This window comes from Geomonas ferrireducens, from assembly GCF_004917065.1.
In the GTDB taxonomy this organism is placed as follows: Bacteria; Desulfobacterota; Desulfuromonadia; order Geobacterales; family Geobacteraceae; genus Geomonas; species Geomonas ferrireducens.
Window position 1 is genome coordinate 685,623 of the sequence record NZ_SSYA01000002.1, and the last position, 56,506, is coordinate 742,128.

The 56,506-nt window shown below is 54.7% G+C and carries 59 protein-coding genes and 2 tRNA genes (1 of these 61 running past the window's edge); 8 read left to right on the forward strand and 53 right to left on the reverse strand.

Annotated elements, in window-relative coordinates; genetic code table 11:
* The first annotated feature begins 55 nt into the window (after positions 1–55).
* Positions 56–640 carry a superoxide dismutase gene (locus tag E8L22_RS11780; protein ID WP_136525365.1) on the forward strand — a complete coding sequence of 195 codons (585 nt, stop codon included), beginning with the start codon at positions 56–58 and terminating at the stop codon, positions 638–640.
* Between the two features lie 152 nt (positions 641–792).
* On the opposite strand, the gene E8L22_RS21540 is transcribed toward E8L22_RS11780, so the two are convergent.
* Positions 793–960: a hypothetical protein gene (locus E8L22_RS21540; protein WP_198420150.1), complete on the reverse strand. Its 168-nt coding sequence runs from the start codon at positions 958–960 to the stop codon at positions 793–795.
* A 39-nt stretch (positions 961–999) separates the two neighbouring features.
* Positions 1,000–1,512 (reverse strand): lipocalin family protein, encoded by a 513-nt coding sequence (locus tag E8L22_RS11785; RefSeq protein WP_136525366.1) that lies wholly within the window; start codon positions 1,510–1,512, stop codon positions 1,000–1,002.
* Between the two features lie 233 nt (positions 1,513–1,745).
* Here E8L22_RS11785 and E8L22_RS21965 point away from each other — a divergent pair, with 233 nt between their 5' ends.
* A complete protein-coding gene (locus tag E8L22_RS21965) occupies positions 1,746–1,979 on the forward strand; it encodes a DUF1622 domain-containing protein (RefSeq protein ID WP_136526097.1) in 234 nt (77 codons plus the stop codon).
* 66 nt (positions 1,980–2,045) lie between these two features.
* On the opposite strand, the gene E8L22_RS11795 is transcribed toward E8L22_RS21965, so the two are convergent.
* From E8L22_RS11795 to E8L22_RS11880, 18 genes are all read right to left on the reverse strand, one after another.
* Positions 2,046–2,690 carry a potassium channel family protein gene (locus E8L22_RS11795; protein WP_136525367.1) on the reverse strand — a complete coding sequence of 215 codons (645 nt, stop codon included), beginning with the start codon at positions 2,688–2,690 and terminating at the stop codon, positions 2,046–2,048.
* A 96-nt stretch (positions 2,691–2,786) separates the two neighbouring features.
* The gene (locus E8L22_RS11800; protein ID WP_136525368.1) at positions 2,787–3,635 is read right to left on the reverse strand and encodes a hypothetical protein; all 849 of its coding nucleotides are present in this window, start codon (positions 3,633–3,635) and stop codon (positions 2,787–2,789) included.
* A 109-nt stretch (positions 3,636–3,744) separates the two neighbouring features.
* Positions 3,745–4,383, reverse strand: a complete 639-nt coding sequence (locus E8L22_RS11805) for a hypothetical protein (RefSeq protein ID WP_136525369.1) — start codon at positions 4,381–4,383, stop codon at positions 3,745–3,747.
* Between the two features lie 620 nt (positions 4,384–5,003).
* Positions 5,004–5,270: a hypothetical protein gene (locus tag E8L22_RS11810; protein WP_136525370.1), complete on the reverse strand. Its 267-nt coding sequence runs from the start codon at positions 5,268–5,270 to the stop codon at positions 5,004–5,006.
* Between the two features lie 366 nt (positions 5,271–5,636).
* The gene (locus E8L22_RS11815; protein WP_136525371.1) at positions 5,637–6,071 is read right to left on the reverse strand and encodes a hypothetical protein; all 435 of its coding nucleotides are present in this window, start codon (positions 6,069–6,071) and stop codon (positions 5,637–5,639) included.
* A gap of 33 nt (positions 6,072–6,104) precedes the next feature.
* On the reverse strand, positions 6,105–6,596 hold the full coding sequence (locus E8L22_RS11820) for a hypothetical protein (protein WP_136525372.1): 492 nt from the start codon (positions 6,594–6,596) through the stop codon (positions 6,105–6,107).
* A gap of 147 nt (positions 6,597–6,743) precedes the next feature.
* Complete coding sequence (locus E8L22_RS11825) at positions 6,744–7,178, reverse strand: hypothetical protein (RefSeq protein ID WP_136525373.1); 435 nt, start codon at positions 7,176–7,178, stop codon at positions 6,744–6,746.
* Between the two features lie 174 nt (positions 7,179–7,352).
* The gene (locus tag E8L22_RS11830) at positions 7,353–7,769 is read right to left on the reverse strand and encodes a hypothetical protein (protein ID WP_136525374.1); all 417 of its coding nucleotides are present in this window, start codon (positions 7,767–7,769) and stop codon (positions 7,353–7,355) included.
* 100 nt (positions 7,770–7,869) lie between these two features.
* Entirely contained in the window at positions 7,870–8,190 is a 321-nt protein-coding gene (locus tag E8L22_RS11835) for a hypothetical protein (protein WP_136525375.1), read from the reverse strand.
* Between the two features lie 168 nt (positions 8,191–8,358).
* Positions 8,359–8,571, reverse strand: coding sequence for a hypothetical protein (locus E8L22_RS11840; RefSeq protein WP_136525376.1), 213 nt, complete (start codon positions 8,569–8,571; stop codon positions 8,359–8,361).
* Positions 8,572–8,715: 144 nt separating this feature from the next.
* On the reverse strand, positions 8,716–9,480 hold the full coding sequence (locus E8L22_RS11845; protein WP_136525377.1) for a hypothetical protein: 765 nt from the start codon (positions 9,478–9,480) through the stop codon (positions 8,716–8,718).
* Positions 9,481–9,554: 74 nt separating this feature from the next.
* Complete coding sequence (locus tag E8L22_RS11850) at positions 9,555–10,034, reverse strand: hypothetical protein (RefSeq protein ID WP_136525378.1); 480 nt, start codon at positions 10,032–10,034, stop codon at positions 9,555–9,557.
* Positions 10,035–10,070: 36 nt separating this feature from the next.
* Positions 10,071–10,532 (reverse strand): hypothetical protein, encoded by a 462-nt coding sequence (locus tag E8L22_RS11855; protein WP_136525379.1) that lies wholly within the window; start codon positions 10,530–10,532, stop codon positions 10,071–10,073.
* 141 nt (positions 10,533–10,673) lie between these two features.
* Entirely contained in the window at positions 10,674–11,111 is a 438-nt protein-coding gene (locus E8L22_RS11860) for a DUF4279 domain-containing protein (protein ID WP_136525380.1), read from the reverse strand.
* A gap of 78 nt (positions 11,112–11,189) precedes the next feature.
* Positions 11,190–11,597: a hypothetical protein gene (locus tag E8L22_RS11865; RefSeq protein WP_136525381.1), complete on the reverse strand. Its 408-nt coding sequence runs from the start codon at positions 11,595–11,597 to the stop codon at positions 11,190–11,192.
* Positions 11,598–11,866: 269 nt separating this feature from the next.
* Complete coding sequence (locus E8L22_RS11870) at positions 11,867–12,238, reverse strand: hypothetical protein (RefSeq protein WP_136525382.1); 372 nt, start codon at positions 12,236–12,238, stop codon at positions 11,867–11,869.
* 110 nt (positions 12,239–12,348) lie between these two features.
* Positions 12,349–12,672, reverse strand: a complete 324-nt coding sequence (locus tag E8L22_RS11875) for a putative signal transducing protein (protein ID WP_136525383.1) — start codon at positions 12,670–12,672, stop codon at positions 12,349–12,351.
* Positions 12,673–12,839: 167 nt separating this feature from the next.
* Positions 12,840–13,190: a hypothetical protein gene (locus E8L22_RS11880; protein WP_136525384.1), complete on the reverse strand. Its 351-nt coding sequence runs from the start codon at positions 13,188–13,190 to the stop codon at positions 12,840–12,842.
* A 136-nt stretch (positions 13,191–13,326) separates the two neighbouring features.
* On the opposite strand from E8L22_RS11880, the gene E8L22_RS11885 reads away from it, so the two are divergent.
* From E8L22_RS11885 to E8L22_RS11895, 3 genes are all read left to right on the forward strand, one after another.
* Positions 13,327–14,670 (forward strand): integron integrase, encoded by a 1,344-nt coding sequence (locus tag E8L22_RS11885; protein ID WP_136525385.1) that lies wholly within the window; start codon positions 13,327–13,329, stop codon positions 14,668–14,670.
* Positions 14,671–14,705: 35 nt separating this feature from the next.
* The gene (gene mobF, locus E8L22_RS11890) at positions 14,706–17,894 is read left to right on the forward strand and encodes a MobF family relaxase (RefSeq protein WP_136525386.1); all 3,189 of its coding nucleotides are present in this window, start codon (positions 14,706–14,708) and stop codon (positions 17,892–17,894) included.
* A 301-nt stretch (positions 17,895–18,195) separates the two neighbouring features.
* On the forward strand, positions 18,196–18,582 hold the full coding sequence (locus tag E8L22_RS11895) for a DUF6290 family protein (RefSeq protein ID WP_136525387.1): 387 nt from the start codon (positions 18,196–18,198) through the stop codon (positions 18,580–18,582).
* Between the two features lie 239 nt (positions 18,583–18,821).
* On the opposite strand, the gene E8L22_RS11900 is transcribed toward E8L22_RS11895, so the two are convergent.
* On the reverse strand, positions 18,822–19,523 hold the full coding sequence (locus E8L22_RS11900) for a hypothetical protein (protein WP_136525388.1): 702 nt from the start codon (positions 19,521–19,523) through the stop codon (positions 18,822–18,824).
* A complete protein-coding gene (locus E8L22_RS11905) occupies positions 19,516–20,031 on the reverse strand; it encodes a hypothetical protein (protein WP_136525389.1) in 516 nt (171 codons plus the stop codon). The genes E8L22_RS11900 and E8L22_RS11905 overlap by 8 nt, the downstream gene beginning before the upstream one ends.
* A 232-nt stretch (positions 20,032–20,263) precedes the next feature.
* Here E8L22_RS11905 and E8L22_RS11910 point away from each other — a divergent pair, with 232 nt between their 5' ends.
* Positions 20,264–20,545, forward strand: coding sequence for a helix-turn-helix transcriptional regulator (locus E8L22_RS11910; protein ID WP_136525390.1), 282 nt, complete (start codon positions 20,264–20,266; stop codon positions 20,543–20,545).
* 28 nt (positions 20,546–20,573) lie between these two features.
* Here E8L22_RS11910 and E8L22_RS11915 read toward each other — a convergent pair whose 3' ends face one another.
* The 3 genes from E8L22_RS11915 to E8L22_RS11925 all read right to left on the reverse strand — a co-directional run bounded on the left by E8L22_RS11915 (position 20,574) and on the right by E8L22_RS11925 (position 25,107).
* A complete protein-coding gene (locus E8L22_RS11915; protein ID WP_136525391.1) occupies positions 20,574–21,803 on the reverse strand; it encodes a tyrosine-type recombinase/integrase in 1,230 nt (409 codons plus the stop codon).
* Positions 21,804–21,981: 178 nt separating this feature from the next.
* Positions 21,982–22,068 (reverse strand) — tRNA-Leu (locus E8L22_RS11920).
* 117 nt (positions 22,069–22,185) lie between these two features.
* The gene (locus E8L22_RS11925) at positions 22,186–25,107 is read right to left on the reverse strand and encodes an EAL domain-containing protein (protein ID WP_136525392.1); all 2,922 of its coding nucleotides are present in this window, start codon (positions 25,105–25,107) and stop codon (positions 22,186–22,188) included.
* A gap of 433 nt (positions 25,108–25,540) precedes the next feature.
* Here E8L22_RS11925 and E8L22_RS11930 point away from each other — a divergent pair.
* Positions 25,541–25,616, forward strand: a tRNA-Ala gene (locus E8L22_RS11930).
* A gap of 92 nt (positions 25,617–25,708) precedes the next feature.
* On the opposite strand, the gene E8L22_RS11935 is transcribed toward E8L22_RS11930, so the two are convergent.
* The 12 genes from E8L22_RS11935 to E8L22_RS11990 all read right to left on the reverse strand — a co-directional run bounded on the left by E8L22_RS11935 (position 25,709) and on the right by E8L22_RS11990 (position 40,875).
* Entirely contained in the window at positions 25,709–26,920 is a 1,212-nt protein-coding gene (locus tag E8L22_RS11935; RefSeq protein ID WP_136525393.1) for a lipocalin-like domain-containing protein, read from the reverse strand.
* A 1-nt stretch (position 26,921) separates the two neighbouring features.
* Positions 26,922–29,456: an ABC transporter permease gene (locus tag E8L22_RS11940; RefSeq protein WP_136525394.1), complete on the reverse strand. Its 2,535-nt coding sequence runs from the start codon at positions 29,454–29,456 to the stop codon at positions 26,922–26,924.
* Entirely contained in the window at positions 29,453–30,151 is a 699-nt protein-coding gene (locus E8L22_RS11945; protein ID WP_136525395.1) for an ABC transporter ATP-binding protein, read from the reverse strand. Before E8L22_RS11945 ends, E8L22_RS11940 begins: the two co-directional genes overlap by 4 nt.
* A 48-nt stretch (positions 30,152–30,199) precedes the next feature.
* Positions 30,200–31,156, reverse strand: a complete 957-nt coding sequence (locus tag E8L22_RS11950; RefSeq protein WP_246044681.1) for a hypothetical protein — start codon at positions 31,154–31,156, stop codon at positions 30,200–30,202.
* Complete coding sequence (locus E8L22_RS11955; RefSeq protein WP_136525396.1) at positions 31,156–32,220, reverse strand: AI-2E family transporter; 1,065 nt, start codon at positions 32,218–32,220, stop codon at positions 31,156–31,158. Before E8L22_RS11955 ends, E8L22_RS11950 begins: the two co-directional genes overlap by 1 nt.
* 116 nt (positions 32,221–32,336) lie before the next feature.
* The gene (locus E8L22_RS11960) at positions 32,337–32,621 is read right to left on the reverse strand and encodes a hypothetical protein (RefSeq protein WP_136525397.1); all 285 of its coding nucleotides are present in this window, start codon (positions 32,619–32,621) and stop codon (positions 32,337–32,339) included.
* Positions 32,622–32,898: 277 nt separating this feature from the next.
* Entirely contained in the window at positions 32,899–33,600 is a 702-nt protein-coding gene (locus E8L22_RS11965) for an outer membrane lipoprotein LolB (protein ID WP_246044625.1), read from the reverse strand.
* Between the two features lie 222 nt (positions 33,601–33,822).
* Entirely contained in the window at positions 33,823–35,067 is a 1,245-nt protein-coding gene (locus E8L22_RS11970; RefSeq protein ID WP_136525399.1) for a spinster family MFS transporter, read from the reverse strand.
* A gap of 28 nt (positions 35,068–35,095) precedes the next feature.
* Positions 35,096–37,573, reverse strand: a complete 2,478-nt coding sequence (locus E8L22_RS11975; RefSeq protein ID WP_136525400.1) for an AMP-binding protein — start codon at positions 37,571–37,573, stop codon at positions 35,096–35,098.
* Between the two features lie 641 nt (positions 37,574–38,214).
* Positions 38,215–38,460: a hypothetical protein gene (locus tag E8L22_RS11980; protein ID WP_136525401.1), complete on the reverse strand. Its 246-nt coding sequence runs from the start codon at positions 38,458–38,460 to the stop codon at positions 38,215–38,217.
* Between the two features lie 68 nt (positions 38,461–38,528).
* Entirely contained in the window at positions 38,529–39,569 is a 1,041-nt protein-coding gene (locus E8L22_RS11985) for a cytochrome d ubiquinol oxidase subunit II (protein WP_136525402.1), read from the reverse strand.
* Entirely contained in the window at positions 39,562–40,875 is a 1,314-nt protein-coding gene (locus tag E8L22_RS11990; RefSeq protein ID WP_136525403.1) for a cytochrome ubiquinol oxidase subunit I, read from the reverse strand. The genes E8L22_RS11985 and E8L22_RS11990 overlap by 8 nt, the downstream gene beginning before the upstream one ends.
* 223 nt (positions 40,876–41,098) lie before the next feature.
* Here E8L22_RS11990 and E8L22_RS11995 point away from each other — a divergent pair, with 223 nt between their 5' ends.
* A complete protein-coding gene (locus tag E8L22_RS11995) occupies positions 41,099–41,707 on the forward strand; it encodes a hypothetical protein (protein ID WP_136525404.1) in 609 nt (202 codons plus the stop codon).
* A gap of 379 nt (positions 41,708–42,086) precedes the next feature.
* Here the strand turns inward: E8L22_RS11995 and E8L22_RS12000 are convergent, their stop codons facing one another.
* From E8L22_RS12000 to E8L22_RS12075, 16 genes are all read right to left on the reverse strand, one after another.
* Complete coding sequence (locus tag E8L22_RS12000) at positions 42,087–43,043, reverse strand: homocysteine S-methyltransferase family protein (protein WP_136525405.1); 957 nt, start codon at positions 43,041–43,043, stop codon at positions 42,087–42,089.
* 131 nt (positions 43,044–43,174) lie between these two features.
* Entirely contained in the window at positions 43,175–44,533 is a 1,359-nt protein-coding gene (gene yjjJ / locus E8L22_RS12005; protein ID WP_136525406.1) for a type II toxin-antitoxin system HipA family toxin YjjJ, read from the reverse strand.
* 199 nt (positions 44,534–44,732) lie between these two features.
* The gene (locus E8L22_RS12010) at positions 44,733–45,407 is read right to left on the reverse strand and encodes a hypothetical protein (RefSeq protein ID WP_136525407.1); all 675 of its coding nucleotides are present in this window, start codon (positions 45,405–45,407) and stop codon (positions 44,733–44,735) included.
* A gap of 353 nt (positions 45,408–45,760) precedes the next feature.
* Entirely contained in the window at positions 45,761–46,126 is a 366-nt protein-coding gene (locus E8L22_RS12015) for a hypothetical protein (protein ID WP_136525408.1), read from the reverse strand.
* A 137-nt stretch (positions 46,127–46,263) separates the two neighbouring features.
* Positions 46,264–46,728: a hypothetical protein gene (locus E8L22_RS12020; RefSeq protein WP_136525409.1), complete on the reverse strand. Its 465-nt coding sequence runs from the start codon at positions 46,726–46,728 to the stop codon at positions 46,264–46,266.
* Between the two features lie 190 nt (positions 46,729–46,918).
* On the reverse strand, positions 46,919–47,395 hold the full coding sequence (locus E8L22_RS12025) for a hypothetical protein (RefSeq protein ID WP_136525410.1): 477 nt from the start codon (positions 47,393–47,395) through the stop codon (positions 46,919–46,921).
* A 29-nt stretch (positions 47,396–47,424) separates the two neighbouring features.
* Positions 47,425–47,946, reverse strand: coding sequence for a hypothetical protein (locus E8L22_RS12030; RefSeq protein ID WP_136525411.1), 522 nt, complete (start codon positions 47,944–47,946; stop codon positions 47,425–47,427).
* A gap of 5 nt (positions 47,947–47,951) precedes the next feature.
* Positions 47,952–48,527: a metal-dependent hydrolase gene (locus E8L22_RS12035; RefSeq protein ID WP_162604821.1), complete on the reverse strand. Its 576-nt coding sequence runs from the start codon at positions 48,525–48,527 to the stop codon at positions 47,952–47,954.
* 382 nt (positions 48,528–48,909) lie between these two features.
* Positions 48,910–49,920 carry a hypothetical protein gene (locus E8L22_RS12040; RefSeq protein WP_136525413.1) on the reverse strand — a complete coding sequence of 337 codons (1,011 nt, stop codon included), beginning with the start codon at positions 49,918–49,920 and terminating at the stop codon, positions 48,910–48,912.
* Between the two features lie 363 nt (positions 49,921–50,283).
* Positions 50,284–51,024: a hypothetical protein gene (locus E8L22_RS21545; protein ID WP_198420153.1), complete on the reverse strand. Its 741-nt coding sequence runs from the start codon at positions 51,022–51,024 to the stop codon at positions 50,284–50,286.
* Between the two features lie 12 nt (positions 51,025–51,036).
* Complete coding sequence (locus tag E8L22_RS12050) at positions 51,037–51,939, reverse strand: class I SAM-dependent methyltransferase (RefSeq protein WP_136525414.1); 903 nt, start codon at positions 51,937–51,939, stop codon at positions 51,037–51,039.
* Positions 51,940–52,135: 196 nt separating this feature from the next.
* Positions 52,136–52,834, reverse strand: a complete 699-nt coding sequence (locus tag E8L22_RS12055) for a hypothetical protein (protein WP_136525415.1) — start codon at positions 52,832–52,834, stop codon at positions 52,136–52,138.
* A gap of 128 nt (positions 52,835–52,962) precedes the next feature.
* Positions 52,963–53,718 (reverse strand): hypothetical protein, encoded by a 756-nt coding sequence (locus E8L22_RS12060; RefSeq protein ID WP_136525416.1) that lies wholly within the window; start codon positions 53,716–53,718, stop codon positions 52,963–52,965.
* A 318-nt stretch (positions 53,719–54,036) separates the two neighbouring features.
* Positions 54,037–54,468: a hypothetical protein gene (locus E8L22_RS12065; RefSeq protein ID WP_136525417.1), complete on the reverse strand. Its 432-nt coding sequence runs from the start codon at positions 54,466–54,468 to the stop codon at positions 54,037–54,039.
* Between the two features lie 299 nt (positions 54,469–54,767).
* Positions 54,768–55,610, reverse strand: coding sequence for a DMT family transporter (locus E8L22_RS12070; RefSeq protein ID WP_136525418.1), 843 nt, complete (start codon positions 55,608–55,610; stop codon positions 54,768–54,770).
* 181 nt (positions 55,611–55,791) lie between these two features.
* Positions 55,792–56,506, reverse strand: partial view of an SPFH domain-containing protein gene (locus E8L22_RS12075; RefSeq protein ID WP_246044626.1) — the end only. The gene runs 1,793 nt beyond the window's last position; 715 of the gene's 2,508 nt are visible here — the last part of the coding sequence; its start codon lies beyond the right edge, outside the window; it ends in the stop codon at positions 55,792–55,794.

The following is a 56,506-nucleotide window of genomic DNA, read 5'->3' on the forward strand; positions in this document are numbered from 1 at the left end:
ATACAATTGGGCCGTGTTTTTGCTGGCCGGTAAATCCAACAAAAGGAGACAGAATATGGCGGCGTTCACGGCGAAGGACTTCTCGGAACTGATAGGCATGCCAGGGTTTAGCGAGGCGCTCCTCAACAACCACTTCACGTTGTACCAGGGTTACGTCAAAAACAGCAACACCCTGGACGAGCAGCTTATCCAGCTGCGCAAGGAAGGCAAGGGAGCCGATCCCATGTTTGCGGAGATGAAGCGGCGTTTCGGCTGGGAATTCAACGGCATGAGGCTGCACGAGCTCTACTTTGAGAACCTGGGCGGGAACACTCCCATCAACCAGGACGGGAGGCTGGCGGCGCGGTTGCACCAGGACTTCGGCAGTTTCGATGAGTGGGTACAGGACTTCAAATCGGTGGGCGCGATGCGCGGCATCGGCTGGGCGATCCTGTATCAGGACGTGACCAACGGCAGGCTTTTGAACTTCTGGATCAACGAACACGACACCGGACATCCCGCCGGCTGCGTCCCCATCCTTGTCATGGACGTATTCGAACACGCCTTCATGACCGACTACGGGCTGAAGCGCGCCGACTACATCAACTCCTTCTTCCAGAACATAGAGTGGACCAAGGCGGAAGAGCGGATGCAGATGTAGTTAGGCAGTCGCCAGCCAAGAAAAAAGGAAAGGGCTTCCAACAGGAGGCCCTTTCCTTTTGTTTCGATAGATGCCCTCGAATCGCTGCATGAGCCGTGGCGTCCCCCCCTTTGCGAAGGGGGGACAGGGGGGATTTCGCCTTGCCTGTACCCTTACCCCCGGCAGGCTGCGCAGAACTGTTCGACGGTACCGTCGATGCGACAACCGCACGATGCACAGGCGTTATCCCACTCCGGGTGCCCCGCCACTTCCGCCCTCTTCTTGGCCTCCAGCCTTCTCACCTCGGCCTCCATCTCCTCGTTGTACTGATTTTCAAACATCCTCAAGCTCCTTAAGCGCAGCGTCTGGATTGAATCGGTTCAATCCTGGGAAACGTAGATCAACTTGGTCGTATCAAAGCCTAATGCGGCGGCCTTTGCCACCAGACGTTCTCTTATGGCAGTTTCCATCTTGGGCGTTCTGGCAAGGATCCATAAATACCCCCTGTCAGGCCCGCAGACAAGGGAATATTGGTAGTTGTCATGGTCCAGGTCGAATATGACATAGGAGCCATAAAAGGGCCCGAAGAAGGAAACCTTCAGATATCCCAGGTCCGAAGCCTTAACGAAATATGCCTTACCTGTGGCTTCTTTCCACCGTTTTTCCTTCTCGGAATAGCCTCTATTGACGACCTTCAGACCACCGTCCTCCCGAAGGCTGTAATCCGCGCTAACCCGGGTCAGCCCTCTCTCAAAGGAGTGATCCAGCCGTGCAATTTCGTACCACCTGCCAAGGTAGTTCTGAACCTTGAAGTCATGAACCGGTTCCACCCGATCCGGCATTCCCACACAGCCGGTAAAAAGCAGCGTCAACCATAAAGATAATTTTTTCATGCCTTGTGTCCCATCTAGGCGTAAGTACTGACGGTCTGCATTTTCATGATCTTGAGGACGACACCTTTCCTTTGGCGGCACGAACACTCACCAGAAATTAGCACGCACGGTTAACCTTTATCAATCGTTAAGTAAGCACACGCCACACTACTCCGGATGGCTGCAAGGCAAAAACTCTGACAAGGTTAGGTTGTCCAAATTTTCAATAAAGTGCGTTTCAAGGCCGTAGTGGGATTGACGGCTTCAGGCAGTTGCGTCAGGACCTTGGGCGCGGCATCCTTCTCGGTTTGGAATTTCTGGTCGCTGCCGACATATTCCGCAACGTGGCCGTGACGCCCACGTTGGAAGGAGTGCTAGTGCTGGGCGTTATCGTCATCATCCGTACCTTTTTGAGTATGGCTTTGCAAGTCGAACTTGAAGGACATTGGCCTTGGCAGCGGAAGCCACATGAAGCCCCAGCGAGCTGACCATTGCGATATTCAGCCTGAGAGGCAGGTCTTGTTTCATGAATTGAAACCGGCTTGAATGTAATATTATGTTGAACTCTTGTTAATTTCATCTTCATCCATTGTTTGCGGCATAGGCAAATAAGATACAAGCCTTGCCAATATCAATATCGTCATAAATACCGCAACAGCTACATGTAACAAGACAATACATCTACCGTAATCATTATCTGGAGAGATATCTCCATATCCTAGTGTGGCCATGGTAACTAAACTATAGTAAGTAGCACCAATAAAGCTACCAAGCTTAGACGCATATAAGCCAAACTGATTCCTAAAATATGAATATGCCGCAGCGAACCAGAATATAATTTCTGTATAATTATGAAGCGATAAAATTACAATTCTCCTGTAACTGCGCAAACGATAAGGTGATGATGTATTAGCTTTCCCATACCCATCAAAGAACAGTACATTTGTTTGATAAACTACGATCTCTAAAACTCTCAGCCATGCATAAATGAGTAATATTTTTACACAAATTGATTCATGGAATCTTGTGGAGAGAAAAACTGTGATTATTGAAAACAAAAGATTCAGTAACACCCATACATCTACAAAACCATGAGTTTTAAATCGTGATGGAAGATATGAAAATATTAATTGAAATGGCGAAACCCATTTTAAGGTACTAAAAATTCTTCCCCAAAATGTGACTATGAACGAATCCATTGTCTACGATCTCCTATAATTGCCAGTGGGCGTGGTCCCCAGATAGGTCCGAAAGAGATACAAAATACGACAATCCCTTTTTCTCACTATTGGTATTTAATGCATAAGGTTCTCAATGCACTCTTTGACCCTAGCAGCATATTTCGCAGGCAAATCGTTTTTCCACTTATCTTGAATGTAGAAAGACTGGTAGTGCAAGGATCTTCCCCTTCCCTTTCCTTTTTTTGCCAAGGGCTTCAGATAAACCTTAAATGTGATCTTTCCGTTCACACGTGGATCTGCGAGAAGCAGATAATTGTCTGTCTCATCAATATACTTTTTAACATTCCCTTCTATTGATGTCATTACCCCTAATCCATCCAGTCGTTTTTCAGCCCACACAAGCTCTTCCTCTCCGCGGGTTGGCCCATCCCAGCTGTAAATTCCCTCATCCATAAGACAAGGTTCAGCGTACAAATCAATCAAATACACTGTCTCAGTTTTCTTCTTTTCTGCTAGGAGGAGCTGGTTTTCATTTTTTACTTGCTCCTCTTTTTCATGGAATGACCTATACCAATGATTCCTTGCCAAACGAAATGTAGCCTCCATAACTTCGCAACGGGTGGCATTGCCCCATCCTGTCAAATGTCGCCTCAACCCCTCTGGTATAGCAAAACCTCGGTCATAAGGACTGTTACTGCCCCTCCCACAGAGGGGACAGTATGCCCTATCTTGCCAATAACTCCCATCTTCTTTAGACAGCAATTTGGCTTCCGATATGATCAGTTCCGCGACTTCGTGCTCCCAGTTATGGCCTTCGCGTGTGGATTTAACCTCATAATAGCTCGACAAAATTCTCGCAATTTTTTCAGGCATGAGATTTAAAATTGTGACCCTAGCCTCGAATAATTCGTTCTTGAGTCGTTCTATTTCTGCAATATATGCTTGGATAGGATTCATCCTCATATTTCCTCTCCTGTGACCGGATTATCGCTCGGTCTCATAAACTCGTTCCTCACTTGGCTCAGGCTCGATATTCGGACGTGCCAGACTGCTCAATGGTGCGCCGTGGGCCTCATCCCAATCCAGCATACGCAATGTAGGCAATAATCAAATGGCAGCTGATACCGATCATTGCTGGTATGATTATCTTTTTTTGCCTTTTAGAATAAATCAGTGAGTATATGCCATAACCAAAACCAGCGGCCAGTACGGAAACTAAAGTCACATTTACTACTACGTAGGATATTTTAGATACTTTTATCGCATCTTTAGTCAAAGATATGATGAAGTCTGCAATCAACGGTGCAGAAAGGGAAAAGTATGCGGCTTTTTGGGGCAGCGTTAGGGCCTTTTGCATCTCGATATTGCCTTGATTCAAGTCGGAAGTATCCTCCTGGGCTGTGATTGCCGTACCAGAGGTGTAACATCCTTTCGTGCTTTGTTTTTTGTCCTGGAGCTTATTGAAATACATCAGAGGTAGCGCTATGGGAACAAATAGGAGTGTACCTATAGTCCAAAATAACTTGTCGTCGGTCGTTGTGTCTGATCGCCAAAACTCCACCATGATAAAAACAAAGCCTGCAAGAAGGGTAAATTTAATAATGTCTTTGGTCGGCCCAAGCAAGTTGAGGTAATCATCTAGTCCCAAAAAGCTTGATAAGAGATAGGCAGGGATTGCAATACAGAAAAACATGAGCAATGGTTTCTTCATCAGTATTCCTTTCAACGGATCTAAGAGGTTTCAACTGCACCACCCGATGGCAGGAGGTACAGGTGACCTCCATCGACTACCTAAATAAACCTTCCGTGTTAGAGAAGCCCCCAATTGTGAGCGCCTCACTCAGAGGTTGCCAACAGGCGTGCAGCAGGTTAACACGCACAGTTAGCGGCAATCAATGTAAATGTTTTGTTATTCCGATTAGAAGATTAGATAGCGGCAATATCATCTGGTGGGGCAAACTAGGGGGGGGGAGGCGCTGCACGTCAGGTAGCGCTGATGTGGTTGTGGCTAAAGCAAAGGATGCTCTACTCCACATATAAAAAAACGGCTTAGCCCTAAAAGAGCCAAGCCGTCGTCTTGTTGTATGGTGCCGGAGGTCGGGGTCGAATACTTGCTGTAAATATTTGTTTTTATGGAAATAAATAAAGATATGCCAAAATTAAATATACCCAAAATTACACCCAAAGTTAATTCGTACTTAGGTTCGATGCCGATTTGTGTCAATTTTCAGGGCTGGAAGATCGTTTTCTAACGGGGCTGAGGCGCACCGGCGGCGTTTTTTTGTCGCCCGCGTGTCGCCGAGTTGTTGGGCTGTCTGTCTTTTCCGGTATTCAACGATACTCCGAAAGAAATAGGGACATCCCTGCCTTTGCCATAATGCCCATCGATTCTGGTGAAAGAGCCGCGCCTCCACCACAGGCATCATCTCTTTGAGTAAAGCCAATGTCTGCTATGTACTCGTCGGGGTAAATATTGTTTTTATTCTCATCAAGCCACTTCTCTAATTCGGAGACCTGAGCGGGTAGCTCCCAGCAGTCGTCGCAAAGACACGCCAGTTTCTCAGATGGCTGTTTAGTACGGTAAATTACAATAGGCATTGATCTTCCTTGTCAGTCTTCATTTCTTTCTGCACAACGGCGCGGCGTGACCGGCGGAGCGCCCAACACGTTCCACTTTCATCAACTCTCATCAGTCGCAGAGACTTGGTCCACGCGCATTGTTGGGACCTTCCTCTTCTAAAATCATGAATTTTCAATGCCTGGCCTCACAGCCTTCATGTCACAGGCCTGTCCCATCTTGTCCCGATTGAAAAAACCAGCACTTTCAAAAACGACGTTTTTTCAATTGTTGTCATCGTTCTCTATTCTCCTGCCAGCGTCATGGGCGGTGAGCGGGATTCACTGCTCTACCGCCTGTTGGGCATCATTCAGTCCGCCCTATTTTTATCCTTGATCCTTTTTTTCTTAGGTCTTCTTCTGATTGATTGAATATTTGATTAATTTGATCAGATCCTTACAGATACCAAGCAACACAATCATAGGAACAAACACATATAGATATTCCGCTAACGAGGTTGCTACTTCAATTACGCCTATAGAGAAAAAAGAGAAAAGTAGGAACCCAGTCACAAAAAATGCCATTGAATACGGCCTACCCTTAATTCCATCCTTCAATATCTCGCCATCAGATTGCCACACATTCCAGAGGCAAATGGCACACCCTACCAACAAGATGTAACCTGTGGATACTGTTATAAAAAGAGAGAGTGTAGTCCCACCTGACTTACCCCAGGCTAAGCAAATAATGGGGAACGCACCTAGAATGAGTAAAGTTGTTATGGTGGCTGACATTGCCGCCATAAAGTCGATTATTTTAAAATATTCAATGGTTAATTTCATTTTTACTCTTTTATTGTTTAACGGGCCGGGAGATCACCGGGCGGCTTTCTGGCCCGGTGCATCTCCCTTGTTGGCTGATGTTATTCCCTCTGAATACGTGATGTGAACACCTGCTATATTCTCTTCTTTTTTGAATACCCTTGATTGGTTCGCGTATCTCAAGATGATGCTATCTTTGCCCTGCCAAGATACAGCTATTTTTGGTCCTCCCCACTGACCTGTCGCAGCTTTCCCGTGATCCGAGTCAGCAATAAATGCATTTCCACTTTCATTTGAGAGTTCTTTTCTGAAAGGAAGTATGGAAACTTGGGTGTTAAAGTCAGTTGTTGCGCCACAGTCACGCACAAACACAACGGCTTTATTCGCGCCATCAGGGGAAGTATGAACCGAAACGATCCTGTTATCACAGCCAATTGTCTTGCTCAAATAGGCAATAATAATAGCAGCCATAATCCCGATAGCGGGGATCAGGACATACAGGCCCGCCATAAATTTCGCTTCTTTTTTAAATAGGCCGTCTTTCATTATTCCTCAGTCAACGGATTGCGGGTGAGCGGCGGAGCGACCTTGCTCTCACAGGCTCCTGCTCGCTCCTACTGACTCGCGCAGTCCGTCTCCACCCGTTGTGGTTGGGACCGCCCTTTTTATGCCTCTCATGTGCGTGTCAGGAACTTATAGGATTTTTTCCCCGGAATCTTTCGCCAGCTTTTCGCAAGCTAACGTGAAAGCAAATTTCTCAGTACCCGCGCAACCTGGCGTCAAACTGAGATCTCTTATCACTTGTAACGACTCATCAACACCTATATCTGCACATACATAAGCTATAAAGGTCTTGTGTGAAATTGAGTAGTTTTTTGATATGAGCATTGCCACCAGAGTTGTACGAATTCTTTGTTTTTCCGCCTCTGTCGAAAGCTTCTCATAATAAATTCTTTTGTAGTCGGATTGAAAATCATATGACCGCTCAAGAATTTTAAGCCACAATTCCACTTCATATTGTTTTTTGGGATCGCAACCAGGGTTGATCCTTAGCATTGCCTTAAAACGTAATATGGCAGAAGCCAGTCCCCCTAAAAAACGTCTTATATAACCCACGACCGAGTCCATACCTACTATTCGTCCTTTTTGTGTCCAACGCCTTCAGGGTGACCGGCGGAGCGCTCAACTTCCACTGGCTTTGTTCTACCTTTATCTACCGCGGAGACCGTGTCTACCCGTTTTGTTGACATCCCTCGGACTCTGCGTGGCTTTAGAAATGGCGTGGCCCCCTTGGGGCGTCAATCAATGTTTCATATCGCCGTGTCGTAGTCGTGTTTTCAGTTCGAACACGCAGGCTTTAGCATCGGCTTTTACAGTGGGGTCTGAGCTTACAGTCAATTCGTTTATGTCTTTGAAATCTTCAGCATTACCTACCACTGAGATGATCTGGATGCCTCTTCTCACTATGTCGGGATAAATGGAGTTCAGGGCTGATTTAGCTATATTGCGTGCACGGCTGGAGAAACCTGGTTCAGTGTCCTCGAAGTCAGCTATAACTGTCTTGAGATGTTCAAGTCCGACATATCCCGGTGGGCTCTTTCGTGATTGGCCCCAAGTAAAATAGCTTCCATGCGGGCCTCGATGAAGAAACCACTCCCACAAAATATCAGAGGGGTCGCCTCCAATCCGGGTAATCTCATCTGTCATTTCGCGGTTCAAATCGTCACCTTGCCTCTCCTCGCCAACGGGCTGGGCCTTGACCCGCTTGGTGCGCTTCTCAGCACCGGTCGGTGTCCAAGGCCTTGGTTGGGCTTAGCCTTTATCTCAGCCGAGTGCCGTTCGGGTTGGTGGCTTCCTCGTCACGACGACTTGGGTAATACCGCTTCTTTCTCTCAAGCTCATAGAACAACACTCCGTGGATTCCCATAGCTTCTGATTTCCTTATGCGCCTTAACCATATTCGATTGAATGCATCTTCAAGCTTGATTCTCGCGTCAGAACCTTTATGACGAGCAACTACCTCATCAATAAAGGCGATGTCCGTTCCTTTAGGGAAAATAAAGTCGAATTCTTCCTCTGTGGCTGAGAAGACGTCATAAACGCAGTTGTCTGCCCCGTCGATTACTTGGATGTTCTTCAAATTATTCCTTCCTGTCCAACGGCGCGAGGTGACCGGCGGAGCGCCTGGCTCCTACCAGCTTTCACCAGCACTCACGAGCCGCGAGACCTGGTCCACCCGCTTGGTTGGCAACTTGCCATCGTTAACTATTTACACAACCTACCACTGTCCCCGTTGTCCCTTGGACAACTACTTCAGATCCTCTTTAGTCTTTTTATCGGCAAACGAACCTACAATCAGTAAGATCCCGCAAAGAAGGAATATACTGCTTGAGATATACTTTGACCTGGAAAACATTAAATCAATACCTCTAAAATAAAAACTGCCGCTTTGTAGAATTCGGATACCGATCAATAGCAAGCTTACCCCTGCCACCAAAGATCCATGCGACTCAGCCTTCATTTGCAACTCCTGTTATGGATTACCAGAAATACGTGCCAACGGGGGCGGCATTGACCGGCGGCGTCAGCCGACCGAGTCTAAGGACGTGGTTGGCTATCCTCTTCGCAGTCTGGGGTGGTAAAAGAAGCCTGTACCCTTATTACACTACTGCTCTACGTACTTTTTAAACTTTACTGATTGGATTCTAAAACGAAGATCTTCTAGAGTGAGCTTAACTACCGCAGTTCCACCAGTAGGACAGCAATTTCCATCGTTTTCCTTGTACAAACTCGTTTCTGCTATCATCGCGTCTATGTCTGGCCAGATGCCTTTATTGATGGTTAGACCAGCAGGGAGTCTTTCCGATAACTCGCTAATCCAGCTTGTCGTATCAAGCATCTTCCAGGTGGCACTTTTGCTGTCCCAGATGTAATACTCACTCTCGTTGAAGTTCCCAGTTCCATCCACCCCAATCGGTACATGCAGGAAAGTTCCAAATGTGTTTTTTACAATGGCTGGATTCTGATACAAATACATGCCAATATCTGGGTCTCCACGCTCAAGAAAAAGTCTTGTATGCTTTTCTGCCCCTTCCTGCACAAAAATACCGATTCCCCGTTTGCGGTAATACCGTCCAGGAAATGATTCATCTCCGCACTTACCAGGTTCCGAAGAATAAGCCGGGATAATACAATAAATCACGTAGTAGAATGTGCGGTCTGATATAGTGCCAAAATTCCCCGTTTCGGAGATGTCACAGTCACGGATATCCGTTATATGATTGCGTCGAAGAAAATCTCTGCAGCTCGAATTCGAAGGGTGAAAGGGAATCGGAATAGCTAGTTCAGATGATCCGGCCATGGCTGATGGACTGCTTGCGCATAGTAAGGCTAGCGATAAACCTGTTGAGAGCATCAGCTTGCCATTCATGGTATCTCCTGCCAACGTAGTGGGAGATCACCGGCGGCTTCAGTCCGGTGCATCTTCCTTGTTGGCCTTTGAAGCTATTCCTTTATTGTAATTTTAGCCACGACAGCGCCAACAATGGCACCAGCAGGAACTGTGATGATTCCAAAAAATAACAAGCTCCAGAGGGTTAATGGTAGTGCTCCGACAATGGCATATATAGGATTTATAGGCGGATCACCCAGGGAACTGAGGCAACCACCAGTAAACCAGTAACAGATGTTCCTTGAAAGGATAATTACATACCAGCAAATGTAATGTCCGACGAATCCTGCAATTGCGCCAACAAACACTCCACTTCTCAACTTACCTTCAACTTCAAGAAATAAATGAGGCCTTTTTTCAATCAATAACCACCACGCAGCGTAGCCAGTTAGAAATGCAGTCACTGCCGCATATACCCAAAAGTCACTCCATCCGTTTCCTATTGCATAGCTGCTGACGACAAGGCCGCATAGAAGTCCTACTAGTGAACATCCGCAACCCATGCATAACGAATTAATAATGCTGCGAATCATATTTTCTCTTTTATATCTGGCCAACGGACCGGGAGATCACCGGGCGGCTTTTTGGCCCGGTGCATCTTCCTGGTTGAGCTTTCCGTGTTTCTTTTTTGTCCTGCCGCTTGAATACTGATGAAGGACGCTTGCAATGGCGTCATTAATTTCTTTATTTGAATCGTTTAGTGGCAAATGTTTCCGGTAAGATGCAACGCACTCCATGAAACCTTTGTCGAATTGACCAAAGCCCATCACATCAAATATTGATCTGCCTCGATTTTTAAGTGTCCAATGATAGATAATGTTTGCATCCAACTGTGTGTCTAACATTTTGATAGCAATTGTATTGTCGCCACTTCGGATGGACTCCAATACGGACACGTTGTAGCAGGCATTTACTGGGGCATTACTGCCGTCAACATATCCTTGAAGGTAACCAAAGACGCTACAGGCATAGCAAATTGCCAATCCTGCAACTACGAACGCAATAATTTTCAGAACCTTTCGGAATGACATGTTGCTTCTCATTGTTTATTCTGCTCAACGGCGGAAGTTGACCGGCCGGTTTTGGACCGGTCCAACTCCTTGGTTGGAATCAGTCCTTCCGTACCTGCCACACTAGCAAGTTACATTAGTTCCCTACGTCCCCGATGGTCCTTATTCTTTGTCATCGCAGACCCAAAACTCAAAAACAACCTCAATGCCTAAATCGCCTAGAACTTTCATCTGTTGTGGGTCCATCGTTGGCCCACCATGACCAGACGCGGATCGCCATGGACAGAAAATTGTTATCTCGGCTCCTTTGCTTGCTAACTCCCTTAATTGACTGTGGCAGTTGTTCATCTTGCTCAGGAGCCAATCGAGGTGTCTTCGCAAGTCCTTGGATTCAACATTGTCCTCGCTGTGGAGAAACCATCCATTCTCTTTATTTATGTATTCGGCCCTATTCGGGTACTTTCTCTCTCCCTTTATCTGTATGGACGACGGCTCCACTCCGAGAAGTTCCGTTATTTCTCTCGGATCGATTTCGTCGGAGAAAATCCTCAGGACCGCAGATGTTTCTTCGCAGGTAGGATAGTCGTCATCGAAGTTCATGTTCTTCCCTCGCCAACGGCTCGCGCCCTTGACCCGCCCGGGGCGCCTCTCAGCCACGGTCGGCGTCTAAGGGCCTGGTTAGGCTGAGTCTTTCAGATAGTATTTGTAGTAGTATCTCAGTTCTTTTCCCGCAACGAACAATAGACTCCCCGCAACTACTGATACTGCCTCCGACAGAAATCCACCCGCGATAATGCCTTTGATCGTATATTTGCTGCCTATTAAGTGCCAAAACATCATCGAGTAAGTGGCCATCATTATCAGCCAGACAATAACAGCGACTGCGGCAAGATATTTTATTTTCACTTCCTTCGCCTCGTAACAAAGCAATAGGTATCCGAATGTTGAGGAATGGTGGCTCACTATCTGGATAATCGTTTCAGGAATGTACTTCTCAAAGGGCATCACTGCAAACGACGGAATGATCGCTAGTACGATCACGGTTAAGACATCTTTCCAGGTTTTTGGTTCTATTCTGATTTTCATCTTAGTTTTTTCTTTGCCTAACAGTCAAGGCCTAAGCTTGCTACAACTGTTGCTGATGGCACAGGTTTGCCTCTGTAGTCTTTGACTTGCCCAGTCACATAAAAAGTGAGCTTGTCATTTACATACATAGATACAGCTACCGTCGCCAGGGCCATTCCTACGACCGCGACCAGAATGATGGATTTAATAAATTTCATCCCTCTATCCAACGGGGTCGGCCATGACCCGCCCGCCCAGTTTTTTCGGGCGGTCGGCGTCTATGGACGTGGTTAGCTGATCTTCCTAATCTCCTCGGCTTCCATCTTCAAATAGAAGCCGCAAGCTTCTGCTGCTTCATGAAACTCCCTGGTCTCGCCATTTGGATAAAAGCCGACGACCCATTGTTTGCTTTTTGTGAAGCTATCTCCCGGTTCTTTTATGTACCAACCAGAGCTTGTGCGTTTATTGTCTGACTCCGCCAGCCATGTCTCTATGAGTTCTGAATGATTGCGAAAATATTCTGAAAATTCATTTTCTGTGATTTGGTCGTGAATTGCCGGGTATCCAGACTTTCTTATAAGGCCGACCATCGAAATGTTGCCTCGATTCTCGAACTCCAGTGCCATCCTGCAAACTAATTCGATTGTTTCATCATGGTTCATTTCATCTCCAGCTAACGGGTTGCGGCTGACCGGTCCGAACCGGTCCAGCCGTGTGGTTGGGAATCGTCAGTGCCAGTGCCAATGTCGCGCCACAAACCCTATTTGCTGACTTATTTCCGCTTTCTTCCCGGTACGAACCAGCCAAAAAGCATTGCTTCAATAACCATTCTGAACTTCTGGCCAATGGCGTAATGTCCGGGTTTTCCATCGTCTTGAAGGTCCGATTCAACCAAGCTCGAAATGATCTCCTTAGCGCGTTCGGCATCTTCTGGAGCAACCATTATCGTCTTCTTGTTCAGTAGATCAATTTGGGGTCCTACCCGCATAGAACCAAAGTTATCATTCAACACGAAATACTGAATTCCTTCGGAATCGAGGAGGCCGCGGATCATTGCGAGCTGAAGCTCATCTTTGGGGGAGTAAATTTTTATCATTCTTTTCCTGTCCAACTTGTTATTGACCGGTTAGAAAAGTTACCTATATAGGATAGCGGCTACCTATATAAGGTACTTGTTACCTATATAGGTAACAAATACTGGTTCCCTATATAAGCAACTTTAGTATTAGAAACGGCCTCGATGTCTTCACATTGGTATGGCAGCTACTCATCCTGAATCCTCGCCTCCAATTCTGTCCCCTGGACTGAACTGATAGGAACACGCCATACCTTCTCGACCGGGTCCCATTTGGCACCTATGGCTTTCAGTTTGGCACGGAGAGCCTTTTCCGCGTATGCCACACGCAAAGCAACTATGTTCCCATCCCCATGCTCGGGGGCTAAGGGCCAGGCCTTTTCTTCCACGATGATCTCGATGGTCTTCAGCCTGACTCGTCTGACCTTGTCGTATCGATAGCGAACACACACCAGCGACTGACCGTATTCAGCGACCAGCCGTTTTGTGCCCTTCTGTCCCGGCTTCAGATGGGTCTGCGTCTTCATGTTCTTGAGCATGAACGCCTCCGCTGGGGCTGCTCAAAATATTGCTGCAACTTAACACGCATGGTTAGCCCCGATCAATGTAAAATTTCTCGTTGAAATATTAGCATCTTGCAATAATCTGTGAAGGGCCGAGAGCCAGGGGGAAACCATGATACGTTTGTCAGAGAAGCTTGTTCAACGGTATGTCGAGACTCTCGAATGCCGAGGTGTCCCGGTTGAGGAGCACACCTATTACATCATGTGGCTCCGATTTTATCTCGATTTTTGCTCGAAGTATTCCATCAACGGGGCAGAGGCAGAGAGGGGCCGCCTCTTTCTGGCGAAGCTCGGCGAAAAAAAGCAGCCAGACAAATACCGACGCCAGGCGGCCTATGCCGTTTCTCTCTACCACGACATGCAGCGACCGATCCATTCAACTGCGGATCTGCCGGGCTCCCCGCTGCGACCTCCTGAACAGCAGCCTTCCATCCTACCGTCTTTCGCAAGGGCCTCTCAGTACCGTGAAGCAGGGTATGAGGTAACGTCATGTTCCCCTGAGTGGGACGAAGTACTGGCACGGCTCGCCGGTGAGATCAAGGTGCGCCATTATTCACGGAAAACCCTGAAGACATACGCGAAGTGGTCGCGCCAATTCCAGCGTTTTCTCAAGAACAAGCCACCGGAAGAGCTGTCAACGGAGGACGTTAAGGAATATCTCACCCACCTCGCCGTGAAGTGCCATGTCGCTGCATCAACCCAGAACCAGGCCTTCAACTCACTGTTGTTTCTCTACCGTCACGCCTTGAAGCGTGAGTTCGGCGAGTTGCGCGGGGTGCCTCGGGCGAAAAAATCCCTTTACGTACCGATGGTACTCTCCAGGGCCGAAATCGATGCCATCCTGGATAAGCTCCCCTCCCCTTACCGGCTCGTGGTGGGGCTATTGTTCGGCTGTGGCCTGCGGCTTTTCGAGGGGTTGCAGCTCAGGGTCGGAGACTTCAACTTCGACGTAGGCCTTCTCACCGTGCACGGAAAGGGAAATAAGGACCGGACCGTGCCTCTGCCACAAGCCCTGCTCCCAGCGCTAAGGGCACAGATCGAGTTGGTGGCGAGGCAGCACGAGTTGGACCTATCCGAAGGATACCATGGCGTGTTTCTGGACGATGCGCTGGAAAGGAAGTTCCCGAAGGCAGCCAAGGAGTTCCTTCATCAGTGGTTCTTCCCGCAATCGTCGCTAACGGTGGTAGCAGGGACCGGAGAGCGGCGACGCTACCACCTCCACGAGACACAGCTACAGGAGGCCTTGCGACTTGCCGTGCGCAGCGCGAAGATCCCGAAACGGGTCACCGCCCACACCTTCCGCCATTCCTTCGCCACCCATCTACTGCAGGCAAACTACGACATACGCGTGATACAGAAACTCCTGGGGCACGCAAGCCTGAAGACGACCATGATCTACACGCATTGCGTACCGGTGAGGACGGTCAAGGAACCGAGAAGCCCACTCGACCTTTAGCCGCAGGATTGAAAAGCGGACGCGGGAGCAACGCCATGATGACCCTATGCAGAGGGATGACCGCAGGACACGCCGCAGGATACTTCTCCAGGGAGGACTACTACCTGGGGGGAGCAGAGGAACCCGGAAGCAGCCTTTGGTGCGGCAAAGGAGCCCGGGCGCTCGGACTTGCCGGTCCTGTCCGCCCGGAGGATTTCAAGGCTCTGTGCCGTGGAGAAGCGCCGGACGGGGGACAGCTGGTCGCTGCGGGGCATGGTCGCGACCCGAAGACCTCGGAGGTCGTCGAGATCCGGCGGGCGGGAAACGACGCCACCTTCTCCGCCCCCAAGTCCGTTTCCGTCGCCTACGTCGCCGGGGTGAAGGGGCTCAAGGAGGCGCATGACGCGGCGGTGCTCTCGGTGCTCGATCATGTGGAAAAACACTACTGCCACTACCGGAAGGATGAGCGGGCCCACAGTGGTGAGCTGGTGGCCGCGAAGTTCGACCACGCAACCTCGAGGAACATCGATCCGCAACTCCACTCGCACGTCTTCGTGGTGAACGCGGTTCGGACTCCGGACGGCAGCTTCAGGGCCAATACCACCGACCTCTTCTTTAAGAACCAGAAGTTGCTAGGGCGTCTGTACCGGCAGGCCCTCGCGCACGAACTCACCGAGCGCGGCTTCCAGGTGACCATCCAGGATCGCGCCCAGATGTACATCGAGTTGAAGGGGATCGATCCCGCTCTTATCGATCACTTCTCCACCAGGCGCAAGCAGATCGACGATCAGGTGGAGAAGTGGCAGGCGGAGGGGCTTTTCGCCGGGGTGCCCCATGCCAGGCTGTACGAGATGGCGGCGCTGGAGACCAGAGACCCGAAGCGCGCCATTACCAAGGACGAGCTAACCCGGTACTTCGAGGGGGGCTTCAAGGCCTGCGGGACATCCATGGAGGGGGCCCGGTTCGAGCTGGAAAGGGAACACGGGCTCGCCGTGCGGCACGAGGGGCCCGACGCCCACAAGGTGGTGGCGCTGGCGGTTCGGGACCTGACCGACCGGGAAGCGGTGGTGGACCGGGCGAGGCTCCTCGATCAGGCCGTGCGCATCTCTGGCGGAGAGCACTCGGTGGCGGAGCTGGATGCCGCAATCGATGGCGGGACGGAAGGCGTCTTCAAAGTCGGCCATGACACCTGCGGCAGGGAGTTTTACAGCACGAAGGAGATGCTGGAGCTCGAGGCCCGGAACCTCGAGCGAATCAGGGCCCTTCCCTCTTTCCAGAGCACCATCGCTCCCACCAGCGTCAGCTGGTTGCTGGACCGGGTTGCGGAAGAACAGGGCCGGCCATTCACGGCCGGCCAGACAGCCGAGGTGCTCAACGAGTTGACCGGGAAACAGGGGATCACCTTCTCCCTGGGAGACCCCGGCACCGCGAAGACATCCACCCTGAAGCTGGTGGAGCGTTTCAACGACCAGGTGCTGCGCCCCTACGGGGAGGTGCACTTCTCGATCAACCTCGCCTACACCGGGAAGGCCGCCCGGGAACTCTCCCTTGCCACCGGAAAATCCGCCTGCACCATCTCGAGTTTCGAAAATGCCAATCCGGCTTCCAAATTCGCCCTACAGAGGCAAAACGGGGAGCCGCCAATGGTAGTGGTAAGGGGTGAGAAAATTCTCATTCCGACGGGGCATGGGACCCAGGTGGTGATCCGCGTGGACGAGGCGGGCTTTCTCGGCGCGAGGCAGACGGAGCGGCTGCTCGACGTGGTCGAGGAGCTGCAGAAAAGCGGCGCACAGGTCAAGCTGCACCTTTTGGGGGACTCGAAACAGATGCAGGGGATCCAGGCGGGAAACCTGCTCGCCCCCTTGAGGGAGCTCGGGGAGAGGCGCGAGATCGACTACGCGCACTTGACCGAGATCTTGAGGCAGAGGGACCCGGGGCTTCTGGAAATCGCGCGCGGGCTGAACCGGGAGGACCGCCCCTTCGGCAGCAACGCGCGGGAGGCCCTGGACTTTCTGGAAAAAAGGCGCGAGATGGTCGAAATCGCCGACCCGCTGGATTTGCGCAAGGCGGTCGTGGAGCATTACCTGGAGGAGAGCCGCAAGCCTTCGCACTTCCCCGAGCGGGAGGCGGCAGGCAGGTCGCAGCAGGTGATCCTTCTCACCACCACCAACGCGGCGCGCAGGGAACTCAACCTGGAGATCCGAAAGGCGCGCGTCCTGTCCGGCGAGATCATGGATGGGAATACTTTCGCGGTACTCGCACCCGTGCGCCAGGGGGTGACGGTGGAAGGGTACCAGGTCGGAGACACGGTGCTCTTTAGCGGAGAGAGGGGAAAGGATGGCCAGATGGAGCGCTGGGGGACGCGGCTCAACACCGAGGCGCAGGTGACCGGGCTCGACCGGGAGCGCAACATGGTTCAGGTGACCTACTCCTTCCACACCAGGAAGCGCGACGGCCGGGACCTGTCTCGCACGGTGACCAAGGAATTCTCGGCCGCCGAGATGGCGGGGAAGACCAGGTTGTACCGTGAAGAGGAGAGGAACTTCTCCGTGGGGGACCGCGTCATTCTCCTGAAGAACGACGCGAAGCTCGACCTGCAGAACGGGGCCATGGGGGTGATCAGGGAGCTGGATGAAAAGGGATGCGCGCTCGTCGACCTCGGGGACCGCAACGTGGAGATCGACCTCGCCCGGTATCGGCACCTGGACCACGGCTACGCGGTCACGGTGCACAAGAGCCAGGGGAGCACCGTGGAGCACTCGATCCTGTACGCCCCCGTCCCCGAGCCGAAGACGCCTCTCTTCTCCAGGATCGATGTGGAGGCGCCGGAGGCGCTGTACGGCAGGACGAGTTTCAACGCCCTCAACGTCTCGCTGACCCGCGCCCAGTTCGGCACCCGCGTCTTCACCAACTCGGTCGAGGGGCTCTCGCGTGCCGTGGAGACGGTCGACGAGAAGACCACCACACTCACCAGGGCGAGCTACGGCGAGAAGCTTCCGGCAAAAGAAAACAAGCTTCACGAAACGGTCCGGGAGTTCGGAGAGAAGGTCAGGGAGATGGAACATGCCGTGCGCGGACCGGAGGCGGTCAAAGTGCGAAGGCAAGCGGAGAAGGATTTCGCCTCCATGTCCAAGCCTCTCAACATACCTGCACCGGCACGGGAGATCGCACCGGTTCAGAAGGGTCCGGGACGCGAGCTGGAGCTTAAACCTCCCAAGGGGTTCGGACACGGGTTCGGGGAGTGAGTTTCCTTGTCCACGTGGTGGCGTCTCCAATGCCATCGCCGCGGATCGTGCAGGCCACGGCGGGCCTCGCTCCGCTCGGCTGATGTTTTCTTTCACACCTCATGCAGCCCCCTGACGGGGGCTAAAATGTCGGACATCGGCAAGCCTCGTCATTTCAGCGTGTTGCGCGGTACCACGCGGTGCCACGCCTGGCGCCAGGCATCCTCAAAAAAAGGCATAAGCGTCCGGATTGACACCGGTCCCGCTGGGGCCAAAAATGTAGCACAGCGTAGCACAACTAAAGGAGCGTGTCGGACGGCCTATGGACAAGGTTTCGCTGCGGCTTTCAGAGGAAGAAAAGGAGCTTTTACGGCGGCAGGCGGAGGAGGCGGGAGTGAGCGTTTCGGAGCTGATCCGGGACCGGCTTTTCCCCCGGAACCTCTTGGGAACTCCCGCCACTTTCGATCAGGTTTCCGGGCTTGCGGAGAGGGTCGCAGCACTCTCGGCAGCGGTGGAAAGGTTGTCCGAAACTGCGGAGGAGTCCTCTCCCCGGGAGCCGGTACGGGAACCGACGGTGGATGCCAAGCTGGCTGGGATCGAGCAGGTTCTCAGGGGGCTTTCCGGGCAGTTGGCGGAGATCAGGGAGGCTCTTTCGAAGCGGGAACAATCGGGTCCAAGCTGGAGTTCTTTCCTGTCACGGAACAGGTAGCGAGACGATCCTTGGGACCAAAGCAGTCGGTTGTGAAACACCGGCAGCTTCAGCCGGTCCCGGCCCGTTCTGCCGGGATACGGCTTCGCTTGCGCTACTCCGTCCCCCTCCGAACCGGCCATTCTTAAGGCGGGAGTACCACGCTCCCCTCCCCTCTCTGCGCCGCTTTCCTTCCGCTCCGGGAGCTTTTGCCGCCAAGTGCCAGTTCCATGAGTCTGCTTCGCGAGCGGCATTCCGCATCACAATCTGGCTATCGCCTTGATCCTTTCCAGCAGGATCGGGACTCGAAGCTGGCTTGCCGCATCGGGCAGCAGGTGGCCTGGAAGGGCATCTAGAAAGGAGCGATGCTTCAGGAATCTTGCGAATTCTCCGGCCAGGAACTCCTTTACATCCTCGGGGGCGGAGGTGACGTCCTCCACGATTTCCGGCCGCCCGTCCAGGAGGGTTATGATGTCCTCCATGTCGTGGCTGGCGAAGAAATCCCATTTCCCCCGGTTGCGGAATGCTTCGATCTTGGTGGCAAGAAAATAGGGTGCGGTGACCACCCGGATGGTCATTTCCTCGCTGATGCTTTGGGTGGTAGCGTTCACCAGGGCGTCGGGGTACCACTGGTTGCTGAAGCCGAGGATCTCTTCGTTCGTGGGCATGACATCGAGGGCTATCCCGTCCACCTGCCACCTGCACAGCGGCGCACCTTCGCTGGCGTCCTCGGTGAAACCGGCGGCGCGAAGATCCTCCGACAAACGGTAGTAATCCCCCCTGGTAGCAATCTCTACGATCACGTCGACGTCCATGGTGAAACGAACGTCCGGGGCTGCGCTGTCGGTGATAAGCAGTGCCGTGGCGGCGCCCCCCAAGAACACCACCCGCTCACGGAGTCGGCCCAGACGGAAGGCGACCCGGCGGATCATGGCGAGGTTGGTTTCGACGGTTCTATTCATGCGGGATCAGCCTCCTGGTGAGTTCCTGCACGGCGAGTTCACGCTCCCTGGCCTTGCCGTCGCGGATCGCGTCCACAAGTGCTAGCAGTTCGTAGAGGGCCTCATCTTTGACGGCGGCCTGTGGCACGGAGCGGTACAAAGGGGCGAACTCGAAACCACGGACACTCCCCTCGGCGAAAGGCCAGACGGGCGGCGGGTCGTCGGTTTGGGCGATGAGGCGGTTAAGCGGCGGTGCGGCGTACCCGGTCGGGACGCCGCGAGTGAGCCGTCCGCTCTCAGGCGGAAAAGCGTACTTGACACCGTGAACCAGGAACTCCAGCAGGGACCTCAAAATGGGCACCTTCCTGTTCGGGTCGTACAGCCTGGAGGCTGCGGCGCGCTGGACGCCTCCGTGCACTTCGGAAGGGCTCATGCCCAGTTCGACGGCGACGGAGCTGAAGGACCATGGGCGGTCGTCAAGCACGACCAGCTTGAGAAGGATGACGATGTCTTGGGGTTTAAGGTTCATGCCGTATATTCTATTCGCGATTCGCGAATCGTGCAAGCACTTATTGCCGGTGTACCGGCGTTGAACAGGTGCATGTACTTTCTCGGAGCAGATTCGTGTCATACGGACTCACAGCATTAGCAAATTCACAGCATTACCATTGGCATATTTTAAGCTAAAGAAGACATGGCACGGGAAACAGCCGCTGCCTCCCCGGATCAAACAAGAGGGAAAACGTATCGAGGAGGTCGCCATGAACGCCAGGAACGAGTTGCCCGGTGACGGGTACGTGAGGCTGCACCAGATCATCGGACAGAGGGAAGTGACAGAAGAACAGGCCGCCACCAACAGGAAAACAGGCCGGGGACCGAGAACGGCCAGGCCCGCCATCACCCCGCTCTTCCCAATCAGCCGCGCCGGATGGTATGCCGGCATCAAGAAGGGGATCTATCCCAAGCCGGTGAAGCTTTCGGAGCGAATAGCGGCCTGGCCGGTTCAGGTGATCCGGGCCCTCCGGGACCGGCAGGCCACATAGCATAAACGACAGCGCCGCGCCCTACAGCTTAGTTCGCCCTCTTGAGCGGCAGCACCTTGGCTCCTGACTTCAAGCCGTCCAGGTAATCCGCCCAAGTCTGCATCATCTTGCGCCGTTCGGCAAGGTGGGAGGTACGGTTGTAGGCGCGGCCCAACGGGTCCCTCACCTGGTGCGCCAACTGGTGTTCGATCAGTTCGGGACGGACCTGCAGCACCTCGTCAAGTATGGTACGGGCCATGGCGCGGAACCCGTGTCCGGTGATCTCGGACTTCTCAAACCCGAGGCGGCGCAGTCCGGCGTTGACCGAATTCTCGGACATGCAGCGTTGAGACGAGCGCGAACACGGAAAGACGTACTTGCCGTGCCCGGTCAGGGGATGGAGGCTTTTCAGGATCTCTATTGCCTGGCGCGGCAGGGGGACAAGATGGGGCACCCCCATCTTCATCTTGGCGGCGGGGATGTTCCACTCAGCCGCCTCGAGGTCGATTTCCGACCATTCCGCGTGGCGCAATTCGCCAGGGCGGACGAAGAGAAGAGGTGCCAGTTGCATGGCGCATTTGACCACGAAGGAGCCTTCGAAGCCGTCGATGGCACGAAGCAGCGGCGCTACCTTTTTGGGGTCCGTGGGCGCGGCGAAGTTCTTGTTTTTCACCGGAGGCAGCGCCCCCCTCAGATCGGCAACCGGGTCCCGTTCGGCACGCCCTTCGGCGACGGCATAGCGAAAAACCTGACCGCAAGCGGTCTTCACCCTGAACGCCGTTTCGAGAGATCGCGCCTCGATTCGCCGCAGGACGGTCAACAGTTCCGGCGCCTTTATCTCGCCGATGGGGCGCGTCCCGAGCCAAGGAAAAACGTCCTGCTCCAGGCGTCTCATGATCTGTTCAGCGTGTCCGGCTGACCACTGGGATTTGAAGCGCCGGTGCCAGTCGCGCGCGACGGTTTCGAATGTGCTCCCCGCCGCTGCGGCCTTGCCCGCCTGTTCGGCCTTCTTAGCCTCGGCGGGGTCTATGCCTTCGGCGAGGAGTTTCCTGAACACCGCCCACTTCGACCTCGCCTCCGCCAGGGAGATCTCCGGGTAGCTCCCGAGGGAAAGAAGCTTGTCCTTACCGCCGAAGCGGTACTTGAACCTCCACAGCTTACCGCCAGCCGGGGTGAGCACGATGAACAGTCCACCGCCATCAAAAAGCGTAACCTGCTTACCTTGGGTTTTCGCCCTGCTCACCTGCAGGTCGGAAAGTGGCGCGATCCGCTTGGGCATTGGGTTTACCTCCATTTTGGGTATATGCGATTTCGGACTACCCTCGCATATACCCAAAAATATACCCAAAAAACGTGGCTTGAGGTGGATTTTAATAGATCTGGCTGGATCGACAAAAAGAAAAAGCCCTGATTTCACAGTGCTTTTTCGCTTTATCGTATCTTGCTGTACATTAGGATGGTGCCGGAGGTCGGGGTCGAACCGACACGGGGTTGCCCCCGCTGGATTTTGAGTCCAGTGCGTCTACCAATTTCACCACTCCGGCATTTTTGAAGCGGTTTCTAATACCTCTTGCGAAAAGAGACCAACCTTATATCAGTAAAAAGAAGACTGGTCAAGTCACTTTGCCAGCAATACCAACTTCTTTTGCTTTCCCTCCCCCTCAAATAGTGTTGAGATACTCAACGGCATCGTCTGCTGAAAGAGGCTTGCTGAAAAGGTATCCCTGTATGATGTCGCAGCCGTGTTTTACCAGGAACTCCAGTTGTGCCGCGGTCTCCACCCCCTCCGCCACCACTTTTTTACCCAAAGAATGCGACATGGCGATGGTCGCCGACGCGATGGCCGCATCATCCGGGTCTATCTCGATGTCCTTCACGAAGGAACGATCTATCTTCAGCTTGTCGACCGGGAAGAGCTTCAAATAGCTCAGCGAGGAATATCCTGTGCCGAAATCATCGATGGCAAGGTCTATCCCCATGCTCTTCAGGACACCGAGGATCCTGATACTTTCCACCGGACGCTCCATGGTCATACTCTCGGTCACTTCCAGCTCGATCATGCCCGGCTCGACCTCGTAGCGCGCCATGATGGTGGCAAGCATCTCGGGAAGGTCCGGCTGCTGCAGTTGCCGCGCAGAAAGGTTGACGCTGATCTTCTCGAACGGCACTCCGGCTTTCTTCCACTTCGCGGCTTGTTCGCACGCCATCTCAAAGACATGCCGGCCAATCTCGAGGATGAGGCCGGTCTCCTCGGCGATGGAGATGAACCGGTCGGGTGAAACCAGTCCCGCCTCCGGGCTCAGCCAGCGCACGAGCGCCTCGAAACCGACGACCTTGCCGGTAGCCGCCTCCACCTGTGGCTGGTAATGCAGTACAAACTCGTCGTTAGTGATGGCGCTGCGCAGGTTGTTCTCCATGGCAAGTCTCTGCCGCGCGGCGGTGTGCATCTCACGGGTGAACATCTGGTAGGTGTTCCTGCCGGCCGCCTTCGCATGGTACATGGCGATGTCGGCGTTCTTGAACAGCTCGGATACCGAGGTGCCGTCGTGCGGGAAGACGCTGATGCCGATGCTGGGGCTTGTGTACACCGTGTTGTTGTCCAGGAAATACGGCGCTGAGACGGTCTGCAGGATCTTTTCGGCAAGATGCGCCGGCTCGATCTGCGACCGTATCTGCGGCTGCACCACGACGAATTCGTCGCCCCCGAAACGGGCCACGATGTCTTCCGCGCGCAAGGAGCTCTTGAGCCTTGCGGCCACCTCTTTGAGCAGCAGGTCGCCTACGTGGTGTCCCAGCGTATCGTTGATAGTTTTGAAGCGGTCCAGGTCGACGAAGAAGACGGCCAGTTGGTGCGTGCCGCGCTTCGCCTGTTCGAGGGCCTGGGAGAGCCTCTCAACCAGGGTGTGCCGGTTCGGAAGCGAGGTGAGCGTGTCGGTGTGGGCTAGCTGCTCGATGCGCCGCTCCGCCTCTTTACGCTGCGTGATGTCGGAGAAGGAGGCGAAGTAGTTGGTGATCAGGTTGCCTCGCCCACGGATCGCCGTGATGGTGAGCCACTTGGGATAAAGGGTGCCGTCCTTGCGCTTATCCCAGATCTCTCCCTGCCAGTAGTTGGTCTCCAGGATGGAGCGCCACATGGTCTCATAGAAAGTCTTGTCTTCCACCCCGGATTTCAAGATCCTCGGGTTCTTGCCGAGAGCCTCCTCCCGTTCGTATCCCGTGAACTGCTCAAACGCCCTGTTGGTCTCGATGATGCGGTTCTCGCTGTCGGTTATGACGATCGCCTCACCGCTTTCATTGAAAATCTTCGCCAGCAGCTTAATCCGTCTCTGCGCCTTCATCTGGTCGGAGGTGTCGCGGATGCACTCGATGGCGCCGATCACCTCGCCTTTGCTGTCGCGCAGCACGCAGGCGGAGGAGGTGAGATAGGCGGGATCGTTACCAAGCCCGAGAGCAAAGCACTCGCCGTGCACTATGTCGCCGTTACGGGTGAAACCTTCGTAGTGCTGTTCCTCCACATCGACGTTCGGGTTAAGAACGAGGTCGACCAGCATCGGCCGCCGTTGGCCGTAGAACGGAAGAGCATACTCGTAGTCCCCCTTCCCCATCATGGTATCGGACGGAACGCCGGTGAGTCTGGCGAGTTCACGGCTCCAGACCAGCACGCGCCCTTCCCTGTCGATGATGAGGGTCGCGTCGGGCATGAAGTCGATGATGTTCAGCAGGTACCGGTGGGAGTGACGCAGTTCGTTCTCGAGGTTCTTTCGCTCGGTCACCTCGGTCTCGAGTTGCAGGTTCTTCTCGCCCATCTGGGCCTCGCGGTCGCAACGCTCGACTTCGAGAACCATGGTGCGCCAGGTGATGAACCCAATGGCGGTAAGCCCCAGAAACCAGAGAGCCGCGTAACTCACCAGGACACCTTGCGTCTGCGCCCGCGCCGCAGCATAAAAAGGCTCAAGCGGGATGGAGACGTCGGTCCCCCCACGAAGCTCTCCCACCTTGATGCCGGTCCAGGCGTGGCATTTAAGGCATGATTGCTCCATGATCATGGGCTGCATCATGCGCAGATGCGGCTTCCCATCGATAGTGACGAGACCGTGGTAATCCTCACGAGTCCCCTCAACGATGAACAAGGCGGTCTGCTCCCAGGCGTCCGGGGCGTCCACCGGGTTCAGGTACAGCCGCGAGGTGATCCTGGTCCGCACGCCGTAGAGTTGCGGCGCCTCCCCGGTTATCTCGTTCATGATCATGGCGGGATTTTTCAGGGTCAGCCCTTGCCCTTCCGTGCTCTTTATGTCGCGGTCGGGGACGTGGTTCAAAAAGGGGCTGGGGGTGACGAGCGGCCCTTGCAGCAGGTACATGTTGCCGCGTTTTGAGGCCCATTTCCTGAACGCCAGGTCTTTCGCAAGGGAAATCCTGGCCTCGGTCTCCGCAAGCTGGAGCGCCTGCCGACGCGCCTGATGCTCGGTCCAGGCCGCCGCACCCGCTATGAGGAGGGTCCAGACAATGGCGGTAACCATCCCCCTGATTTTGATGATGTTGACGTTGCTGGTTCTGAAGAAGAGTATTTGTTGCAGTTGGTTCACCTAAGCCTGTCTCCCGGGTGTTAAGAGTGTTCGGCCGGCAACATGAGAAAGGGTCTGTGGACGACTACTGTTTCGCATGGTGGGAATTTTTAGGACCGATACTTACGCTTGCCAGTCAAAACTATCGCATTACCACATCGCATGCAACCGGCACGTTACCAACCCTTATCGGCAGCGTTGGCTGAGACTGTATAGGGAGAATCGAACCAGCTGGTTCGGAACACCTGTAAAAGCATGTCCGGGGTGCGGATATCTCTTTAAGTTCGAGACCTAGGACATTACGCGAGCACTATAAGATACAGAGTTCCTGACGAGGAGTTTCACCGTGAAGCCGCGACCAGAGCGGCTGAACAAGAAATTCTTTTTTGCAATCAGTGGAAAATTATCTATTGACACCCCATGCGCCGTTTGCTATAAACATGGCTCCTTAGATGGGGCTGTAGCTCAGTTGGGAGAGCGCTTGAATGGCATTCAAGAGGTCCGCGGTTCGATCCCGCGTAGCTCCACCATCATTTACAAAGGACTTAGGACTCTCCTAAGTCCTTTTTTCGTTTCAGGACCGTCCGGTCAACACCTCCCATTCCACAAGCTGCAATCAATCCTATCGCTCGTCTTCTCCTGCGTGCCCCGTATCGCCCTCACCAACCCGGTAACCCGTCATCTCCAGATAACCCGAACCGTTCGGGCTTCCCTGCAGTCCCTTGATCGCCACAGCCCCCTCCCAATAGCGGAAACCTGTTCTGAGTTCCTGGTCCGGAAGCCTCGGCACGACCTCCAGTGCGAGGTGTGCCAAGGGGACGCGCAATCTCCAGAGTGCAGGATAGCGCGCACCGCTTTCCGGGCTGGTCCACCAGGATGCGACTTCAAGCCGCACTTCTTCCCGCCTGAGCGTCCTGGTGCCGCCATCGGCCGCCACAAGCGTGCCGCCGGAGAAAGGATCGCTGCTGCCGTCGCGGCGCCTTAACTGGTAAAACATAAGGTCCCGGCCGTCGTCAAGGTGCAGGGCGAACCAGTCCCACCCGACCTGTCCCGATTCAAGCGCCGAGGTGCTCCACTCCCGGTCCAGCCAGGAAAGCCCCTGCACCGTGAAGCGCTCCCCGCCTACGCGGATGACGCCGGCAGTAGACAGTCTCGGGACCGAGTAGTAATACGAGGCATTGCCCGGGGTGGCGCTCTTCCTGCTGAGCCCCCCCTCCCCGTTCAAGATCTCAGGTTTAACGGCGGTGAGATCGAGGTCTATGGCCATGTCGCGGTCCGCGGCGCTAAGGCGCACGCCCCACGGGCCCGCCTTGAACTGCCGTGCACTCCAGTCCTCCAGATGCACGGCAAAGGGGTCACCGGCGGCCCCGGCAAGCCCGAGCGCAGCACGACTGAAGCGTTCGGCAAAATGAAAGCGTTTGCCGTTGACGTCGGTGACCGCGAAGTGGGCCATGAATACGTCGTTGGCACCCCAGGCTGATCCCCTTTTGGCGGCATGAGGGGTGAGAGCGGTTGAGAAAAAGGTGAGTTGGTAACCGAAACGGCGCCCGTCGGCTCCGGTCAGGTTGCCGGTGAAGTACCACCACTCGTTTCGGAAGCCCGGATGCGGCCCGTGGTCCGCCGGAAACGTGAAGTGCCGTGGTTTCTCCGCTCTAAAGTAACCGGGATCGGCACTCCCCCCGAGCGCCTGGCTCACGCTGAGCCCGCCTTCCTCAAGAGCGCCCCTGGTCCGGTTCTGGGTCTGACGAAGGGCAAGAAGCGCCGCAAGCACGAGGAGAGCGGCGCAAAAGGCGCGCTTCCACCAGACCTTGAAACTTCCGGCGTCACGGCGCATGTCAGTCCTCCTCCTTGAGCGCAAGCGCGGGAGAAGTGCGTGCGATCCTTAAGGACGGGTAGATCCCTGCGATAAGGGCGGCGCTCAGGGAAAGCAGGAGCGCTTCCGCGAGTTCGCCAGGCGTCACCGCAAACTGCATGGTCCATCCGAAGGAGCGCAGGTTAATCACGTAGATGAGCACCAGCGCCTCTATGATCCCAAGCGGCAACGAGAGAACACCGGCGATGGTGCCGATGATCGCGGTTTCGCCGCAAATCACCCCCCAGACCTGCCCCGGAGTGAGCCCCACCGCACGCATCACGGCCAGCTCCCTCGCCCGCTCAACCTGCATCGCCATGAGGGCCGAGAGTATCCCCACGAAGGCGACCAGCATGGTGAGCATGCGCAAGACGCCCGTGATGGCAAAGGTGCGGTCGAAAATCTCCACGGTAGCCCGGCGGAGCTCGCCGTTGGAGATCACGGTCACCTCCTCCCCACGCACCTGTTCAAGCACCATGGTCCGCAGCTGCTCCGGTTGCATCCCCTTCAAGGCGGTAAAGGACATGCCGTCGACGCTTTCGTCCTTGAAGTTATCCACGTAGGCGCGCCGACTCATGATGACGATGCCCGCATCGCTTCCGTAGTCGTAGATGATGCCTGCGATCGGAAAGCGCTTCGGACCGCGGGCGGTGCGAAGGGTGACGCTGTCACCGGGTCCCACGTGATGACGGTAGCTGTAAGGCTCGGAAACGAGAACCGCCTCTCCGCGGCTGTAGCGCCCCCATATCTGCGCAGGGTCCCCTTTCTTGAAGGGATAGCGCGCGAAGGTGCGCTCAGGTACCTCGACCGAGAAGATCTCGGTACCCCCTTGCGCCCCCTCGATCTGTACGCGCCGCGAAAGGGTAACCTGGGCCTTGTCCTTAAGCGACAAGAGGCGGTGCACCAAGGCGGGGTCGAGCGGTGGACGGTAGCGCCCGCCACCGCGATCGGCGGAGGTGAGGTAGATATCGGCCTGCAGCCAATCGTGCAGCCAGTTCTGCACGGTAAGGCGGAAGCCCCCCACCATGATGCCGACGCCGATACCGGCCGCGACCGCTACGACCAACGCGGCCGTCGCAACCCCGGTACGGGAAAGCGAAGCCGCCACGCCGCGTGCAGCCATCCTGCCGATGGAGCCGAGAAATGGGGTGACCAGAGGGAGAAGCAGCGAGGTGATAAGCAGCACGGCGGCGGGAACGAGCAGCGTGTACCCGATGATGAGGATGAAGAGCCCGACGAAGCCGCCGACTATGCCTCCATGCTCGAAAAGAAGAAGAGCGCCGCCGCACAGGAGCAATAAGACTCCGAAAGCGGCCGCGCGCGGCACCCTTTTTCTTTGACGCGACTCGACCACGGAACGGGAAAGCACGGCGCGCGGCGGCGCGGAAGTCGCCTCCAACGCTGCCGGGACGGCCGCGGCAAGCGTTGCGACCACGCCGAGCAGGGCGCCCTTGACGAACGTGCCTGGCAGAAGCGGCGCACCGCGCACCTCGGTAACGAAGTAGAGGTCGTTGATGGTCCTGGTGACAAGCCTGGTGAGCTCAGAGCCGAGCAGAAAACCGGCGAAGAGGCCGACCACTGTACCGGCGACGCCGATGATGAGCGCCTCCACGCAGATCATGGAGAAGACCTCGGCACGGCTCACGCCCAGGGCCCGCAGCATCCCGATCAGGCGCCGCCTGCGTATCACCGAGAAGGTCATCGTGTTGTAGATCAGGAACATCCCGACGACAAGGGCAAGGAGGCTCATCGCGGTCAAGTTGAGCCGGAAGGCGCGCGTCAGCCGGTCCAGCGCACCGGCCTTCGCACCGGCGGGGACGATGCCCGCCCCGGCCGGGAGCGCGGACCGCACCTGACGGAGCATCACCTCTCCCCCCTCCCCTTCCGGAACCACCAGGTCGATGCGGGAGAGGCGTCCGGCCTGCCCCAAAAGCTCCTGGGCCGTAGCGATGTCGCAGACCAGCACCGAGGCGAGTGCTGCCCGGCTCACGGGGTCGGGAGGCTCGAGGAACCCGGCGAGGTGGAGTTCGCGCTTCGCCCCGGCGACCGCGGCAGGGAAACGGGCTCCGCGCGTCAAACGGCGCTCCGCAGCAGTCTCGCGCAGCATGAGCACCGCACCGGGCCTGGTCATCAGGTCGGTGAGGACGCCTTTGTCGGTGAAGCGCGAGGAGAAGGAGCGAATGGGCGGTTCGGAGAAGGGATCGATACCGATCAGTTGGAAGGTAACGCCGGAGAGCTGCAGGTGGCCGGTCACGACGGGAGCAGCACCACGCAAACGAAGTTCGACGCGGAGGCGACGGTAGAGATCCTCGGGAAGCCCGGTCGGGCCGCCCACGATCTGGTGCGTCGCACGTCCGGCGACGGTCTCGGCGGCGATGCGGAAGGCGCGCTGGGCGGATTCGTTGGCGCGGTCCACCGCAGTCACGACGGCTACGCCGAGGGCGACCCCAAGCACGGCGAGGACGGCAAGCCAGGGGTGCCGCATGACGTTGCGCATCCCGGCACGCCAAAGGATCATGACCGGGTACCCGCCTCGGCCTCGACCAGCACCCCGTTTCTGATGGTGAGCACGCGGTCGGCAAGTGCGGCCACCTCGCCGCTGTGCGTCACGAGGACGAGCGTGGTCCCCGAAGGCCTGAGCAGACGCTGGAAAAGGTCGAGCACCTGGCGCCCCGTGTCCGCATCCAGGTTTCCGGTCGGTTCATCGGCAAGCACCAGTTTCGGCTCGTGCACGAGGGCTCGGGCCACGGCGACGCGCTGCTGTTCTCCGCCGGAGAGACGATCCGGGAAGGCGCCCGCGCGGTCGGCAAGGCCTACGGCGTCAAGGAGCTCGCGGGCACGGGTCTTGTGCAATTCGGTGAGCTGGCCGGAAAGTTCAAGGGGAAGGAGGATGTTCTCGAGAACGGTGAGGGTCGGTATCAGGTTGTAGAACTGGAAGACGAAGCCGATATGGTAGCGACGGAAAAGGGTGCGTTCCCGCTCACTCATGCGGTTCAGCGCACGCCCCTCGATCAGGACCTCGCCGCGGTCGGGGAGATCGATGCCGCTTAGCAGGTTCAAGAGGGTGGATTTCCCGGAACCGCTCCGTCCCAGGAGAAACACCCATTCTCCTGGCGTGATGGCGAGCTCCGCGTCGCGAAAGACCACGCGCTCGCGGTCCCCCTCGACGAAGCTCTTGCCGATCCCCTGCAGTTCAACAATCGGTTCTGCCATCACACCCATCCCCGGGGTCGCATCGAAGCGTGTCGCATCGCTCCTGCCTCAGTTCCCTTCTTTGGACTGAAGGGCCTCCTGCTGGGCCCGCTCCAGGCGCTTGTTGCTGAGGTAAGCCGGTTTGTCGATCTCCTTCAACTGACGGGGGTATTTCGCGGTCAGGTCGTACCAGCGGCTGAGGCGCTGCTCGAAGCGTTCCTTCTCGGGATACTTCATGGTTTCCAGATAGGTCTGCAGTGCGAGGTAGTAGCGCATGGTGTTTCGCTCCACCGCGCCGCGCACCCCTTCGATGTACTCCTGCTTCCCCTCTTGCCCCACCATGGTGAAGCCGACCTTGTCGCGCCCGAGTGTCGCGAAGTAGGTCTTGATCGCCATGCGCGCCATGGTGCCGTGACTGTAGGTGTAGCTGAAATGGAGGAAAGTCCTCTGCCCGTCAAGCGGCACCGCCTGGACCCCGATCCGGTGGTCCTTCGTTCCGAGAGGTCCCTCGTCCCCCACGAGGTTCAGTTCGAGGTACTGGGGCTGGCTTGCCGCGACCTTGAAGGAGAGCTTCAGCGGATAGGCGTCGGAGGGGGGTTGGAAGTACTTGCGGCCACTGTAGAGGGTTAGCTGGGCATTCTGCTTTACCTTACGGTAAATGCACGCCTTGATGTTGATATGCAGCGGAGTGATCTCGCACCACGCCGCCGGGGACTGCAGCGCGTCGCGCACCACCTCGAAGGGGAAATGGAAGATGCCATACATGTCCACCCGAACCGAATCATGCCCCTCCTTCGACTCGAGGAAGATGGGTGCGCCGAACTGATTCTTGTCGAGCTTCGTCTTGATCTCACCGTACTTGGCGAGGAGCGCGTGCTCCCCGGTCTGCTCCGTGTCCGCAGCCCAACCGGTGCCGTACAGGAACGCGACGACAAACAAGACGACAGCGACAAGGCAAACCCGTTGAAAACGTCCAGCCATACCCATGTGCCACCCCCCTTTATCGCCCCCCACCAGCGTCCACATCACGGGATCCCCCCCTGGTCGGCCGCCTCCACATTGGAAACCGCATCATCCCACATGGAGAAAAGGACGGCGAAGATCACCGGGCCGACTATCAGCCCTAAAATCCCCATGCTGACCACCCCGCAGAGAGCTCCGAGGACCACGGCGAGCGTGGAGATGTCGCTGGAGGCGCCGATGGCGAGGGGCCGAATAGCGTTGTCGGCAAAACCGACGAAGAGAATGCACCAGGCCGCGAGAAGCGCCGCCGCAAGATAGGATCCACCGAGCGCTATGAATGCCGCCACAGGAACCCAGATGACTCCGGTGCCGACCACGGGAACCAGCGCCGCTATCGCGGTGAGAGTCCCGAAAAAGATCGGTGCGGGGACGCCGGCCGCCCAGTACCCAACGCCGGCAAGCACCCCTTGCGAGGCACAGGTAAGGACGGTGCCGACAACAACCGCCGTGGTGATGGAGCGGACCTCGCCGGCGAACTGCTGCGCCTTACGGGGATCAGGGGCGAGCCTGCCGATGCAGATGGAAACGAACCGGTCACCGTCACGGTAGACAAAGAAGAGGATGAACAGGGCGATGAGCAGGGTGCCGAGGAAGCTCATCATGTTGCGCGCGAGATCTCCGGCAAGTCCCAAGATGATGCCGGAGCTGCTGGTGGCGACCTTCCCCCCGATGGCGGCCAGATCGACGCCGAAACGATCGACGAGGGCCATGATATTCTGGGCGAAGGGGAATTGGCCGATGGCAGTGCTCCCGCTCCTGGCGATGGTGCTGAAAAGCTGCTCCGCCTGCTGGTACCAGTCCGGGGCGTGGACGGCGGCGGTCACCACCAGTGCGGTAACGGGGAGAACGAAGCAGACCGCAACCGCAAGCACCATGAGCCCCGCAGAGCGCCCTTCGCGCCCGTTTAAAAGGCGCAGCAGCCGATGGTAGTGAGGCATGGTGGCGATGCCAATGATGAGCGCCCAGGCGATGGGCTTCAGGACAGGAACGGCGAGCAGCACGATAAGAACGACGGCGCCTGCCGTGGCTAGCGCCGCCAGGATGCTTAGGTAAGTTTTTCTATCCATCGGTCTCCCTTTGAAGGTGCAGGTAGTGTCGGGACTGCGAGGAAAATCGGGAAACGCCGCGTGGACGTTCGCGCCGCAGGTTGGTGTGCCCGCTGCGGCGCGTCATCAAACGGGCCTCAGCGGGTGGTCTCTATTTTGCGCCCCTTCTCGTCGGTCGGTGCCGCCGGACGCTGCACCCCTTCAGGCTGCACCGACTGCTCCGTCTGGAAGGAAGGACGCTCGTTACGCTCGTTGCCGAGGGCAGGCGCCTCTTCGGTCACTTTCCAGTTTTTCCCCACCGGCACTGAGAGTTCCTTCGGCTGTGCCACCTGGTTTGGCGGGGCCTGCTTTGTTTCATAGAGGGCGCAGGCGGTGAGTGAGGAAATAAGGATCGCTAGGATGATAAGGCGTGCGTGTGTCATGACGGGACTCCTAAAAGATGTGCTGCCGTTCAAGCTGAATCAGGTTGCCTGGAAGCGTTCGGTCTGCTTTCTTTACATCGTCCTTGTGTCAGTAAGCATAGCAAGGGAGAGAAATAATTAAAAGTTTGTTTTTGAACGCACCGACAAATTCAGCTGCAAAAGCGGCAAATCCAGTCGATTCACACGTCAAAAGGCACACCGAAGTTTCAATGAGCGATGAAAGCAAAAAGGAACGCTCAATTATGGCAAAGAACCGGCCACGGTCAACACGGACTGATCACATCGCCTTGAAATCGGCAAGCGGCAGCACAGTCATGCCGGTCAGATCGGGGCGTAGCGTCCCCTCCTCGACCGGCGCGTTCAGCTGCGGCTCATCGAAGACGATGCGCGCCTCGGCGCCGGAAGCGTCGCGGATGGTGATGGTTTCAGGGAACGCGATCCCCTCCACCGCCTGGTACCCCTCGTAGTGCACCTCATTTCCGGAAGCGGTGACCTTTTTCTCGAGCATACCTGTCTGATCGAAATGATAGGTCGTCCCGGCGTCGGTCATGGTGTATCGGGGAGGAGCCGGAAGAGGCACGGGAGACGGAGCCATCACCCACCTGAGGAGCTGGATGCTCTTCAGCGCGCTCGCCTCGGGCAGTTCCGAGAGGGCACCCGTGTAGGCCAACTGGCGGGAAGGGACAACGCAGGTGAAGCGGTCGTTCCCGCCGAAGGCCTCGAGAATGGTCTGGCCGAAGGGAGAAAGGATGGCCAAATGGTAGAGGTCGGGTGCCTGGTAGATTAGATACCCGCGCCCCGCGCTGCTCCGCCCGGCCGAAGAAGCGCTTATGCTGACCGACGACTGGAGTGTCTCGACGCTACGCCCCGGGATAAGCCCCGTGAGCGGTTTTCGGGCAGTCGCACAGCCGAAAAGCTGCACTGCGAGAAGTGAAAGAAGGAAGATACGACCAAGCGTCCGACGGTACACGATGTTCACGATAAATCTCTCCAGTATTCCGCGCCCCCTAGCAATGGTTTGTCCTGGAATTTCCCGAGGAACCACGTCTCTGCAGCATTGGAGCAGTGACATGCCCAAGCGTCCCCCCCTTTGCGAAGGGGGGACAGGGGGATTTGCAGTTTATTAGCGCGCCTAACCTCTAAAAACAGTTAAACCTAAAGCAGCTGTGTTGATTGGAACGACAAGGTGTGCGCTCCCCCCTCACCCAACCTCCGGCGGTTCAGCGAGCGCCATATCCTCAGCCACGAACCGGCCGCAGATGAAACAGAAAACGCCGGCCAGCGCCATTACCATCGGCGTCGTCAAAAGCGCGTTTCTCAGCCCCCAGAGATCGGAGAACCAGCCGAGGATCGACGGGGAGACCGCATCTCCCAGGGCATGGATGAAGAAGATGTTCACCGCGAAGGCCATGGCGCGCACCGCGGGGTTCGTCACGTTGATGATCACCGTGTTGAGCGGACCTGTGTTCAGAAAAAGGAAAAACTCGGCAACGAAGATGGCCGCCATGCAGGCGGGGACGCCCGGCGCCATTATGGCCCAGGCGGCAAAGGGGGCGCCGATGAAGAACCCCCAGCCGGAAACAAGCAGGTACCCCTTGCTGCTTTTCTTCTGCCAGCGGTCCCCGAGCACCCCGCCGACGAGGGTGCCGAGAATGCCGGCCACCACGGTCGTCGCACCGAACATCAGGTTCGCCTTCTCGACGTTCAGCGCATGGGTGCGGAACAAAAAGGTGGGGATCCACTGGGCGAGCCCGCCGATGGCGAAGGTCATCGCCGCCATGGCAAGGGTGTTGGTGACGAAAGAACGGTTGTGGAAGAGCTGCAGGTACGCGCCCATCCCCTTTTCGGTCTGCGGGGCATCCGGATCGACGCGGCGCTCCGGGGCGCGCAGAAACCACAGCGGCAAAGCGACCAAGAGCCCTGGAAGCCCCACCATGAGAAATGCGTAGTGCCAGCCGAAGCGCTGCCCCAGCACGCCACCCATGAGGTATCCGAGGGCGCTCCCCACGGGGATGGCGACGTAAAACCAGGAAAGGACGCTGCCGCGCTTTTCCTTCTCGAAAAAGTCCGCAATGAGCCCGGGGGAGACCGTTCCGAAGCTCGCCTCCCCTACCCCGACGGTGGCGCGGGCCGCGAGAAGCGAACGATACCCGGGGGCGAAACCGGCAAGGATTGTGGCGAAGCTCCAGATGATCAAGCCGCTCGAGGCGAGGCGGACGCGGTTCCAGTGATCGCCGAGCCAGCCGAAGACAGGCGCGATCAGCATATAGCTCAGCATGAAGGCGCTGCCTAGAAAACCGAGTTCCGTGTCGCTTATGCCGAAATCGGCCTTGATCAGCGGGAACACGGCGAAAAGGACCTGCCGGTCGATGTAGTTGAGCAGGTTCACTGCAAGGAGAAGCCCCAGGGCATAGCGGCGATAGGCAGGGGATATGGCTACCTTCATCAAGAAAAACCTCCGTCACATCATTGCATCAAAGTTCAGATACGGCCTTATGGGCGCGAGTCACGATCTCGGCGGGCTCCTCGAAACGGAAATGGAGCGGCTTGCCGAAGGTGACCGTTACCGTGCCGCGCCGGGGCAGGCTCGCCTGGTGCGGCGGGAGGACCTTGTCGGTGCCGCTGATTTTCACCGGGAGTATCGGGATACCGAGTTCCTTGGCGATGATCCCGAGGCCCAACTGAAAATCCTTCATGGTACCGTCCGGTGAGTGCCCCCCCTCCGGAAAGATCAAGGTGTTCAGCCCGCTGTCGGTCAGTTTCCCCATGTATTTAACCGCACCGGAGAAGCCGCCCGTCTGAGGCAGCGGAAAAAGGTTCAAGAACAGGGTGCCGTACTGGTAGGCAAGGCGTCGCCACACACGTTCAAAGCCACGGTAATCGTCGAAGAAGAACTCTTCCCAGGCCGCCGTCGCGGTGCGGTAACGGATTTCCCGCGGGAGCGCGAACATGAGCGACGGCTGGTCGAAGTAGCCCAGGTGGTTGGCGACGATGATCACCGGACCGTCGAGCTTGGCCAGGTTCTCCGCACCACGCACCTGAAGCTTCGCGAAGAAGCGGTAGAGCGGGTAGTTTATCAGGGCGTCCCCGATCATGCGCAGCGCGCGGACCGGTGCGGAGTTGGTCCAGAAGCGGTAGTGGCCGTGATGCTCTCCCTTCTCGCGACGGGAGATGATGCGGCGCAACTCGGAGACACGGGTCTGCGGGCCGAGCTGGGAGTCCTCGATGTCGAGGCGAAACTCCTGCTCCAGGTAGTTCACCAGTTCGAGCCGTCCGATCGAGGTCAGGCCAAGGTCCGCGACCAGCAGGGACTCCTCCTTGATCTGATCAGGATCGGCGCCGGTCACCTTGGCGAGAAGGTTCACGAGGTGATCCCGGCTCGCACCGCCGCCCCCCTCGGCAGCCCCTTTTTTCACGTGCTCCTTGACTTGGAATTTCCTGATCTTGAGCGTTGTGGTCTTCGGGAACTCCGGCTCGTTCCAGATGGTGTATCCGGTGATCTGGTGCAGCGAGTCGAGCTTGGCGTTCGCTTCGGCGAGTATCTCTTCGGGCCTTTTCCCGCTGTCGTCGAGCAGCAAAACTGCATGCACCTCCTCGCCGGCACCGCGGTCCAGACCGATGACGCACGATTCCTTCACCCCCGGAACCTTGTTAAGCACCCCCTCCAACTCATCCGGGTAGACGTTCACCCCGCCGCCGGTGACGATGAGCTCCTTCTCCCTCCCCTTGATGGTGAGCCAACCGTCCGGGGTGATCTCGCCCAAGTCGCCGGTTTTGAACCATCCATCCGCGGTGAAGGCGGCGCGGGTCGCCTCCTCATTCTGGTAATACCCGGGGAAGACGTTGTCGCCTTTTACCACCACTTCCTTGCCGTCGAGCCGAAGCTCCACGCCCGGGAGAGGCGGCCCCACGGAACCTGCCACCTGGCGGTCGATGGTGTTGACGCAAAGGACCGGTGAGCATTCGGAAAGCCCGTACCCCTCGAGGACGGTGAAGCCCATGCCGTCCCAGAAGCGGAAGACGTCGGGATCGAGCGGCGCCCCGCCGGAAACGAAGACGGCGAAATTGCTGCCGAACTTCTTGTGCACCGGAAAGAAGAGCATTTTCCGGGCCGCTTTTGAGAGCGGCTGCGCCTTTCCGGCGAGCCAGGAGAAAACGCCGTCCAGTTTCTTCTCGGCGAGCTCCCGCTCGATGGAGCTTTTCAGAAGCTGCATCAGGCGCGGCACGGACATGATGACGTAGACGTCCTCATCACCGAGCGCCTCCATGATGGCGGAGGGCTTCAGCGTGCGCGGGTAGATCACCGTGGCGCCCCGGTAAAGCGGCGTGAAGAATCCCCCCATCTGTTCGAACATGTGCGAGAGGGGCAAAAGTGAGAGAAACGAGAAGTGGGGGGTGATGATGGGGACACCCTCGTTTATCTGCACCATGTTGGCGACCAGGTTCCTGTGGGTCAGTATGACCCCCTTCGGGTTCCCGGTAGTACCTGAGGTGTAGATCAGCTGCGCGATGTCGTCGGGGTCGGGATGCACGGCATCAGGATACGGGGCTACCTCCTCCAGAAGGTACTGGAGATCCTCGAGGAACAGCGCATCCGGAACGTCTAGGCGCTCGGGCTTGAAGCGGCTTTGCAGTACGATTCGGGCCTTGGTGAGCCCCAGGATCGACTCGGCGCGCGCACGGTCCGACATGAAGTCGACGGGGACGGCGATGGCGCCGCGCATGATGATGCCCCAGTAGGCGACGCCCCACCAGGATGAGTTCGGGCCCCAAAGCAGCACCCGGTCACCCGGGGCAACGCCGCGCTGCGCCAGCAGGTTCGCCATCCTTAGCGAAAGATCGGACAGCTCCCGGTAGGAAACGGTGAATCGGCGCACACCGGTCCGGTTGATGAGAGCCGTCTTGTCGCCGAGTGGAGCAAAGCTATGAAATAGATCTACCAGAGTCTTCATATCCGACTCCTCCGTAGGCAACCGCTTCTCCCGAACCGGGAACAGGCATCGGGAAATTGCGGCAGGTGGCCTTCAAGACGCAGCTACAGCTGAAACGATGCTTATAGTGCGTGCAGGAGCATTGTCACATGCTGAATGCACTTTGGCAACACCCGGTAGAATGGGTTGGGAGTTTAACCGAACCAATCTCGAATTCCAATCCGAAACGTCTTCGTTCTATTTCCCCGTTGCGAAGGTTCATCCGGGAATTCCGGGCAAGAAGCCTTTCAGATAACCCGTGTCCTCACTTGCTGAGAACGGTGACCTCGCGCTCCCCCCTTTGCGAAGGGGGGACGGGGGGGATTTGCTTTTGTTTCTCAGTTCTCGCTGGTGGGGCGGGATTCCAGGTCTTGCTTTCCTCCAGGAGGGGTAAAAGGATTTCCCGGTGACAGTCAATTATCTGTGAATGTAGTCCGCTGGTGCTTGTACGGTCCGACCAAGTCAAATCCCCCCTGCCCCCCCTTCGCAAAGGGGGGAACGTTAGGGCTCATGCAGTGCGTTGTAAGCAGCTGCGCTTCACGTTCCCCGGAGTTTCCTGATGCCCCCTTTAAAAAAAAGCCGCCCTATCATAGGGCGGCTCATTGTGAACCTGCAAAGAGGGCCTACCTCTGCAGGATAGACCCCTTTTCTATCTGGTTCTTGCGAATCTCGTACTCTCTCCTGTCGATCCTTCCCGCCTTGTAGTCGTCCTCAAGCTGCTTCATCTGCCGATGCGCGCTGTACTCGTACGCACCTACCCCGACCGCGGCCCCACCCAGGGCACCGCCGACCGCACTCCCCCCCCTGGTCTCACACCCGGAGGCGAGGGCCAAGGACATTGCTGTAACGACCAGAAGTAACTTTTTCATGGTTGGACTCCTTTGTTCGGTGAATTAGAGCTAATGCCCAATCCAGCTTACCACCATGATTAGTTTTTTCACATCTTTTCAGATGATCCGCTTTCTGATCCGGCAGGAGGGAGTGCCGAGGAAGGCTCCCCTCGGAAGGTCCAGTAGAGAAAAACGAGCGAAGGAATCAGTATCAATGCCCCGAAGGGAAGAATCGCAAGATAAGCCACCAGTGATGCGCGGGGTGCCGCCGCTGCCTCGAGAGACATCTCGCCCACGATGAGATCCGGTGCCAGCGCTGCGGCAAATCCCGCCACGGTGAGAACGACGGTGGCTCCAGCGCAAAGTTGAGCCCCCCTGAAGCGGCGCCACAGCAACAGAAGCTGCGTCCCCACTCCGGCAAATACGGCGAGCACGACGAAAAACATGGGCCACGACTCGAGAAGCCTTTGGCTGAAGCGGGGGGCGTAACGCAGGGCGAGCGGGATCATAGCAGCGGTAGCGATACCAAGCGCGACACCCGCCGCGATAGCCGCGTCCCTGAAGTCGTCCTGGAGCGGCGGCGCCACCCGGACGGTCATGTAGACGGGGGCGAGATAGGCGCATATGGCAAGCCCGATCAAACCGCCCATGAGGGTGAACGGGGTGAGCCAGACTGACGTACCCGTCGCAGTGACGCCGTAGTTGATGGTGATGGTTCCCGAAGCAGTCGCGGAAACGGCCATCCCCAGGGTGAAGGGGGTGAGCACGCTGGCGATTTCGAAAACGCGCGCGCTAAGCGGGACCTCCCGTCCGGTTTCCCGGCCGTAGTGGCGGAAGGCGAAGGCCGCCCCCCTGAAATTTATGCCGATCAGGGCGAGCACCAGAGGCGGCATGAGCGCGATGAAAAGGGCGGCAAATCCGGATGGGAAAGCGGTGAAGAGCGTCACCACGATGAAGATGAGCCACACGTGGTTCGTTTCCCACACGGGACCGATCGCGTTGAAAAGAGCCTCGCGCTGCTCACGCGCACGGGGACCGAAGGCGAGCGCGGTCCAAATGCCCCCTCCGAAATCGGCTCCGCCGAACAGGGCGTAGAGTATGAGGGCGACCACCAGAACCAGCGCAGCAAGCGTTACAGGGTCAGTCATGAGACACCTCCCCACCCGTGCCTTTCTGCTGTCGCTGCAGCAACAGCCTCATGATTCCGGCGGTAAGGGCAAGGTAGACGAAGAGGAAGGTGGCGAATACCAGCAAGAGCCCGTCGTTCGGGGTGACCGCCTGCGAGGTGCGCAGGTATCCCTTCACCACCCACGGCTGCCTTCCGAATTCGGTGACCATCCAGCCGCTTTCAAGCGCGATGATGCCGAAGGGGGCGGCAAAAGCGAGATACTTCAGCTGGGCGCGTCCGGGCTCCGTTTCGTTCTTTCTCCAGCGCGCCCACCAGTACCAGACCAAGGCGAGCGCCATGACGAAGAAAGAACCGACCATCAGGTCGAAAAACGGGTGCACCAGGCGCGGGTCAGGGGTCGTCCCCTGCGGGAACGCGTCTAGCCCCTGCACCACGGCATCGGGATCGTGGTGTGCGAGAAGGCTCAAAAGCTTCGGGATCCTGATCGCATAGGACACCGTTCCCGTTTCAGGATCAGGCCAGCCGCCGATGATGAGCGGGGCGGCGGCAGAGGTCTTGAAGTGCGCCTCCATGGCCGCGAGTTTCGCGGTCTGGTGCTCCGCTACGGCGTACGCAGCCCAGTCTCCGGTTACCAGCATGAGCGGGGCCGCCACGAGGGCGACGAAAAGAGAAAGGGAAAGAGCTTTTTTCCCGTCCCCGCCTCCCCTCCCCTTCAACAGCGCCACCGCGTAAAAGCCGGCAACGGCAAAGGCGGTCGCAACGTAGGCGGCCAGGGTGCCATGGACAGCCTGGTGCAGCCATGCCTGGTTGAAGAAGGCGCGCATCGGCTGGACGTTCGCGGGAGCGCCGTCGATCATCTGGAATCCGGCAGGGGTGTTCATCCAACCGTTGGCGCTGATGACGAATACAGCGGATACCGCCGACGCGAGTGTGAGGGGGATGGTGCAAAGAAACAGCGCGCGCCTGGAAAGCCGCTCTTCTCCGTAGATATACAGGGCGAGAAAGATCGCCTCGGTGAAAAATGCGAACCCCTCCATGGAAAACGCCAGCCCGATCATCGGTCCGCTGAAAGCCATGAACTGCGGCCAGAGAAGCCCGAGTTCGAAGGAGAGGATGGTTCCGGAAACCGCGCCGATGGCGAAGAGCACCCCGGCGGGTCTGATCCAGCGTCTGGCGAGGAGATGCCACGTATCGTCGCCGGTTTTAAGCGCCAGCCCCTCTGCCAGCATGAGCATAAGCGGCAGGCCGATCCCAAGTGTTGCGTAGACGATGTGGAAGGCGAGCGAAACGCCCATAAGGGCGCGAGCAGCAAGCAGGTTGTCCATAGGGTTCCCCGTGAAGGTACGTGTGTTGGCATCTGCAGTGCGCCCGATGCGGCGCTCGCCTCTGGAGTTTTTAAAACTCTCCAAGTTTGGATAATCAGGGGTGTTTGTCAAGCAGGTGCGGACGCAGAGCACGAGCGTTGACCTGGATGCTTGCGGGGCAGGGAAAGGATGATATGGTTAGCCCGTCCCAACAAAACCAACCATTTCAAAAAGGAGATCGGCAATGCCCCACAACAACATTCCGCATCCAGAGATGGTAGCTAAGTCGGAGGAGGTGCGTCAGGTAATGACGCCGGAGTGGTACTCCCGTTTGATATCGCTCATCCCCGACCCCAGCAGGTATGATCAGCTGCATAACCGATTCGAGGGAAGCGTCACAGAGTCCTTCAAGGGGGATCCACAGAAAGTAAAGGAGTGTGAAGAGGCCCGGCGCGAATTGAACGTCGCACTATCCGTAATCATGGGAGTCAGTAAAGCGGTGAGCATCTTAGACCCCACGGTGAATGAAAAGCTCGGGAGCACCCATCAGAAGTCCTCGCCCGCCGGTGCGCCATTGGCTGCGGCCAAAGATCTGAGGATATTTTACGACAAGAATGGACAGCCCTACTGCTCATTTACCAAACTGCCAGGTTCAAAGGGCCACGAGATATGGTTCTGTACAGGGGAACCCGGCGTAGAAGCTAATTGGAGTCTGTTGGTGTGGTCAACTACCTGCCAAAAGATGTATCTCAAGGGATTAAACAGAACGCTGACCAACTATTTGAAGCTAAGGTGTAAAAGAGGCAATGAGGGAGGGCCTTGGTCGAACATGGTAATCTTACCACCCGTGTGACAACTTCCCGCACGCACCCTCCTCCGCTCGGAGGGGGCGTGCGGGCATCACCTTCAAGTCGGAAGCACCCACCACCTTGGTTACGTCAACCTCTCAAACCAATTGGTAGATCACAACCTCCTGTCGACATCCAAGAACTAGGTTCAGAACCGTCATTTCTGAAACGGATTCGTCGTTTCTGAAACGGATCCGTCGTTTCTGAAATGGATCCGTCGTTTCTGAAAACGGATCCGTCGTTTCTGAAACGGATCCGTCGTTTCTGAAATGGATCCGTCGTTTCTGAAATGGATTCGTCGTTTCTGAAATGGATTCGTCGTTTCTGGAAACGGATTCGTCATTTCTGAATCGCATGCATCGCTCATCAATCGGATAATCAGTATTAGATATCAGGATGAGGACGAGACTGCAGGCGTGCTGCTAGGGCTGCCAGGTGGCGCCCATCGGTGCCGCAGCATCCGCCAAGTATTTTGAGGCCGAGTTCCGTGCCCATTGCGGCCACCGATGCCCCAAATGCCTCTGGGGCCTCCTCCACGAGAGCAGTGCTATTGTCCAAGTCTTCGGGACTGAGAGCCGCGGTATTTGCGAGAAGACCGATCATGCGCCGGCGAACTCCTGCAGAAGAATTGGTTTCATGGAGTAACGCAGCTCTGGCAAAGGTGACATGGGTGCAATTGATCATGAACGCGAGCGGCTTGGGATCGGCTGCGGCGTCGATTGCCGCGATGGCCTCCTTAAGCGGCGTTCCATCAAGGAGGGTACCGGTCGGTCGGACCACGAAACTTACGATATAAGGTTTTCCCGTTGCCGCCAAGGCCAAGGCAAGGCCAGTTGCTTCGCTCAGAGCCGGCAGCGTGGCCGCCAAGAGAAAGTCCACCTTCGTCGCCGCGAGCTTTTCCGCCTGCCACGCATGATATTCCGCCGCCTGGTTAACCGGGAGGGCCTCGGCTGGTCGGTAGGCGTCACCTTTACAACTCATCAACCCGCAGATGAGGATCTTGTCGGCGTATTCCTGGTAGCTCTGTCTCAAGCCTTCCAGAAAGGCGGCGTTGTCGCCATTCAGGTCTGTGCCCTCGAGGCCTGCCGCGGCAATACGTCCCTTGCTCGCCCGCCATGTCGGAGTAGACATGAGGAGAGGCAGTCCGGCCTGGCAGCCGATGTCGAGGTACTCCCGGCAGATCCCCTCCAGCGCCCTTCGATTTTCTTCGTGGTAGATGAAAGCCGAATTGACGACAAAGGGATCAAGCTCAAGCCCCTTCATGCGGCGCAGGCGCTCGATTACGGCCCCTTCACCAAGAATGAACGGGTATCGGCTAAGAATGGTGTCGATGGTATTCATCGTCTCTCTCCCCTTCTCCCGACTTCGAATTTGCTCATCACTGGGGGCGGGCTCGACATTCGGATGTTCCAATCCGCTCAAATGTCCAAAAGCTGATGCCGTTCAGATTGGGCCGTCTCTCGGTCCCCTCGTTACGCCAGTAGCTTCGGACTGTTTTGGAGGTTTCTGACGTTCTCGAGATTGTCTCGACAGATTTGTCTGAACCGGTCCGAAATTCTTTTATCAACAGCAACTCTCTCCCAGAAGGTGATCGCCGCGCTTAGAGCGTCATCCCATACACCAGATGCCGGCATCGAGAACATGGGTGGCTTGAAGATACGCTCCGGCGCTGTCCCATCCATGGGGCGGTAGAACATAGGAAGCATGTCGTAGGCAGGCCTGAGAGTAAAACGCACACCGCCAACGGGAACGAGAGAGACATTGCCAAAATGCTTGTCCGTATTGGCTATCAGGTCGCCGAATACCCATAGCCATCGGAGGTTCCTCGCGTCCTCTCGGGTGAGCCGCTTATCCGCTTCCATTCTGTCCGCAGCCGCAATCCAGTTGTCTTGCCGTCCGTAGAACTCATTATCGATAGCTCTAAGAGAAATCATCGGCAGTCGGCCTGACCGCCCCACCCTGTCGAAACGCGTCACCTCAAGGAACACCCTATCGGCAGCTTCAACAAGCGAAGTCTCAACGGCAGATATCCCAATTTCCTTTAGGATCTCAAGGGCGATATGTTCACAAACAAGAAGGTCGGCCCATCGGCGTCCCTCAAGGGAATGAACAGGCGGGGAAAACTTGACCAGTAGATGCTGGATCTCCCCTTTTCTCTCAACCATCACGGTAAATTTAGGCTGTTCACCCCCAGCAGAAGATCCGACAGGTTGCCCCTCCATAGCGTTCTTCGCCATTATTGGATAGGCTGTTTGGAGTTCGTCCTGCTTAAGCAAAGCAAACCTCTCATGCGAGAGACCGAAATACCGATCGAGGGATTCCCGACCTACGATCAAGTCGCCCATCAAGTCTTCGCCACGGCACGATAGTGCCACAAGCACGTGATCATCGTTCCAATCAAAGATTCTGGGTGGTAGAGAAAGAGCATCAGATAGTCGTCTAACAAACGCGCGTCCCGTAAAGCCGTCCGGGCGCAGATCGGAAAGAAACCATGGAAGGCTCTTGTATTGAACAGCCCCCTCACCTTTTGTCTGCCACAGGTACTCATCGTGGCCTATCGTGCTCAACACCCCAATCGAGTAAGCGTTCCCATCCTGGTCAACGCGAAAGACCGGGAAATCCCCTCCAAGCCCTCTGAGATCACGTCGAAGCGTATAGCGCCTTGTACGTGCGTTACCAATAACGACGACGCTCTCGGACAAGCGGGAGATGAGGCGCGAGACCGAAGGCTGGCTTAAATCGAGCCGTTCTTGAATATCTTCAGAAGTACGAACGCCGGCAGCGAGATACGCCAGGAGTCGAGCTTCGTTGTCACCCCGGGAGCGGGACATGGGATGCCTCGTTTTTTTTGAGGTCGAATGAATAAACCGGTAAGTCTAGGGAATAGACTTCCGGTCCAGTGAATAGATTTATGAATAGATTTCTAGCAGATTTAAGAGGTATTTTCAACATGTAACGCGATCCGAATCCACGGCAGTGAATAGCGGACATATCTCGCATCATGAGAAATGGGCTTCTTCCCTGAACCCGTTATGCGCCGCCTACACAACTAGGGTAGGGAGCCGACTCACCGGGGATGATGGGGCACAGCTTGATCGGCGTAAGCCTCTTGAGACGTTCCGCCCATTTCGCGTCGTCGAGCTTAATTGGAGTCGGTGATGCAGTGCTTCTTTCTGCCCATTGAATGGTGTAGTAGTCGCTCTCACCTTTGATGACGATGAGGAGCATGGTTTCGCTATATAAGTCGCCAGTGGGGTTTGCGACTCCACAACCGACAACAGCAGCGAATGCATCAGACTTGTCGATCTTGAATCCCCCTAATCCTGCTCCGCTGAATGAGGCCGGGCAGGCCTGCTTGAACCCGCCAGCAATGCGGTTCGCAAGTAACTGCGGGGTAGCCTTAGGGCTGGATGCAAGCCCCTTCGCTCCTGTTATAGTGATCATCTGCGACCACTTTTTCGTGGTTTCTCCGGTCAGCACCGATTCACGAATGTATTGATTGCCGTTGGTATTTTCAAAAACCGTTGTAAAGCCCTTAGGGAAAGAGAACATCACGAGTTGACCGAAAATCGGAGAGATTGTCTTCACCGAATATCCCTGATCTCTCAGTGCCTCGATCTCATTCTTCTTTTGCACATGGTCATCAGCCGCGGCAAATTGACAGGTAGCAAGCACTGAAAGCAATAGCAGTAAAATTTTAACCATGATTCCTCTTTTTGAAGTTTCTTGTTGTGATTAGGACAGCAGAGTAGGACAGCAGAGGGACGTTGTTAATATTTTCACTATCCAAAAGTCTAACCTGACCTCGCTTATCCCCTGCCTCAAACTTAACTACTAGGGCAATCAGAGATTGCAACTTCGCAAGCCTGACCCCAGTCCCCCCCCCAGTCCCCCCAAAATGTCGCGCCAGTCGCATCAGCGGAAGATGACAGCAGAGGGACGTTGTTAAGACAGCAGAGGGACGTTGTTAATATTTTCACTTTTGCTCTACTTCCGCCACCAAATGTAAATATATCAACAACGTCCCCCCCCTGCCTCAATCTACTAAAGTTTTTCTTTCACTGACTCTGCTGTTGGTAGAGCTGCTTGTTAAGCGTCTTATTAAATGCTTTTACCTTGTCCTCATCCTGCTGGACTGGAGCCGTCACCGCTCCCGCATCAGGACCAGTGTTAATCCACCATTTGTACCTGAGATTATTTTGTTCTTGAATTGCCCTCTGCTTCTCATCCGGGAATATTTGAGTGGTGTTCTGCTTTATTGTCAACTCTTGGTCCTTTGCAGTAGCTGCCAAATCCAGGTCATGCCTCCGTTCACCTATAGTTACGGAAGTGCATCCGAACAACTGCATTGAAAGTATCAAATACACAATTGCCTCGAGAATTTTCCTCACGTCCCCTCCCTTCTTCAGCAGCCTGATTCCCAACGGGGGCGCCTTGAACGGCCGCGTTAGCGGTCCACGTTGTTCGGCTCTCCCCTCTGCTATCTGTGGTGGTAAAAGTAGCATGTCCTATTTTACCCAATCAACATTCGCTCCACACTGCCGGTCCGCTTAATCCCGCATTACCCTCTTACAAAGATTGCTATGATGGCAAAAATAATTCCGATACCTACTTGGAACCCAAACTGCCTCCAAAACCAGCTTGGGCTATCAGCCTTTCTAACTGTTCCAACACCCTTAATTCCAATATCCTCTGTCAATAACGTGCTACAGGTATTTACCAAAGTTGTAATGGAAAGAACCAGTGCGACTGATCTCTTTGAAGGAAGCCATTGTGAAATCAGGATGGTTACTGCAAAGATCCCAAGAGCAACAATCGTCGTTAGGTATAAAAGATGGCCGACTTTGTACTTTTGAGGTCGTTGGTGAAAAGGCATGTTTGGCGCTAACGGTGGTGGCACAGGGATTTCAGTCTCGACCCATTTTACCTTACTTCTATTGTTTTCTTCGAGGACATATCCGCACGAACATTTGACAGAATCCTCTTCATTATCAGTAGCGCCACAACTTGGACATACCCAGTTCATAAATTCCTTTTTGGGCCAACGGCATTTCGGGTGAGCGGCGGAGGACCCTGCTGTCACAGGCTCCTTTTCGCTCCTACGGACTCGCGCAGTCCGTCTCCACCCGTTCTTGTTCGGATCGCGCCTTTATGCCTCTCATCATCAGTACCTCAAGGAACTCAAACACGTTCCCTGTACCCCTGCGCGGCAGGTGTTAGTCCACGTCGGTGTTCGATCGCTCTTTTCCTCTGAATTTCTGTCTCACCGTTCGCCCGACATAGAACGTAGCGAGACCCAATAATATCGGCGTCAGGAGCCTTAGGCCGTCGGTAAAGTCTGTGCTGCCTAAGAGCATCTTTACAGGTTCTTTCACGATACATCTTGCCATGTCCCAGAGAACTAGCACTGGTAGGATTACGTTCAAGAGGAGCAGGACGAAAAAAGTCCCAATAAAGCTGATAGGCGTGACTAATACCGCGATAGCAATCCCTAATATGACAAATAACCAGTCGAGATAAGCACTACCACCGACTAATACAGGCACCACACCACCTAAACCTGTCACCAAAGCATAACCACCAATGGACCTTTTCCAACTCCGCTCCTTGTTATTTCCAAAAAACGAATCAAACAACGGCGGCAGAAATATACAAAGCACAATAGTGAATAGACTTCCGTACACTGCTATCATCTTATTCCTTGGTCCAACGGGCCGGGAGATCACCTGACGGGTTTTAGGGCAGGTGCATCTGCTTGGTTATGCGTCATTTTTCTTATCATGTCGACTTCCTTTAAGTACGCCGACAACCTAGCCACTTGGACGCTCACATGGGCAGTCCAAGTTTCTTTTTGATTTGGTTTAAAATCAATTGCCACCCATAAAAGCTGGTCTTCTTTTCGGTTTGACCACATCGCAACATATCTTGCCGGTGGCTTTTTTGCTATTTCCCACTTGCCTGTTCTTGGGTTGTTTGTGTTCCACGCGAATTGATTCAGGCATTCAATTGGATCATAGAATTTTCCGAATCCCCTCTTTGTCATTTCCTTGTTGAAAAACTCAGTAAGATCCGCTGCTGGGAAAGCGGTGGATACTCGATAAGTCGTTGCTTTAGCTCCTTTTGCCGGTTTGTCTTGGTGTATTTTTAGATTCGTGGCCCCAGGGTAAATCGGAAGGGAAAAATTAGGGAAATCAACGGCGTCAGCATGGGTACTGGGGTCAGGCTCGACATTCGGACAATTCAATCCGCTCAAATATCCAAAAGTCGAGCCTGACCCCGCTCATCTCTGTTCTGGCGAAAAAGGAAAAACTTGCCCGCCGACGCTAACACCAGGACCGGCAACCAAACCCATTTCATCTCGTTGGACAGAATGCCGAATGCTCTCCATGTCAAGAAAGCCCTTGGGCTAATTGGCGAAACGGAAATTGGCGTCGTCCAGAAGAAATAACGGTGGTCAATGAATGGCGCCAATAAGGCAATGCCCAGCCCGCCATTGGTAAAGGCATCGAGAACGCCGTGGGAGGCGGTTGCTAGAGAAAAGTAAATCGAGTAAAACCACCAGTCGTTCCGCGATGCCTCGCCTTTTCGAAGGATGACCGCGGTGACCGTTAGTCCGACCATGCAGGCAAAAAAAAGTGAATGAAAGAAACCGCGGTGTCCGAAGAAGTGGCTGTAAGGGATGCCAATTTTAAGACCTATACCATCGACGTCAGGAAGAATTGCGCAAAAGACGGATAAGAGCCAGAATTTCTTCGGGAGGGCCCTGTTCGAGATGGCAACCCCGGTCCCGGCTCCGACAATTGCATGAGTGATGATCGTTGGCAAATGGAACTCCTTCTTATTGCAGATCAAGTTATGCGTACTCTTCATGCTCCCAGGTATGTCGTTTCTCTTGTCCAACGGCGCGAGGTGACCGGCGGAGCTCCAGGCTCATCCCAGCTCTCACCAGCCTCATAAGCCGCGGAGACCTGGTCCACCCTCTTGGTTGGCATCTCGTCATCGGCTACAACTTACACAACTGACGGGCGTCCCCTCCGGCCCCCAACTTACACAACTTACGGGCGTCCCCTCCGGCCCCACGTCCCCTCCTGACCCCCTCCAGGCCCATGTTACCTATATAGGCAACCTATACCGATTCCCTATATAAGCAACTTTCGTATTAGAACGGCCTCGACAGCAGAGGGACGTCTGCTCGTTGTTTTTCTGATTACAGTTCAGCCCACTTACGCCACCCTTCAAACTCTTCTCTTTCTCCCCAAGCCTCAATATATGGATTGTTGCCAATGCGTTTAAAAAGGACCTTGGCTGTTTCTTTATCACCAAACTTGCAAGACCATTTACAAAAAACATTTAGATTCCAGCGCGAAGAGGGATAATTTCGTTCAACGTCAAAGAATCCTTGTCTTAATGTCGGCCAGGATAGACGAGGATCACCAGGTGAGGTAACATCAGTGGCAAGTAACAGGGAGCCGACAATCCGCATATAGACGCTTTTGCCTTCACTCTGCGGGGTCAGATTGATAGCATCTTTTGCGAATTGCTGCCATTCTCCTTCTTCTCCATTCCATCTCGGTAAAAGATATATAGTTTTGCTAATGTAAAGAGGGTAATACATTGGCTCGAAGTTTACCGCTTCATGAAAAAGTGCCTCGAAATGTGGCCTCTCCCACCCTTGGGTCCTAGCTATTGTTAAGAGAGCGTTGTAACGCTCAGGACAGTCATCCGCTCCCTCCGGTGGCGTAGTTTCGAGTAGCTTGTATGCCTTTTGGTTGCTTTCAGCAAGAATCCTCCACCCTTCGGCACTTACTGAATCGGCATAGGCTTTTCCACGTACCTCACTTCCAAAATCAAGCCACGCCTCGGCTACAGCAACTCTAGCAGTTATTGAATTCGGCCACTCTTCAAGCCACTTGCTAAGAATGGCGAAATGTTGCTGCCACCCATTAGGAGAGTGATTCTTCGCAGCCAAACCCTCATAAAAAAATTGCAATTTCCAAACACCTTCGGGAAGTCTTTCTTTATTCTTCCTGAAAACTCCGGCAAGCTTTTCAAGCTCATTGTATTTCCCCTGATAAAGCTGGTCTTGAACTGTTTTTTTCAACTGCCGCCTTGCGATGGGGCCATCGACCATCTGTTCAACGGCAATCGAGGTAATGCATGAACCAAATAGAACTAATAATACGAACATGGTGCAAAAAAGTTTTTTCCATATTCTCACTTACATCCTCCTGTTAAAGAAACATTTAAAAAGGGCAGCAGAGGGACGTTATTAATATTTTCACTTTTGGTCTACTTCCGCCAGCAAATGTAAATATATCAACAAGGTTCCCCCCTGCCTCTTGTCTTGTTCAGTTGCTCTCTCATTCCTGCACAACTTACCACTGCCCCCTCTGCTCGTTAATGGGGTACGCTTGTGCTTCGGAGGCACTGGGGTCAGGCTCGACATTCGGACAATTCAATCCGCTTAAATATCCAAAAGTCTAGCCTGACCCCGATTATCCTTTACATTTTCACCGGACATATCAGCTCCCTCCTCATATTATCTTCAGTCAACCGCTTAAGGCTGACCGGCTCGTCCGGTCTAGCTGTCTAGTTGGGTATTACCTTCAAAACTATCATCTTTTGAAATCACCTGACGTGACATCAATGCCTTAGCGTCAAAACCATAAGTATGTTGATCAACCACCGCTGTACCAAAAAAGTACTCTGGGTTATACCAACGGCGATGCTTTGCAACTCCATCAAGTGCAAACCTATAGGATAGTTGGCGTTCTATATCTTGAATTGCTTCAGAGAACATATCTGTGGTTGGCATCCAATCGTATAGATAACGACATTCATCTAGCAATATCATATCCATATACATTGGAGTATCTTTCGCTTGATACATCCAGCGCATGGTTTTTTCAACATTTACATGGTATGGGGTCGCAACCTGCCTGAAAAGAACTTCAAGAATTTGATGGAATAAAACAAGGTCGCAAAATTGGTGAAAACTAAAAATGTCATGCTTTTCATGGATCTGTTTGATTCGCTCAGACCAATAATTTTCCTGCCCATTGCCTTCAGATAGTAGGTATGACAATAACGTCAGATTATCAATTAGGTTCTTCTTATTGCCATTGATGTCTAATTGGGCTAGGAATGAATCAGCAAATTGGGCAAATTCCTCATCTTCATATACAAACTGAGGATAATTCGGGTCTTTACCATTTATCCCTTTATCGAGTGCTGCAATAGTCCACAGTATTGGATGGAGACCTGAATCAACTATTACATCGCCTCCACCACCGTCCTCGTCATTGTCGCTAAAGTGAAACAACTTACTTGTTATCTAATCTGTATCCTTAATGTCAAAAAATTTGCCAAATATAGCATTGTTTTTTGGGAATCTGTTGTACGGGGATATCACACTTGCATGATCCATCAGCAATCGAGTAACGAATTCCCCGTAGTAATGGTCGAGGTCGGCTACGACTTTTTTATGCCATTCGTGGGGATCGAATCCATGTGCTACAGGCCCTTCAATATATCCATATTCAGAGTCTTTACTCTCCAGAAAATCTTTCGGGTAGAGATAACAGGCAACAAGTTTTGCAATCAATGCCCTTCCTGAAGGATCCTGGAGTTCCGTCGGTAGCGAAAAATTAGTTATCAAGACTCCAGGCGAGTTGAGAGAATGCTTGGCAAGAATCTTTGTGAGCGCACTCAGAGTTTTCTGCTTTTTATTACGGCTAGGTAAAGGGCCACAAAAGTCGAGGTATAGGATATCGAACCGTTGCGGAGAGGCTTCGACGAACGCATCCAAGCCGCCATTAACTAGTTTAATAAACGGAAATTCGGAATCTAGTGCAGAGATGACTGCCTCTGAATATGTTGAGTTTTCTGATTCAAATGCCCATATGTTTTCTGGCAAGACGCCTGCCTCGCAAAACACTCTAAGGTCATTTTCAGGATTAGGACCCGATAGATAGGCTACCTTTAGGTTAGCAGGTGTTCTTGCCTGAATTATTGAGTCGTAAAAGGACTCCCATCTGGCAATGGTTTCGTCAGAAAGCTCGCTGGCTACTCGTGCGTCATAGCGGTTGTCATTCCTCAAGATATGGTTTCTTACTTCGCGCACATAAGAACGACGGGCTAGAGTAGACTCAGTTCGACCTTTTGTGAGGGCAGCTATTGCGTTATCTATGACGATGCGTCTGGCCTTGTTCTTAACCGGCTCGGTATAGGACGTCATCTATTTACCTCAAGCAAGCCCGCGGAAATTTCGCGCGGTTTGTATTCGAGTTAGCGTGGCCAACGGGCTGCTGGTGAGCGGCGGAGCGGCTTCACTCCCACAAACTTTGCCCACTTCCACTGTCCCGCGAAGACAGTCTCCGCCTGTTTTGGTTGGACACTTTCTTCAATGTCTGCGCCACGTTGAAGGGGGGCTGTCACCCTCCAGCTGTCGTATTGTTGTATGTCAGGTAGACAGGGATATCTATAGCGAATTTTATTCCATCGTCTCGTGTCATAAATAATGCCATTCGGTTGTTACCTTCAGGCAGCTTCCTTTCTCCTAATTCGAGTGAACTTGTTGAATTTATTTGCTTTGCAACTTTTTCATACTCGTAAATTAAGTTCTGAGAGGGTTGACCTATCGATGTGTAAAGTCGCAAAATCTCACGGCTTGGCAAGATCCATTGCAACAATGGGCGTTGCTCCCTTGGTTTGTCAGCGTCATTTCCATTACTGATTGTGAGGGTAAAAACTCTCATGTTGCCTTCGCCAGGAACACCTTGCCAAGCTACTGCGGAAGTGTTTTCCTGGCTCTCGGGCTCAGCTCTCAAGCAAAACTGCGGGAAAAGGACACAATAGAGGATTTTTTCTTTGTCAGGGGCAACAGGTCTGCGCCATCGGTCAAGGCTTCTGTCCTTTCCTGCCTCTGCAAGTTGTTCTTTAACCTCTTCTACGAATTGTGTTGTAAGGCCAATTTGACAAACACCAGATCCATGAAAACTAATTTTGAATTGCCCTGCGTTAGTTCTTACGGCTAGGAAGATATCGTTCGATTTGGTCCATAGGCGCCAGACAGATGACCGGATTGTAGTTTTCTGTCCGACTGCGAACCGGTAGGTGTTATCTTCTGCCATTTTTTCCCTTTAGTTTTGGTTCCAACGGCTCGGGAGAACAGCGGCGAAGGCTGCTGCTTCTGCCTAGTTGGGACTTCTTAGCCCTGAATTCTCAATATATCAATGCCTGGCAACCAGAGCTTCCCTTGTTAGACGGCGCGGTTTGCATGGATGCGTACGATCCTAGATATGTCTTCCGGGCTGATACCACGACGATGGATCTTCCACCACAAAAACGGATTTCTGGTGGATGGATCGCCGATAAGGATACCGTTCGGCTTCAGGACGAACACGCCTATTGGCGGCACCTCCAGCCGCCAATACCAATCACCCCGAGTTTCGCTGTATGAAAGCTCTGCCGAGACTTTCCCAAGCTTAAGCTGATATCGCTGTGATTCCTGAATAAATGAGCGCATAGTGGGAAGAACACGAAATATAACTAGCCCAAACGCTTGTTCGTGGTCTTGCTCAGTAAAAGGCGCAATGTTGCTACCGAAAATCGCGTTATCGATGACGACGTACTGCCCGTCAAGTTCAGTCTCTAGTGAAAAGTAGATTCGAGTGCGATCACTTCCGCGAACGCGTGCGTTCAGACCGTGCCAAAGAGTAGCCAGTGCGTCCGCCACTTTGGCACCAGCCAGTTCGCCCAGTTTTTTCGCTGCGCCCTTGAAGAACTCGCCGAAATAATCACTGGTCTTGTACGCGGCAATTAATGCCAATCCATATTCGAAAATGAGTTTGAGAGACTCGGGGTCCAGTTGGACTTGTACGACTTCTGCAGGACCGGCGAGTTGAGCTGGTGCTGGCGCTGGCCTGTCGATTTCGGCTTGAAGTCCTAATGCCGCAATGGACTTCTGGAAAGTCATTACTTCTACATCGTCTGAGTTTTTAATTGTAAGTTTCATGATTACTGATCGCTCCGTCCAACGGGGCTGCGCTTGACCTGACGTGCGGCTTAGCCGCACGATCATGGTCTTAGCGCTGGTTAGGCATCCGTCCCGGCAAATTCATCCCACTCTCTGACAGACAGCAGAGGGACGTTGTTAATATTTTCACTTTTGCTCTACTTCCGCCACCAAATGTAAATATATCAACAACGTCCCCCCACTGCCAGAGTTTGCTCCGCCCTTGGAGTCCGCTTGGTTGCGCAACCTCGCCATTAATCCTCACGTCTCGCACCATCCTCAGGCCAACGTGGTGGGGGCGCACCACCGGCGCAGGCTTCATCGCGCCGGCTGCGTGCCGCCTCCTGTTTGTACGTTGTCGATCCTGAATGCAGCATCAACTCCACGTTTCAAGTTTTCGGAGACCTTGTGCGACGGAGACGTCCATTTCATCCGATACGTTTTCGCGTCTTTTATTGACTCTAGAATCTCTTTGCGCATCGGTGCGAATGGCTTCTGATTAGCCTGGACTCCGAGAGATGACACGTGGACATCAATCAGGTTTTCAACAAATTCTTCTGCCTTTTCTTTCTGGTTTGTCTTCAGAAATTCTGCCACTTTTATGTCCGTCGAAAGAGTTATCAGGTTACCGCTCATTTCTTGCTGGAGGAGCAAGTCTGTGGCGTTATTACAGCCAGTACGGTACCCGACGCCCCCGGCGATCGCCATGCCAACAAGGGCCATTGATATCATGACCAACGTCTTTTTCATTCTTTCCTCGTCCAACGGTTCGTGGTGCCTGCAGAGCATCCCATCTTCGGTCTCCGGCTTGAGGCCCTCCCCCACTGCGGAGTCGGGCTTACGCACATTGTTGGGACTTCATTCACTTCAGCACGACAACAGCCAGTGACAAAACCACACCTGAACATGGGTGAGCATGGGGGGCAGGTCTTTACTCTTGCTCTATTTACTCCATCTTGGCCGAAATATTAGTTCGGATCGTCAACGATTAATCAAGAATAAAGACCTGCCCCTCATGCCCCGGTCTTGCCGATGGTTAGCTTACAAACTCATTTGTCTAAGTCAGCCAGCCACTCCTCTTTTTCAGGTTCTGGCTGTATAAAAGCAGCAGTATCGTTATGCTGCTTCGAAAGATTCTTCCTCTTTAGCAAAAAGATAACCGCTCCTAACGGCAAAGATATGCTTATAACCCATGCCCCATAAAGAGGAGCAAATGCACCTGCTCCTAGAAACAGCACAGCCACAGGGTTTATTGACCATTGACCAGTCGTCCAATCTACTGAAAATTTTGCCAATCCGAACATTACAAATATTATCCAAAGCCACTTTCTATTTTCTATTTTGGTTCTGAAGCACTGTATTAGAGCGTACAGGGTAAATAGTGGAATAAGAATGGCTAATAAAAGCACTGAATACTGTAGAGGGCTCTTACCTACTAGCCTAAATTTGTTGAGATTTTTTAAAGAATCTGTGATCGGATTGACATTAAAACCAACAATGGTCGAGACTCCGCCTTTCTTCTGAGTCGCAACGTTAATCAGCAGCCACTTAGCCTTGAACTGGTACTCAAAAGTTATGTTTGTTGTAGTAGTTTCTGGTCCATTGGGACCATGAAAGGTGTTTACCTGTGCTCCTACCACTTTTATAGATTCAGGCTGTTGCGCAGGAATCATCTGCGCCATCTTATCCATCTTGTTACGAATGTCAGCGGTTTTGACGCTTGGGTCAAGGTCCTTTTCGATTTCCTCGAACCTATTCTCTCTAAGGAGATCGATATAGCCTTTTGCTGCAGATTCGGCCTCGGGTGGCGTCATTTTTTTAATCATGCTCGCTTGATCACAGCCAGCAAGGAGCATTGTCATTACGACGGCAATTAAACGGAGAAATCGCATTGTTTAATCCTCTCCTGAGGTAACGTCTCAAGGCACCAGCGGCTGAGAGTCAGCGAAGACCGCTGGTGCCGCTGGTTGGCATAAAAGGGGGACACGTATAAGATCATAAGTTTTGAGAAGTCCATCCGCAAAGGTCCATAAGCGGTTATAGGCCCTCCCCCTACTCTTCTCCTTTTCTCTCTTACCCCTTAGGCAAGGCCGCCTGCTTGTTCACCAAGGCGGTGAGATCGACTCCCGGCAACACCCGGCTCAACTGGCCCATCAAACCGTCGCCTGCATTTCCGCCGCCGGTGACAAGGACGTCGGGGACGATCTTGATCTTTCCTTCCTGTATGGCGGCGGCTACCAACTCGACGATCTTGATCTGCTTGATGGCTTCTTCGCCGATCGCTTCCTGCTGCTTGTTGTAGGCCTGGGCGGTGGCTTCACCGATGGCGGCGATCTTGGACGCCTCGCCGTCGCCTATCGCCTTCAAGCGCTTTCCTTCCCCTGCACCTTCCAGCGCCTTGGACTCGGCGTTGCCTTCGGCCAACGTGATCATCTCGGCCTTCTTCTGGGTGGCGACCTTCACGGCGATCTCGGAGGCTACAAGGGTCGGCTGCTGATCGGCGGTGGCGCGCATCTTCTCCATCTCGGTACGCTCCGCCTGGGACTTCTGCTCCATCTTGTACATCTCCTGCTGCTGCTCGGCGATGATCCTCTTGGTCTGGGTCTGCATCAGATCCTCGGGAAGCTTGATCTGGCAGATCAGCACGGATACGCACTCGACGTGATACTTCTCCAAGTCGACCCGGGCCCTGGTTTCCGCCTTGGCCTGCTCTTCGGAACGGCTCTGCAGGAAGTTCATCGCGGAGGCGGTGGAAGCCTGGTTTCGGAAGGAGGAGTCGATCATCGGG

Bases quoted from the DNA above. Each gene is read 5' to 3' on its own strand.
- E8L22_RS11780 (WP_136525365.1), top strand. From the start codon at position 56: ATGGCGGCGTTCACGGCGAAGGACTTCTCGGAACTGATAGGCATGCCA.
- E8L22_RS21540 (WP_198420150.1), bottom strand. From the start codon at position 960: ATGTTTGAAAATCAGTACAACGAGGAGATGGAGGCCGAGGTGAGAAGG.
- E8L22_RS11785 (WP_136525366.1), bottom strand. From the start codon at position 1,512: ATGAAAAAATTATCTTTATGGTTGACGCTGCTTTTTACCGGCTGTGTG.
- E8L22_RS11795 (WP_136525367.1), bottom strand. From the start codon at position 2,690: ATGGATTCGTTCATAGTCACATTTTGGGGAAGAATTTTTAGTACCTTA.
- E8L22_RS11800 (WP_136525368.1), bottom strand. From the start codon at position 3,635: ATGAGGATGAATCCTATCCAAGCATATATTGCAGAAATAGAACGACTC.
- E8L22_RS11805 (WP_136525369.1), bottom strand. From the start codon at position 4,383: ATGAAGAAACCATTGCTCATGTTTTTCTGTATTGCAATCCCTGCCTAT.
- E8L22_RS11810 (WP_136525370.1), bottom strand. From the start codon at position 5,270: ATGCCTATTGTAATTTACCGTACTAAACAGCCATCTGAGAAACTGGCG.
- E8L22_RS11815 (WP_136525371.1), bottom strand. From the start codon at position 6,071: ATGAAATTAACCATTGAATATTTTAAAATAATCGACTTTATGGCGGCA.
- E8L22_RS11820 (WP_136525372.1), bottom strand. From the start codon at position 6,596: ATGAAAGACGGCCTATTTAAAAAAGAAGCGAAATTTATGGCGGGCCTG.
- E8L22_RS11825 (WP_136525373.1), bottom strand. From the start codon at position 7,178: ATGGACTCGGTCGTGGGTTATATAAGACGTTTTTTAGGGGGACTGGCT.
- E8L22_RS11840 (WP_136525376.1), bottom strand. From the start codon at position 8,571: ATGAAGGCTGAGTCGCATGGATCTTTGGTGGCAGGGGTAAGCTTGCTA.
- E8L22_RS11845 (WP_136525377.1), bottom strand. From the start codon at position 9,480: ATGAATGGCAAGCTGATGCTCTCAACAGGTTTATCGCTAGCCTTACTA.
- E8L22_RS11850 (WP_136525378.1), bottom strand. From the start codon at position 10,034: ATGATTCGCAGCATTATTAATTCGTTATGCATGGGTTGCGGATGTTCA.
- E8L22_RS11855 (WP_136525379.1), bottom strand. From the start codon at position 10,532: ATGTCATTCCGAAAGGTTCTGAAAATTATTGCGTTCGTAGTTGCAGGA.
- E8L22_RS11860 (WP_136525380.1), bottom strand. From the start codon at position 11,111: ATGAACTTCGATGACGACTATCCTACCTGCGAAGAAACATCTGCGGTC.
- E8L22_RS11865 (WP_136525381.1), bottom strand. From the start codon at position 11,597: ATGAAAATCAGAATAGAACCAAAAACCTGGAAAGATGTCTTAACCGTG.
- E8L22_RS11870 (WP_136525382.1), bottom strand. From the start codon at position 12,238: ATGAACCATGATGAAACAATCGAATTAGTTTGCAGGATGGCACTGGAG.
- E8L22_RS11875 (WP_136525383.1), bottom strand. From the start codon at position 12,672: ATGATAAAAATTTACTCCCCCAAAGATGAGCTTCAGCTCGCAATGATC.
- E8L22_RS11880 (WP_136525384.1), bottom strand. From the start codon at position 13,190: ATGCTCAAGAACATGAAGACGCAGACCCATCTGAAGCCGGGACAGAAG.
- E8L22_RS11885 (WP_136525385.1), top strand. From the start codon at position 13,327: ATGATACGTTTGTCAGAGAAGCTTGTTCAACGGTATGTCGAGACTCTC.
- mobF (WP_136525386.1), top strand. From the start codon at position 14,706: ATGATGACCCTATGCAGAGGGATGACCGCAGGACACGCCGCAGGATAC.
- E8L22_RS11895 (WP_136525387.1), top strand. From the start codon at position 18,196: ATGGACAAGGTTTCGCTGCGGCTTTCAGAGGAAGAAAAGGAGCTTTTA.
- E8L22_RS11900 (WP_136525388.1), bottom strand. From the start codon at position 19,523: ATGAATAGAACCGTCGAAACCAACCTCGCCATGATCCGCCGGGTCGCC.
- E8L22_RS11905 (WP_136525389.1), bottom strand. From the start codon at position 20,031: ATGAACCTTAAACCCCAAGACATCGTCATCCTTCTCAAGCTGGTCGTG.
- E8L22_RS11910 (WP_136525390.1), top strand. From the start codon at position 20,264: ATGAACGCCAGGAACGAGTTGCCCGGTGACGGGTACGTGAGGCTGCAC.
- E8L22_RS11915 (WP_136525391.1), bottom strand. From the start codon at position 21,803: ATGCCCAAGCGGATCGCGCCACTTTCCGACCTGCAGGTGAGCAGGGCG.
- E8L22_RS11935 (WP_136525393.1), bottom strand. From the start codon at position 26,920: ATGCGCCGTGACGCCGGAAGTTTCAAGGTCTGGTGGAAGCGCGCCTTT.
- E8L22_RS11940 (WP_136525394.1), bottom strand. From the start codon at position 29,456: ATGATCCTTTGGCGTGCCGGGATGCGCAACGTCATGCGGCACCCCTGG.
- E8L22_RS11945 (WP_136525395.1), bottom strand. From the start codon at position 30,151: ATGGCAGAACCGATTGTTGAACTGCAGGGGATCGGCAAGAGCTTCGTC.
- E8L22_RS11950 (WP_246044681.1), bottom strand. From the start codon at position 31,156: ATGTGGACGCTGGTGGGGGGCGATAAAGGGGGGTGGCACATGGGTATG.
- E8L22_RS11955 (WP_136525396.1), bottom strand. From the start codon at position 32,220: ATGGATAGAAAAACTTACCTAAGCATCCTGGCGGCGCTAGCCACGGCA.
- E8L22_RS11960 (WP_136525397.1), bottom strand. From the start codon at position 32,621: ATGACACACGCACGCCTTATCATCCTAGCGATCCTTATTTCCTCACTC.
- E8L22_RS11970 (WP_136525399.1), bottom strand. From the start codon at position 35,067: ATGAAGGTAGCCATATCCCCTGCCTATCGCCGCTATGCCCTGGGGCTT.
- E8L22_RS11975 (WP_136525400.1), bottom strand. From the start codon at position 37,573: ATGAAGACTCTGGTAGATCTATTTCATAGCTTTGCTCCACTCGGCGAC.
- E8L22_RS11980 (WP_136525401.1), bottom strand. From the start codon at position 38,460: ATGAAAAAGTTACTTCTGGTCGTTACAGCAATGTCCTTGGCCCTCGCC.
- E8L22_RS11985 (WP_136525402.1), bottom strand. From the start codon at position 39,569: ATGACTGACCCTGTAACGCTTGCTGCGCTGGTTCTGGTGGTCGCCCTC.
- E8L22_RS11990 (WP_136525403.1), bottom strand. From the start codon at position 40,875: ATGGACAACCTGCTTGCTGCTCGCGCCCTTATGGGCGTTTCGCTCGCC.
- E8L22_RS11995 (WP_136525404.1), top strand. From the start codon at position 41,099: ATGCCCCACAACAACATTCCGCATCCAGAGATGGTAGCTAAGTCGGAG.
- E8L22_RS12000 (WP_136525405.1), bottom strand. From the start codon at position 43,043: ATGAATACCATCGACACCATTCTTAGCCGATACCCGTTCATTCTTGGT.
- yjjJ (WP_136525406.1), bottom strand. From the start codon at position 44,533: ATGTCCCGCTCCCGGGGTGACAACGAAGCTCGACTCCTGGCGTATCTC.
- E8L22_RS12010 (WP_136525407.1), bottom strand. From the start codon at position 45,407: ATGGTTAAAATTTTACTGCTATTGCTTTCAGTGCTTGCTACCTGTCAA.
- E8L22_RS12020 (WP_136525409.1), bottom strand. From the start codon at position 46,728: ATGAACTGGGTATGTCCAAGTTGTGGCGCTACTGATAATGAAGAGGAT.
- E8L22_RS12025 (WP_136525410.1), bottom strand. From the start codon at position 47,395: ATGATAGCAGTGTACGGAAGTCTATTCACTATTGTGCTTTGTATATTT.
- E8L22_RS12050 (WP_136525414.1), bottom strand. From the start codon at position 51,939: ATGACGTCCTATACCGAGCCGGTTAAGAACAAGGCCAGACGCATCGTC.
- E8L22_RS12055 (WP_136525415.1), bottom strand. From the start codon at position 52,834: ATGGCAGAAGATAACACCTACCGGTTCGCAGTCGGACAGAAAACTACA.
- E8L22_RS12060 (WP_136525416.1), bottom strand. From the start codon at position 53,718: ATGAAACTTACAATTAAAAACTCAGACGATGTAGAAGTAATGACTTTC.
- E8L22_RS12065 (WP_136525417.1), bottom strand. From the start codon at position 54,468: ATGAAAAAGACGTTGGTCATGATATCAATGGCCCTTGTTGGCATGGCG.
- E8L22_RS12070 (WP_136525418.1), bottom strand. From the start codon at position 55,610: ATGCGATTTCTCCGTTTAATTGCCGTCGTAATGACAATGCTCCTTGCT.